General features: G+C 33.9%; 29 protein-coding genes and 3 tRNA genes (2 of these 32 cut by a window edge). 27 read left to right on the top strand and 5 right to left on the bottom strand.

The features are described 5' to 3' along the window. From Q0975_RS17505 to Q0975_RS17525, 5 genes are all read left to right on the top strand, one after another. On the top strand, positions 1–1,942 hold the 3' portion of the coding sequence (locus tag Q0975_RS17505) for a PKD domain-containing protein (RefSeq protein ID WP_299439024.1). It extends 152 nt beyond the left edge of the window; 1,942 of the gene's 2,094 nt are visible here — the last part of the coding sequence; the start codon falls outside the window, past its left edge; it ends in the stop codon at positions 1,940–1,942. A 46-nt stretch (positions 1,943–1,988) separates the two neighbouring features. Then, a complete protein-coding gene (locus Q0975_RS17510) occupies positions 1,989–3,626 on the top strand; it encodes a family 16 glycosylhydrolase (RefSeq protein WP_299439026.1) in 1,638 nt (545 codons plus the stop codon). A gap of 105 nt (positions 3,627–3,731) precedes the next feature. Further along, positions 3,732–4,520 (top strand): glycoside hydrolase family 16 protein, encoded by a 789-nt coding sequence (locus Q0975_RS17515; RefSeq protein ID WP_299439028.1) that lies wholly within the window; start codon positions 3,732–3,734, stop codon positions 4,518–4,520. Between the two features lie 313 nt (positions 4,521–4,833). Continuing rightward, complete coding sequence (locus tag Q0975_RS17520) at positions 4,834–9,204, top strand: carbohydrate-binding protein (RefSeq protein WP_299439030.1); 4,371 nt, start codon at positions 4,834–4,836, stop codon at positions 9,202–9,204. A 212-nt stretch (positions 9,205–9,416) separates the two neighbouring features. Further along, positions 9,417–12,899 (top strand): glycosyl hydrolase, encoded by a 3,483-nt coding sequence (locus Q0975_RS17525; protein ID WP_299439032.1) that lies wholly within the window; start codon positions 9,417–9,419, stop codon positions 12,897–12,899. 324 nt (positions 12,900–13,223) lie between these two features. Here the strand turns inward: Q0975_RS17525 and Q0975_RS17530 are convergent, their stop codons facing one another. Then, complete coding sequence (locus Q0975_RS17530; RefSeq protein WP_299439034.1) at positions 13,224–17,861, bottom strand: Ig-like domain-containing protein; 4,638 nt, start codon at positions 17,859–17,861, stop codon at positions 13,224–13,226. Positions 17,862–18,472: 611 nt separating this feature from the next. Between Q0975_RS17530 and Q0975_RS17535 the strand changes: the two genes are divergently transcribed. The 11 genes from Q0975_RS17535 (at position 18,473) to Q0975_RS17585 (ending at position 42,258) form a co-directional block, all read left to right on the top strand. Beyond that, positions 18,473–22,318, top strand: a complete 3,846-nt coding sequence (locus Q0975_RS17535) for a hypothetical protein (protein WP_299439036.1) — start codon at positions 18,473–18,475, stop codon at positions 22,316–22,318. Between the two features lie 208 nt (positions 22,319–22,526). Next, the gene (locus Q0975_RS17540; RefSeq protein ID WP_299439038.1) at positions 22,527–25,340 is read left to right on the top strand and encodes a triple tyrosine motif-containing protein; all 2,814 of its coding nucleotides are present in this window, start codon (positions 22,527–22,529) and stop codon (positions 25,338–25,340) included. 349 nt (positions 25,341–25,689) lie between these two features. Then, positions 25,690–28,827: a glycoside hydrolase family 2 TIM barrel-domain containing protein gene (locus tag Q0975_RS17545; RefSeq protein ID WP_299439040.1), complete on the top strand. Its 3,138-nt coding sequence runs from the start codon at positions 25,690–25,692 to the stop codon at positions 28,825–28,827. A 10-nt stretch (positions 28,828–28,837) separates the two neighbouring features. Next, complete coding sequence (locus Q0975_RS17550) at positions 28,838–30,244, top strand: Ig-like domain-containing protein (protein ID WP_299439041.1); 1,407 nt, start codon at positions 28,838–28,840, stop codon at positions 30,242–30,244. A 49-nt stretch (positions 30,245–30,293) separates the two neighbouring features. Then, a complete protein-coding gene (locus tag Q0975_RS17555; protein WP_299439566.1) occupies positions 30,294–31,103 on the top strand; it encodes a glycoside hydrolase family 16 protein in 810 nt (269 codons plus the stop codon). A 32-nt stretch (positions 31,104–31,135) separates the two neighbouring features. Beyond that, on the top strand, positions 31,136–33,403 hold the full coding sequence (locus Q0975_RS17560) for a PKD domain-containing protein (protein WP_299439043.1): 2,268 nt from the start codon (positions 31,136–31,138) through the stop codon (positions 33,401–33,403). Between the two features lie 125 nt (positions 33,404–33,528). Then, positions 33,529–36,993: a hypothetical protein gene (locus Q0975_RS17565; protein WP_299439045.1), complete on the top strand. Its 3,465-nt coding sequence runs from the start codon at positions 33,529–33,531 to the stop codon at positions 36,991–36,993. A 6-nt stretch (positions 36,994–36,999) separates the two neighbouring features. Further along, the gene (locus Q0975_RS17570) at positions 37,000–38,286 is read left to right on the top strand and encodes a glycosyl hydrolase family 17 protein (protein WP_299439047.1); all 1,287 of its coding nucleotides are present in this window, start codon (positions 37,000–37,002) and stop codon (positions 38,284–38,286) included. A 45-nt stretch (positions 38,287–38,331) separates the two neighbouring features. Next, positions 38,332–39,777 (top strand): glycoside hydrolase family 30 protein, encoded by a 1,446-nt coding sequence (locus Q0975_RS17575; RefSeq protein ID WP_299439048.1) that lies wholly within the window; start codon positions 38,332–38,334, stop codon positions 39,775–39,777. Positions 39,778–39,781: 4 nt separating this feature from the next. Beyond that, a complete protein-coding gene (locus Q0975_RS17580; protein ID WP_299439050.1) occupies positions 39,782–41,347 on the top strand; it encodes an MFS transporter in 1,566 nt (521 codons plus the stop codon). 26 nt (positions 41,348–41,373) lie between these two features. Further along, a complete protein-coding gene (locus Q0975_RS17585; RefSeq protein ID WP_299439052.1) occupies positions 41,374–42,258 on the top strand; it encodes a glycosyl hydrolase family 17 protein in 885 nt (294 codons plus the stop codon). A gap of 273 nt (positions 42,259–42,531) precedes the next feature. On the opposite strand, the gene Q0975_RS17590 is transcribed toward Q0975_RS17585, so the two are convergent. The 3 genes from Q0975_RS17590 to Q0975_RS17600 form a co-directional block, all read right to left on the bottom strand. Then, positions 42,532–42,605 (bottom strand) — tRNA-Arg (locus tag Q0975_RS17590). A gap of 16 nt (positions 42,606–42,621) precedes the next feature. Further along, a tRNA-Pro gene (locus Q0975_RS17595) sits at positions 42,622–42,696 on the bottom strand. Positions 42,697–42,754: 58 nt separating this feature from the next. After that, a tRNA-Ser gene (locus Q0975_RS17600) sits at positions 42,755–42,841 on the bottom strand. A gap of 283 nt (positions 42,842–43,124) precedes the next feature. On the opposite strand from Q0975_RS17600, the gene Q0975_RS17605 reads away from it, so the two are divergent. The 3 genes from Q0975_RS17605 to Q0975_RS17615 all read left to right on the top strand — a co-directional run bounded on the left by Q0975_RS17605 (position 43,125) and on the right by Q0975_RS17615 (position 48,865). Further along, positions 43,125–44,720 carry a hypothetical protein gene (locus tag Q0975_RS17605; RefSeq protein ID WP_299439054.1) on the top strand — a complete coding sequence of 532 codons (1,596 nt, stop codon included), beginning with the start codon at positions 43,125–43,127 and terminating at the stop codon, positions 44,718–44,720. 420 nt (positions 44,721–45,140) lie between these two features. Beyond that, entirely contained in the window at positions 45,141–46,778 is a 1,638-nt protein-coding gene (locus tag Q0975_RS17610; protein ID WP_299439056.1) for a hypothetical protein, read from the top strand. A 413-nt stretch (positions 46,779–47,191) separates the two neighbouring features. Then, entirely contained in the window at positions 47,192–48,865 is a 1,674-nt protein-coding gene (locus tag Q0975_RS17615) for a hypothetical protein (RefSeq protein WP_299439058.1), read from the top strand. A gap of 76 nt (positions 48,866–48,941) precedes the next feature. Here the strand turns inward: Q0975_RS17615 and Q0975_RS17620 are convergent, their stop codons facing one another. After that, complete coding sequence (locus Q0975_RS17620) at positions 48,942–50,183, bottom strand: NAD(P)/FAD-dependent oxidoreductase (RefSeq protein ID WP_299439060.1); 1,242 nt, start codon at positions 50,181–50,183, stop codon at positions 48,942–48,944. A 102-nt stretch (positions 50,184–50,285) separates the two neighbouring features. Here Q0975_RS17620 and Q0975_RS17625 point away from each other — a divergent pair, with 102 nt between their 5' ends. The 8 genes from Q0975_RS17625 to Q0975_RS17660 all read left to right on the top strand — a co-directional run. Beyond that, on the top strand, positions 50,286–51,815 hold the full coding sequence (locus Q0975_RS17625; RefSeq protein ID WP_299439062.1) for a histidine ammonia-lyase: 1,530 nt from the start codon (positions 50,286–50,288) through the stop codon (positions 51,813–51,815). A 98-nt stretch (positions 51,816–51,913) separates the two neighbouring features. Next, complete coding sequence (locus Q0975_RS17630) at positions 51,914–53,053, top strand: WG repeat-containing protein (protein WP_299439064.1); 1,140 nt, start codon at positions 51,914–51,916, stop codon at positions 53,051–53,053. Between the two features lie 140 nt (positions 53,054–53,193). Next, positions 53,194–53,925, top strand: coding sequence for a 3-oxoacyl-ACP reductase FabG (fabG, locus tag Q0975_RS17635; RefSeq protein WP_299439066.1), 732 nt, complete (start codon positions 53,194–53,196; stop codon positions 53,923–53,925). Between the two features lie 6 nt (positions 53,926–53,931). Next, complete coding sequence (locus tag Q0975_RS17640) at positions 53,932–55,149, top strand: beta-ketoacyl-[acyl-carrier-protein] synthase family protein (RefSeq protein ID WP_299439068.1); 1,218 nt, start codon at positions 53,932–53,934, stop codon at positions 55,147–55,149. Between the two features lie 26 nt (positions 55,150–55,175). Then, the gene (locus tag Q0975_RS17645; protein WP_299439568.1) at positions 55,176–55,421 is read left to right on the top strand and encodes a phosphopantetheine-binding protein; all 246 of its coding nucleotides are present in this window, start codon (positions 55,176–55,178) and stop codon (positions 55,419–55,421) included. Between the two features lie 8 nt (positions 55,422–55,429). Next, a complete protein-coding gene (locus tag Q0975_RS17650; protein WP_299439070.1) occupies positions 55,430–56,320 on the top strand; it encodes a lipid A biosynthesis acyltransferase in 891 nt (296 codons plus the stop codon). Positions 56,321–56,323: 3 nt separating this feature from the next. Continuing rightward, positions 56,324–57,247: a dialkylrecorsinol condensing enzyme DarA gene (locus Q0975_RS17655; RefSeq protein ID WP_299439072.1), complete on the top strand. Its 924-nt coding sequence runs from the start codon at positions 56,324–56,326 to the stop codon at positions 57,245–57,247. A gap of 12 nt (positions 57,248–57,259) precedes the next feature. Further along, positions 57,260–57,671 carry the 5' portion of a beta-ketoacyl-ACP synthase III gene (locus Q0975_RS17660; protein WP_299439074.1) on the top strand. The gene runs 725 nt beyond the window's last position, so only the first 412 of its 1,137 coding nucleotides appear in the window; its start codon is at positions 57,260–57,262; the stop codon falls past the right edge of the window.

Raw genomic sequence — 57,671 nt, forward strand, 5'->3', positions numbered from 1 at the left:
AGTAACCATTACTCCGAATGGAGATGGAGTAGTTTCCTTTGATGTTGATTTTGGTGATGGTACGGTGGAGTCTGAAAATGTAAAAATTGGAGAAAGTACGACACATACCTATGCCGAAGGAACTTATAATTTAAGATTGGTAGGTAATGGTATAACAGGATTAACAACTGAAGCTACACAAGAAGTAGTCGTTTCATTTAACCCACCAGAAAATTTAGTTGTTACTATAGAAAATGATGCGGCTGTATCCAAACAAGTAAATGTAACGGCTACGGCAGACAATGCAATGTCTTTTGATGTATATTTTGGGGAAACAGGAAATGATACTCCAGTAACCGCTAATATTGGAGAAATTGCTTCATATACCTATGAGGAAGCTGGAGCCTATACGATTAGAGTTGTTGCTAAGGGAGGAGCTATCGCGACAACAGAATATACAGAAGAGTTCTTAGTAACAGAAATTTTACAACCTATAGTATCAGCACCGATACCACCAACCAGAGGAGTACAAGATGTTGTTTCTATGTTTAGTGATGCTTATACAGATGTGAATGTAGATACTTGGCGCACGCCTTGGTCGGATGCCACTTTTGAAGATGTTGAGATAGATGGAAATCCTACGAAAAAGTACAGTGCTCTTAATTTCGTTGGAATAGAAACCACAACTGCAACTATAGATGCTAGTACAATGACTCATTTTCATACCGACATATGGTCACCAAATTTAACTGAGTTTAAGATTAAATTAGTTGATTTTGGAGCAAATGGAGTTTTTGATGGCGGAGACGATGTAGAACATGAAATAACAATAGCTAATCCAGCAAATGGAGAATGGGTGAGTTTAGATATTCCATTAGCTGATTTTACAGGATTAACTACAAGAAGTAATATTGCTCAATTAATATATGTTGGAGCACCTTCAGGAACGGCTATAGTTTTTGTTGATAATGTTTATTTCCATAAACCACCAGAGCCTGCATCTGGATTAGAAGGAATTTGGAAACTTGCGCCTCAAGCGGGAGCTTTTAAAGTAGGGCCAACACCTGGAAGTGGAGATTGGTTTACAAGTGATGATCAGACTGTTATTGATCGAGCTTGCTTTTTTGATGATGAATATGTGTTTTCATTAGATGGAAGTTTTAGCAACGTTTTAGGTTCTGAAACCTGGTTAGAAGCTTGGCAAGGAGTAGCGTCTGATCAGTGTGGATTACCTGTAGCGCCGCATGATGGAACTGTTGCTGCAACTTACATTTATGACGATGGAGCAGGTACGGTGACTCTTAATGGTACAGGAGCTTATCTGGTGTTACCAAAAGTGAATAATGATGGCGAACTACCAAATGTACCAGTACCAGGATCTATAACATATGACGTAATTCTAACGAATAACAATAATGATATGGAAGTAAGTATTGAATCTGGAACCGGAGTGTTTTGGACATACAAACTTATAAGAGAAGTTCCAGTAATAGCAGGGACTTGGAGATTAGCATCAGAGGCAGGAGCTTTTAAAGTAGGACCAGCACCTGGAAGCGGAGATTGGTTTACGAGTGACGATCAAACTGTTATTGATCGAGCTTGCTTTTTTGATGATGAATATGTCTTTTCATCAGACGGAAGTTTTAGTAATGTTTTAGGCTCTGAAACGTGGCTGGAAGCTTGGCAAGGAGTGGTATCTGATCAATGCGGTACACCTGTGTCTCCACATGATGGAACTGGTGCTGCATCATATGTGTATAATGAAGGAACATCTACAATTACCCTTAATGGTTCAGGAGCTTATCTGGTATTGTCCAAAGTAAATAATGATGGAGAATTGCCAAATGTACCAGTACCAGGATCTATAACATATGATATCATTCTTACCAACAATAATAATGATATGGAGGTAAGGATTGAAGCGGGAACGGGAGTGTTTTGGACTTATAAACTAGTAAGGTGATTTTACAAAAAACATATCTGATCGTTGATAATAAAAATATAATTACATGAAAAAATTAAAATATAATTTCGGATTTTTTATAGCTCTGGCTTTGTTGTTTAGTAGCTGTCAAGATGACGATATATCTGTTGGTGAAATTATAGCGCCATCCAATATACAAGTTACGATTGATATCGTAGGTGTCGATGCTAATAATCCTAACGGAGATGGAAGTGGTACAGTGAATTTTAGCGCTACTGCTGACAATGCTATTACATATACCTATGTTTTTAATGGAACTGCTGAGGCATCTCCATCTGGAACTAAATCATATGATTTTTCTGTTACAGGTTTAAGTACCTATACAGTGACTGTTATCGCAGTAGGAACCGGTGGAGTATCATCCAGTACAACTGTAGAAGTAGAAGTACTGGTACTGTATGAGCCACCGATAGAATTAATTACAATGCTTACTTCGGGACCTTGGAGAATTAAAAGTGAAGCTCCAGGACATTTTGGCCTTGGACCTGTTGGAGGTACAGAACCGTCCGGTTTCTTTGCTGCACCCCCAAATGATAAAGCAACAGTTGGGATGTATGATGACCGTTATATTTTTAATGCCGATGGTACATTTACACATATCACAAACAGTGAAAATGACGATCCTACTGAGGATCCATCGGGAACAGTATTCGGAAGAGTTAATTTGATAGATGAATTAGGGCCGCATAGTATAGATCCTAATGGAGCAGATATAGAAAATTACCCGTTAAATGACTATTCGACGTCTTGGTCTGTAAGTGCTCCTGGAGGTGTAGAATCCCTTAATTTAACAGGAATAGGTTTTGTTGGATATTATACTGGAGGCAATCATAGATACGAACTTTTTAGGTTTGCCGAACAACCTGCAAACGAACTAATCTTAAGAACTACAGATGGTAATAATGAGTTTGACTGGTGGTTTATAATAACCTCAGAAGAACCTGGTGGAACTAACGATATTGCAGAGCCACCTTTTGATACATTAGTTTGGGCAGATGAATTTGATACAAATGGAGCTCCAAACACTGCAAATTGGACGTATGATTTTGGAACTGGAGATAATGGATGGGGTAATGGAGAATCTCAATCATATACAGACAACCCTAGTAATGTAATTGTAGAAGATGGATTACTTAAAATAACAGCAATATCTGAGAATGGAGAATATACATCGGCAAGAATAAAAACTCAAGATTTGTATTCGTTTACCTATGGTAAAGTAGATGTACGCGCAAAATTACCAACAGGAGGAGGTACCTGGCCCGCAATATGGATGTTAGGATCTAATATCACAGAAGTAGGTTGGCCCAATTGTGGTGAGATCGATATTATGGAGCATGTTGGGAACAATCAAGATGCGGTATCCAGTGCACTTCATTTCCCTGGAAATAATGGAGGAAATGCAATTTTTGAAGAAACCAATGTCGCAGGAGCATCTACAGATTTTCATGTATATAGTGTAGAATGGTCATCAACTGAAATTATCTTTTCTATCGATGAAACTCCTTATCACACATACCCTTATTCAAATAATTTACCTTTTTATAATAATGATTTTTTCCTAATACTAAATGTAGCAATGGGAGGAACTTTCGGAGGAGCCATAGATCCTTCATTCACAGAGTCTACTATGGAAATTGATTATGTAAGAGTTTATCAATAGATATAAACTTAGTTTTTAAATTGTTTTAAGAAGGAAGGCTATTTACCACATATAGCCTTCCTAAAAAACATACTGATTGTTAAATAAAAAGTTTTACAAATAAAAATGAAAACAAATAACATTATGTTTATTGAAGTGATCATTAAAAGCTTAAGCTGTATTATGTTTTTAATGATAATTTCATGCGAAAATGTTGATACTGTTCTTTGGGAGGAACAATTTAATGGTGATCAATTAGATACTTCTTCTTGGAATTATGAAGTAGGTGATGGATGCCCTAACTTATGTGGTTGGGGGAATAACGAAAGACAAATTTATACTAAGGAAAATGCAAAACTAGAAAAAGGCAATTTAATTATTACAGCAACTAAGAAAGAAGATGTATATAAGTCTAGTAAAATAACAACAAAAGGTAAAATAGAGTTTCAATATGGAACTATAGAAGTTCGTGCTAAATTACCAACAGGTCATGGTTTGTGGCCTGCAATTTGGATGTTAGGAGCTGATATTGATGATATCGGCTGGCCCGATTGCGGGGAAATAGATATTATGGAATATGTAGGGAAGGAACCTCATACTTTATATACATCCTTACATACTAGGCAAAGTTTTGGTAATACTATTAACTCAAAGAAAACGTTAATTGAAACGATAGAAGAAGGTTTTCATATCTATAAGTCAATATGGACTAAAGATAAAATAGAATTTTATATAGATAATCAGCTGGTTTATACATTTTCTCCAGAAATAAAAAATGATAAGACATGGCCTTTTGATAAGCCATTTTATATAATAGTAAACCTTGCTATTGGCGGTAATTTTGGGGGTCCTGAAGTTGATGATACTATCTTTCCAAAGCAATTGGAGATTGATTACATCAAAGTCTGGAAATAATGCCATTACAAGGAATGTTAAATACAGCTCTACCCTTGATTTCAGCATAGTATATATCATTATATCACTGAAATCAAATTTAAGATATTGATATTTTTTAAATATCAAATACGGAAATAGATAATTGAAGTACATAACTGTATTTCTATTTATCAGGACTACTTGGGAAAAACGTATATGATTTAGATTATTTTGTTGAAATGATCTGAATGCTAAAGAATAGTAATGTTGTATGTATTAAAAGAATACATACGGCTTGGATTACGTATATGAAATTTTGAAAACTAACTTAAACACACAAACTCTCTTAATTATGAAAAAACACTTATTTTTTAAAGCAATAATGGTCTTAGCCATTCTGATTTCTTCTTTAGGAATCGGTTATTCCCAATGTTCGGAGCTCATATTTAATGATGAATTTTCTGGTAATTCAGTAGATCTTAATAAATGGAGTTTTGATAATGGAGATGGATGTCCTACACTTTGTGGATGGGGTAATGCCGAGGAACAATGGTACCAACCGGAGAACACCACTGTACAAAACGGAAATTTGATAATTACTACTAAAAATGAATCAGCAGGTGGTAAGCAATTTACTTCTTCAAAGTTAATTACATCAGGTAAATTTAATTCTAAATATGGAAGATATGAAGCAAGTATAAAATTACCTTCTGCAGGAGGAATTTGGCCAGCTTTCTGGATGTTACCCGAAAATGGTAATTGGCCTTTTACAGGTGAAATAGATATTATGGAATCTCAACATAAAAACCCAGAAAGTATTGGTGGTACTGTTCATTATTCTAATGGAGGCTGGCAATACAATGGAAGAGAATTTAATGCAGGGTTAGACCTTTCTGCTGGATTTCATGAATATGCTGTTGAATGGGAACCAACAGAGATTAGATGGTATGTAGATGATCAATTGTATCATACAGTTACTCCAGCTAATACAGTAGATCCATGGCCTTTTAGTGAAGGTGATTGGTATCTTATTTTAAATGTTGCAGTAGGAGGACCAGGAACTCCATACACTGGTAATATCCCACCAACACCAGCTGATTATCCTACACAAATGGAAGTAGATTATGTGCGAGTGTATAGTGGTACTTTTAATACACAACTTATTGGCGATAATAGTGTATATGAAGGTGAAACTGGTAAGCCTTATACAATTACATCAACGGAAGGAGCTTCTTATAGTTGGACAGTACCCGGCGGCGCTAGTATTATTTCTGGCCAAGGAACAAATACTATTTTAGTTGATTGGGGTATCACAGAAGGAGATGTAAAAGTTGTTGTAAATGTTCCAGAATGTGGTACAAATGAATTTAAGATGAGTGTTTCTGTTAATCCTATTAAAACCTTAGAATATGTTTTTGAGGATTTTGAAGGAAATAGAAACTTAACATATACTTCAACTACAGATGGTGCATTAAGTGAGTCCGTTGCAAATCCCGGATCTAGTAGTGGTAACGATTCTTCAATCGTAGGAAAATATGTTAGGGCTACTGGAGCTCAATATGATGGTCTGTATATGGCTACTTCTAATATAGGGAATGCTTTGGAGTACACTTCTGGAGAAAAATCCGTTTGGTTAGATGTATATAGCGATGCACCAATAGGAACGGAATTTATTTTGCAGATTGAGAATAGTTCACTATCCTCAGGAGATTGGCCATCAGGTCGTCATAGTAGATATAGTGCTAAAACGATTTCTCAGAATCAATGGGAGACTTTAGAATTCGAATTATTAGACAGACCAGATGCTGGTGTTGGAGCTTTAGATGTGGATCAATTTGTGCTGTTAATTGATCCGGATAGCTTTACGGGACATACGGTATACATTGATAATATGAGGAAAATGGATGCACCTGATCCCACTTTATTAGAAGAAATTATTATAGCTGATTATGATGGAATAAATCAATTAGAATTGTTTTTTGAAAATGGAGAGTATACTCCAAATGTTACCAATCCGACTCCAAATGATATTAACAATAGTGCTAACGTAGCTAGATATGAAAGAGGAGCTTTTGAATTATATGATGTTGTAAGTTTTAATACAGATACTATAGAAGATTCAAGTTCTTTTATAGAAGGTGACAATATCTTTTTTATGGATGTTTATACATCTGCGCCGGTAGGAACTGAAATCTCTTTGAGTTTAGAAAACCGTGAAGGATCAGATAGTGATTTTCCTGCAGGAAGAAATAGTCAGTATACTAGTGTGGTAAAAGAACAGAATCAATGGCATACTATAGCATTTAGTTATACTACATCGCCAGATGCCGGAACATCTAACTTATCTATTAATGAGATTTCAATTCTTTTTGACCCTAATTCTAATATATCCGAAACATATTATTTTGATAACTTGAGATACGGGATTACTAAATATCCACCGTCTTATGAATTTTCTGAAATGATTCATAATTACAATGGAGTAAATAATCTTTCATTAAATAATACTACTACAGGTAATTATATAGAAAATGTCGGGAATCCTGGAGCAAATGAAGTAAACAACTCATCCCAAGCTGCAAGTTATGTAAGGGATAATTCAGAACTATATGATGTTTTATTTTTTAATACCGATTTTATTAATGATGCTAGTGCTTATGTTTCTGAAGATAAAAGGTTTGCAATGGATGTATATACAAGCGCACCAGTTGGAACAGTTATTAGTTGGCAATTAGAAGCAAGTTCATTGTCTACACCTAGTAATTACCCATCCGGTCGACATAGTGTATATCAAGCAACCGTAAAAGAACAAAATAGTTGGCATACATTAGAGTTTGTTCTTACTGGAACGCCCGATTTAATAGTAAATGATGCTCAAATAGATACTATTGTATTTTTATTTGACCCTAATAGTAATAACGGAGACACTTTTTATATTGATAACCTAAGGTCTTTGAGTAAAGAAGATGTTACGCAAACCCCAGTGTTGTCATCGATTGCAGTTTCTTCTATTAACGCTGAAATTAATCAAGGAGAAACAATGCAGTTCAGTGCGCAAGGGTTTGATCAAAATGGAGAACCTTTTACAACTAATTTTAATTGGACAAGCACAGGAGGTTCTATTGATGCTAATGGTTTATATACGGGTTCAGAGATTGGAAATTATACAATCACAGCAACCAGTGGTTCGGTTTCTGGTTCGGCATCCATAATAGTGAATGAAAACTCTGGATCTTATAGTATAATACCTGCAATAATACAAGCAGAAGAATATAAAGAAGGTGGAGAAGGAGTAGGATATCATGATACCAGTGCAGGAAATACTGGCGGTGCATATAGACAAGATGATGTAGATATTCAGAGCACTACAGGAGGTTATAATGTAGGTTGGATAGCCTCAGGAGAGTGGTTAGCGTATGATATTAATGCAACAGCATCGACAAATAGTTATGATATCAACTTCCGTGTTGCCTCCCCTAATGGCAATGGTCAATTTCATTTAGAGCTGGATGGAGTTGCCATTACGGAAGTGATATCTGTAAATAACACGAATGGCTGGCAAAATTATGAAGTTATTGAAGTGAAAGGTATATCAATTAGTAATGGGCAACATGAACTTCGTTTGGTATTTGATACAAGCGGTTTGAATGTTGATAATATCGAATTCATTTCATCGACACAATCAACCGGAATTACAATACCAGGATTGATAGAAGCCGAAGATTATAATGAAGGAGGAGAAGGAGTTGGTTACCACGATACCAGTGTAGGAAATACAGGAGGAGCATATCGTCAGGACAATGTAGATATTGAGAGTACTGCTGGAGGATATAATATTGGTTGGATAGCTACTGGAGAATGGCTGGCATATAGTATTAATGCTACAGCATCTTCGAATAATTACGACATTAATTTTCTGGTTGCTTCTCCTAACGGAACTGGTAGTTTTCATCTAGAACTGGATGGAGTTTCAATTACAGATGTGCTAACCGTACCTAATACGAATGGCTGGCAAAATTATCAAACTGTAGAGATAAACAACGTAGCTGTAAGTAGTGGTTCACATGAATTGCGAGTAGTATTTGATTCTAGCGGTTTAAACCTTAATAGTTTAGAATTTACAGCTGCTATAGGATCAACAGGTGGTGGAGATAATTGTTCTGGTATTGCTGATAATAATCAGTATAGTTATGAGGTTTCATCAGACGTTACGAATCCTACTATTACATTTGTTCCCGAAATTACAGGGATGGGGAATAATGTTTGTATTTTGTATTACGGCACATCGCCGACGGGAGGTTATCCAGGATATATCGTAAATCCTAATGTACCTTTTGAAATAAATGCAAATTCAGGAGATCAGATTTATTTCTATTATACATACAGTTTACCAAACGGAGGAGAAAATAACACAGCAAGTTCGCGACATAACTTTATTGTAGGATCTTGTACAAATAGATCAGATATAGTTGATGAAAAAAATCCGGTTGAGATATCTGTTTTTCCAAACCCAATGAATAATATGATCACATTGTCCGGTATAAATAACGCATATCGGGTTAATGTATACAGTATGAGTGGTACAACGGTATTAACAAAACCCGTAAATAAAACCCAAACTCAGCTAAATATGGATGTTAGTTCTTTGTCTAAAGGTTTTTATATAATTAAAATCTTTAGTCAAAGTGGAGAGTCTTCAATTCATAAAATACTTAAGAATTAGCCATTTTTATAATAAGGAACAACTTCTTTCTTGAAGTTGTTCCTTATTTACTTACCCGCGATTATCCAGACTTTTCGCATTATTTTTTATAGAAGCATTCTGATGTAGCAAGTTCGATCAATGCTTTTACTATGAAGTGTTTAGATGTTACCTTTTTACACGATAACTTTTATAAGTGAATTATAATACATGTTCACATAAATATCTTACTCATGAAAAAACCAAAAATATTTAAAAAAGCAGTAGTCGTTGTACTACTATTTTTAATTCCGGGTATTCATACTTGGTCACAGAATGTAATTCCTGTAGGTAGTGGATCCTATGCAGAATATCCGCCATCACATGAATATATAGGTAATGATCCAACCCAGCCTATGTTCCAAACCATTGCCTTAAACCCTATGTTGGATATTGGCCCTAATATGATAGGGAAACCGGTTCCTACTAATGATTGGTGGACAAGCGTTTTGTATAATGAAAACCAAGATGGTTCTAGAAATGGAGGAAACTTATGGACGTACCCTTTATTGTCTCGGGCCAATAGCGAAGGTTATCAGATTGGACATAGAACCGCAAAAGATTGGGGAGGCGATGAAAGTATAGGAATTAGTGTAGATTATTTAGTAACATTGACTGGTGATAATTTTACAGCGAATAAAACTATCGCAACAAATTGGTCAGATTGGCACGTAGATTTAGAAGTACAACAAAGCAGTAACAGCAATCAAACCATTGATGTCACTTTAGCACAGGGAATGCCTTTTGTATGGACAAAACCAAACGGTTTTAATGCTATTATTCAATCTATTCACACAGGAGTCAGGACTTATTATGATGCAAATGGAAATGAGCTTAGTTTTCCAGCTACTGTGGATCGATTTATTATAGAATACGATGGAAATTTATATGGTGTTCATCTTACAGAGAACGCCAATATTACTCCAAGAAATGGAATAGATGGAAATCTAGAAATAGCAAATAGCGATGGTAAATACGTCGTGTTTTCAGCATTGACAGAGATATCAGATCTTAATTTCTTACATGACTATGCTTTTGCAAAACCAACAGATACTAAAGCTAATTATGATTATCAGCCAGAGAATGGTTTGGTGAATGTTACGTATCAAGTAGAAAAGATGAATATTATTGGAAATCAAGCCAATGTGTTACAAGGATTCATCCCTCATCATTATAGAGGAAATACCAATACGTTTTCTTTTCTTAGTGGAAGAGAATATCGTGCAACACCAAGAGGAACGGTAAAACTTGCTGCAGGAACCAGTTTTTCCTTTAATTATGAATTCAACGCTGATCTTTTACCTCATTTTAATGAACCAGTTACAGTTGGTTCTGATACCAATTCTTATGAGAAAGCAAAGTTGGTGGAGATGATTGATAGTTATAGTGAAAAACTGAATCGTGATAATTTTGCTAATGGTACTTATTGGGGAGGAAAAGCGCTAGTTCAATTAATTAAATATATACTTATTGCTAAAGAAATAAATCATCCTGACTTTGCTGATTTATTGAGTTTTGCAAAAGAAAAAACCTATGATTGGTTAACGTATACACCTGGTGAAACTTCTTTTTATTATGCGTATTATCCGGCTTGGAAAGCACTAGTAGGATTTAATGAAGAATACTATTCTGGATTTTTTACAGATCATCATTTTCATTATGGATATTTAGCTCATGCAGGAGCTTTATTGGAAATAGCGGAGCCAGGATCTATGGATAATTATTGGCCAATGCTTACTAAGGTTATAAAGACATATGCTAATTGGGATCGAAACGATACAGAATTTCCTTATATGAGAACATTTAGTCCTTGGATGGGACATTCTTTCGCTAATGGATTAGGGAACGCAATAGGAAATAATCAAGAATCTACTTCAGAAGCGATGCAATCTTGGGCAGGAATGTTCATGACAGGTGAAATAACTGAAAATACTGCTATGAGAGATGCCGCTGCTTACGGTTATGTAATGGAGGGAAGAGCTATAGCGGATTATTGGTATAATGAAAGTGGTGTATTTGAAGAAATAGGATATGACCAGCCTATTGTCGGGATTTTAGAAATGAATCGATATGTATATGGAACTTTTTTTGGAGCGCAAGACACCTATATTCATGGAATACAATGGTTACCGATTTCACCAGCTTATGGATTCTGGAATGACTTCCTTACACCAAATGAAGCCAATGCAATCGTAGATCCAATTATAAATAACATGGCCACTGATCTGGGAAATTTAAGTGGTGATTGGATGAATGTTTCCTGGGGATTCAAATTGTTTTTTGATCCAGAAGGTGTGACTAGTAATTTTGATCAATTTTGGAATAGTCCAGTTGGTTCTCAGGAATATAACGTAGCTCATAATTCTAATGAGAGTGCATTAACATATTACTATGCACATAATTCTCAAAACCTTGGACTCAGACAGTCTAATTACCGATTAAGTTTACCAATGAGTAGCGCTTTTCTGAAAAACGGAAAAGTAATGTATGTAGTTTATAATCCAAAAGATACTGAGCAAATCTGTAAAGTTTATAGAGATGGAAATGAGGTAGATTCATTTATTGTACCAGCGAATACTTTGATTACTACCGATGGAAATGGAATCATTATTAATCCTCCTACTAATAGTAGTAATATACCAGGTTTAATTGAAGCTGAAGATTATAATGAAGGAGGTGAAGGTGTAGGGTATCACGATACAAGTATAGGAAATATAGGTGGAGCATACAGACAAGATAATGTGGATATTCAGGGTACTGGAGATACCGTAGGAGGAGATTATAATATAGGATGGATTAGCGCTGGAGAATGGTTAGCATATGATATTAATGCTACTGCATCTTCTAATACCTATGATATTGATTTTAGAGTAGCGTCACCAAACGGTAATGGTAAATTTCATATAGAAGTAGATGGAGTTTCCGTAACTGATATAGTATCCGTTCCTAATACAAACGGATGGCAGAATTATGAAACTATAACAGTAAGTAACATTGCTATTAGTGAAGGTTTGCATGAGGTAAGGATGGTATTTGATTCTAATGGTTTAAATCTAAATTTTGTAGATTTCAAAGCTGCTGCAGATACAACCGGAGGTGGAACAACCTGCTCAGGAACGGCGGCAAACAGTCAGTACAGTTATCAAGTATCTGCGGATAGTAATAATCCAACGATTACTTTTATACCTGAAGCAAACGGAATGGGAGATAATGTATGTATACTTTTTTATAGTACTTCTCCAACTGGGACGTATCCTGGATATGGTGTAACACCTAATGTTCCTTTTCAGATAAATGCCAATCAAGGAGAGCAGATTTATTTTTATTACACCTATAGTTTACCAACAGGAGGAGAGAATAATACGGCTAATGCGAAACACGAATTTGTTGTGGGTTCATGCGATACTAATAGATTATCAGGGTTGAACAAAGATGGTTTAGATATAATAGTGTATCCAAATCCAGTTTCTGACCGATCTCAAATAGTATTACCTATAGATCATGAATTTTACAAATACAGAATATTGGATATTTCCGGAAAAGTAGTTTTAGAACAATCAATTAGTAAAAAGGAACAAAAACTAACATTGGATATGAGTCAAAATAAAAGCGGATTATATTTCTTGAAATTATATGGTGAATCCTATAATCCAAGCTTTAAGTTATCAAAAAAATAAATAGTATTGATTTCTTTTAAATAAAAAAAACGGCTGAAGTTTAATGTTTTAGCCGTTTTTATTTCATGCTTAGAAAGAATTATTTTAAACTATTTGACATTACTGTTTTAAAAGTGTCTGTGCCACTGTAGTATTCTAATCCACATGAAAATATAGATCAAAATCTTATGTTTTGAAATTGTAAATTTTTATTTAGTAGAAATTAAAATAAATCTTTCTTTACGAAGATTAACTAATGATAAAAGTAGTTAAATAAATAAAACTTACCTCTCCACGTCATAAAAAGACAAGAGAGGCAAGTTTTACAAAGTATTAGGGGAAATGTTACTGTTTAATTAGTTTCATTGTTTTTACTTCTTTACCCATTCTAAGTTTTAAGAAGTAGATTCCACTTGGAACACCATTTGTATCCCACTGAATATTTTGATTTCCAGAAGAAAGCTTTTCATTATCCTTCAATACAGCGACTTTAACACCGATCTGATTATAGATAACTGCATTGATTAATTTGTCCTTACTTAGTTTGAAGGTAATATTTACCTTCGAAGTAAAAGGATTAGGATACATTTTCAAACTTTCTTTTTCTAGTATTTGTTCTGGAGCTCTCTGATCTAAAGCATCTAAATAGATTCTATGTGGATTAGAAAATCCAAAACCTGCAACAATATCCCAGTTAATAGACCAAGTCATCAGTCCTCTGAAATCAGCATAACCAGAAGGTTTTACCATCGTATAGCTTCCTCCAAAAGATTGTCCTTTTATAATGTAATCCAATGCTTTATGGACTTCTGCTGGTGCTGTATAACCGCTTCCTGCGGCACTTGGACTAGCCGGCAGTCCTATAGCAACTTGATTAGGTCGTAAAGCAGGAAACTGTTCTCCTGTACTTAATGTAAATCCTTGTAATAACACTTCCGCCATCGCTACATGAAAATCTGCGGTACCAGCAGAATATGCCTTGCCATCTAATGCTAACATGCTACCGGTATTATAATGTTGTACATGTATATAATCCATTTCAGTACGTAATGCATATATTAAAGGAAGATATGCTCCCCAAATACCACCATATTGGCCAATTCCTCCCTGTACATAAGCAGTTTCCGGAGCCATGGATAGAATAAATTTAGACATATCATATTGAGAAAGGATTGATCGGAAAGCTGTAATAAGATTAACAACCTTTGGAGAAGTCGGGTTTGATAAACTAGTATCTCCCGATGCCAAAGCAATTGAAGTACCTTCAAAATCAATATCCATTCCATCAAATCCATATTCATTGATAATATTTGTCATAGAACTACTAAAAATCTGAGCATCTGAAGAGTTATCAACATCAACTGCTCCTGTAGCACCACCCATAGAGATCAAGACTTTTTGGCCTCTACTCTGTAAGAGTCTTACATCATCCTTAAACTCCTGTGTAGAAGAATAAATGGAATTATCAGGAATGAATTCCATATCTGCACCTAATTGAACCTTAGGTATTGCAAATGATACATTCACCACATCCCATTTATCAGATACATCTCTCAACTTAGGAATTGAAGATCCATTATTAAAGTTGTGCCAATATCCTACCAAGATTCTTTTTGGTAAATCTCCACCAGTTGGAGGTGGAGGTACTGATCCCACAGAAATATTTACCGTAGACTCTCCTGTAGCATTATCATCATCAGTTGCCTTTGCTGTAAGTGTATAATTTCCTGTAGAAGCGTTGTTCCAGGTAAAACTATAAGGACTTGTTGTGTCTGTTTCAAGTAAAGTTCCATTTCTAAAAAACTCTACTTTTGTTACATTTCCATCGGTATCTGAAGCTGAAGCATTAATTGTAATTGTACTTCCTACAGTAAATGACTGTCCATTTGCTGGTTGTGAAATGGATACAGTTGGAGCTTCATTTTCTCCGGTATTTCCTCCATCACATTCACCTAGAAGCGTCCATGCATCTTGCCAATAACTTCCTTCTCCAGGACTATATGCCCAAGCAGCACCGTTACACCATCCCGTAAAAGGATGTGGTTTACATTCATATTTATTTCCATTGTTTTGAACGATACTCCCCGCAACATACCCTCCATTTTCTACATATTGAGGTTCATTACATTCTCCTCCGCCATCAGTATTCACTGTTATATTTATTGCTGTAGATGTACCTGATGCTCCTTCATTATCCGTTGCTGTTGCTGTAAGAACATGGTTACCAATTATTGCTGTCCAATTTGCAGAATACGGAGCGGAAGTATCTTCGCTAATCATATTTCCGTCTACATAAAAAGATACTTTCGTTATATTTCCATCAGAATCATTTGCATTAGCTTGAATATCAACGCTTTCTCCAGTGTTAAAAGAAGTTCCATTAGATGTTATACTTATGGTTGGCGGAGTATTATCGTCATTAGTAACTGTAATAGAAACTGCAGTTGATGTTGTAACGTTGTTATCATTATCTGTAGCACTAGCTGTAATTGTATGGTTACCTTCTAAAGCTGTCCAGTTTGTTGTATATGGAGCTGAGGTATCTTCAGAAATCATAGTATCATCTACATAAAATTCTACTTTAGTAATAGTACCATCTGCATCTGAAGCATTTGCGTTAATAGTAACTACATTGCCTATAAGAAATGATTGCCCACTACTCGGTGAAGTAATGGTTACTTGTGGTGCTGTTGACACATCTCCGCAAGGACCTATTAATTCCCATACATTCTCGCGATTGGTAACAGGATCATTATTTTGTGTCCACCATTTGGCTCTATATTCATTTCCTTGATATGACACTTCATCACCATTAACATATATTTGCCCAGCTACGTATGGAGGTCTTGTACAAGGATTATCACTTCCTGTTACTGTAATAGAAACAGATTCCGAGCTTACTCCATTTTCATTATCAGTAGCGGTTACTTTTATTGAATGACTTCCTACTCCTGCATTGGCCCAATCAAAACTGTATGGAGCAACAATATCTTCTCCCAAAAGAACTTCTCCGTCAAAAAATTCTACTTTAGCAATAGTACCATCCGCATCAGACGCTTCTGACGAAATCGTTATAATAGTTCCAACAGAAAAAGAATCTCCTTCATTTGGAGAATTAATAACCACTACAGGTAATTGATTATTACCATTTGCTACAGAGATTGAAACTGAATCAGTATTACTAACTCCTTCGTTATCGTAAACTTTTGCTATGATAGAATAATTACCTACTGCTACACTATTCCAGGTATAAGAATAAGGGGAAGTAGTATCTTCTCCTAATAAAGTTGTTCCATTATAAAATTCAACACGAGCGACACTAACATCATCAGTGGCATTGGCGGTAATATTGATCTCATTTCCAGCCTCAAAAGTGCTGCCTTGAGAAGGAGAAGTAATTGAAACTGTTGGAGGACGATTTCCTGTATCTCCTGAGGCAAATACTTCATTCATTTTATTAATCAATGGAGATTTTACATTTGACCACCTTTTTAATTTTGTACCAAAAGATTGAGATGATCCGCTAAATTCTAGATCACCAAAAACCGTCCAAACTATAGTTCCTGCTAGGTTATTATCATTAATAAATTGCGCTTTGATTGCGATAGATTCATCATCATCGTAGCTTAGAAAGAAGTTTCCCTTTACCATATAAGGAACTTTTGCTTGATCATCCCATTTACGAGTCCATCCGCTACCAGATCCAGTCTTTTGTTTGATAAAAAAGTGATTGGGCGTACCGTCATATACTTCTTGAGGCCAATTCGTATAATCTGCGGCGGTACTTACTGGACCATCGGGTTGAATAGTAACATTTCTCTTCACTGTAGGAGCATTTAAATCTGCAGCTCCATCTGTAATAACACCTCTACCGTAAAATGGTGCTCCAAAATTTATTTTATTCGAAGGTACTCCCATACCTGTCATTTTCTCAAGTAATGTCTGCCAGTTAAATTCAGGTGCTTCAGCTCCATCATAAGGATATACTGGAGCATTATGGCCTGCAATATTCGACCAACCACCATTAAAATCATAGGTCATCATGTTAAAATAATCCATAGTATTGACCAACTTAGACCAATTGAAGCCTTCTATTTTTTTGTAATCTGCAGCCATTGCTGCAGTTATTAATTTATCTGGTCCTATTGCGTTTCTGATTTCCTGAACTAAATTTTCAAAATTAGCATAGTCCGCATTTGTTCCTGTAAAATTCATACCTGGAAATGGTCCAGGATATTCCCAGTCTAAGTCAATACCATCAAAGCCCATGTTGATAAGCTTTTTACAATCCTCTATAAAACGAGCTCTCTTTACAGGATCCGCTGCCATTTCAGGAAAGTGTTTACACATACTCCATCCACCAATAGATGCCATTACTTTTACTCCATTTGCTTTTGCCAATTCTAACAAACCTTTAGCATCACTACCTTCTTTTGGAAGAGGTAATGGTAAAACACCACTAAGTCCCCATTCTGGATGATTCCATGTATTTCCTCCGACTGCAACTTGAAATCCCAAGGCTTCTGCACGTTGTTTTACATCTTCGTTAATCCATTGTATCGGTTCAATTTCACCAAAAAGAATATGAAAATCCCAACTGCTATATACGTCTCCATATAATAGATCGGCCGGTTGCTGTACTGTTCCTGGTTGATGAATTTGTTTATTACGAAGATCTCCACTATGTAAAGAACCATCAACTGCTACTCCAAAAAAAGAGTAATTTAAAATAGTGTATTTTGAGTAATCAATATTTAATTGCGTTAATGCTCCAGCGGAAGGAACACCAGCACTAGCTGCTTTCCAAGCATCCCAGTTTGTGATATATCCAATTACCTCTTTTTGGTGATCAGATGTTGTAGCACTTCCTCCTGTATTTACTTGCCCCCAGGTAAAGCTGACAAATAGAGAAAATAAAATTAATAATGGTTCTTTCCAGAATCTAAAATGAAAAGATTCTTTTTTAGGTTTTAATAGTTTCATAATGATTAGTGTTAAGTTTTTAATGACGTTTGTGTCAATAATCAAGGCTTAAAATAGAAAGAACCATACAGCTCTAAAAAATAATTAGATCAACGACATTGTTTGAGAGATATTATGAGATAGAAATCCTATGAAGGTAGTTTTTGGTTTTTAAGAAATAGAATAGGAAATCACCAATTTTATGAAGTGAACATTAAATAACTAATAATTAGTTTGTACAAATTTCTTACATGATCTATTATAATAATCTTTGCTATAGATGTTTGAATTATATTTTTCGATGAAATGTATAGTGTTAAAATAAAGTAAGTTTTTTACTACAATTTAACATTTATTTATAGATTTTAACATTTTGTAGTTAGAATATGTTTTTTAACGTTTTTCGTTTTTTTTTCTTCTTTAGCAGTATATAAATCATAATATTTGTACGGGGAATAGGGGTAAAATTTTGTAATTGTATTTTGTTTAATACGTTGATAACTAGTTCTTAGTTGTCAGATTTCTATTTATTTCTAATTTTCATTGTTTATTTTTTTTGCTCTTTTCTATGGTATGGATTGGGCATTATTTTTTGCATACTAACACAAATAACTAACAACAAAACCAACCGTATGATGAAAATTACTTTCGGAAAGTACAAATCAAAGAGGCGCAATATGACAAGTATATTGTTAGCCTTATTATGCTTTGTGTCACTTACAACACAAGCAGGAAATGAAGTTAACTCTTATGAGAGTGCAGAGAGTTACACGAATATTACTGTGGGATCTACCATAGTGTTAATTGCTAACAATGGTAAATATGTATCTTCAGAGAATGGGAGAAAGCCAATAATAGCTAATAGAACAAGGATCGGTTCTTGGGAAAAATTTATTGTTGTAGATGCAGGAAATGGAAAAATTGCCTTAAAAGGAAATAATGGTAAATACCTTTCTTCTGAAAATGGAAAAAAACCAATGTATTGTAATGTAAATCATTTAGGTGCTTGGCAAAAATTTAAAGTAATTCGATTAGGAAATGGAAAAATTGCTTTAAAAGGAAGTAATGGGAAATATGTTTCTTCTGAGAATGGAAAAAAACCAATGAATTGTAATAGATCAAGACTTGGTTCTTGGGAAAAATTTAAAGTAAAAGTTTTACACCGTAACAATTGCGAACTTAATGCTGGTAGAATTGAGCATACGCAAAAGAACTGTGGTGGTTTTACACCAGAAGAATTTGTAGGAACTACTGTAAATAGTGGGGACCATAGAAATGTAATATATCAATGGCAGATTAAAGAAAATATGGGGGAGCAATGGCAGAATATTGCTGGAGCAGATTCTAAAAATTATCAAGCACCTTATAGAGAATCTGGGTCAGTTTGGTATAGAAGAGCAGTTAAAATCGAAGGTTGTCATGAGTATTTTTATTCTAATTCAGTAGATATCCATGTAAAAGCACAGCCAAAAACTGATGTTAGTGTAATGAATGCTAATTGCGGAAAGCAAGACGGTACTATTACTTTTACATTTGCAGATACAGAAGGAAGAAGTCATATAGAATTTTCATTGGATGGAGGAACAACATATAAAACTGTTCCAGATAATTCTTCAATGTATACATTTAAAGATTTAGCAGCAGGAAGTTTTGATATATGGGTTCGTTGGGGTAATGACCAATGTCCAGTAGATCTAGGTACAGTTATTATAGAAGATAAGTCGATTACTGTAGATGCAGGTGAAGATGTAGAAGTTTGTGAAGGAGAAGAAGTTACTTTGACCGCTTCAGTAGAAGGGAATCAAAATTGTAGTGAATGTGTTGAGTATGGCATAGTTAATACAAACAATTGCAAGAGAAATGAAAATTATGTTATGTGGTTGACTGATGGTAATAATCCAAGATGGTTTTCTAATGTAGATCTTCAATGGCAAGAGTTTGCTGATGGTACTGCAAAACTTTCAGGAACAGTATATGACCATACTTTAGAGCAAAAAACATATGAAGTAGATGCATTATTTACTGGAAAAACGGTAAACACCCCTGCTGATAGCCCAAAAGATCATGTATGTAATGATGAAGATGCTACTGGATGGATGTACTATACAGGATTGACAGGTACCGTAAAAAGTACAGATGGTTCTTGGTCGGTTAATTTATCTAGAAGAGGACCAGCTTTCCAGATGGGGAATGGAGCTAATCAAACTGAAACCGAAGAAGGTAAATTTGGAGCATGCGGATGGTTCGATACTACAGATCAAGAATATTGCAGAGGAGATTTTAATATTAATTTTGGAGATTGTATTACTACAGATGAAGATAACCTGACGTATTTATGGTCTACAGGAGAAACTACAGAAAGTATTACTGTTAATGAAGCAGGTGCTTATTCTGTAACTGTTAAAAATTGCGATGATTGTGAAGCAACGGACATCGTAGAAGTTACATATACAAAAGAGCTTGAAGATGGTGGTGAAATTAAGGAAACACAGACAAATTGCGAAGCATTTGATCCAGAAGAGTTTACTGGTAATGACCTTGAAGAGGAAACCGGTTTAACTGTTGTATATCAATGGCAAATTAAAAAAGAACAAGGACAAACTTGGGAAGATATCGATGGAGCAAATGAAATGAATTATGTAGCACCTCGTATTGAATCAGGATCTTTATGGTACAGAAGAGGAGCAAAGAGCGAAGAATGTGGAGAGTTTGTGTATTCTAATAGTGTTGATTTACATGTAAAAGTAGCTCCAGTTGCAGAAGTAATTCTTACCAATGCCGATTGTACAGATCCTACAGGTGATATTGAACTAACTTTTGAAGATTCTGAAGATCGCACACATATTGAGTTTTCTATTGATGGAGGAGTTACATATACAGAAGTTCCAGATGATTCAGGTTCTTTTAGTTTTAATGACCTGGAAGTAGGAGATTATAATTTATGGGTACGATGGGGTAATGAAGATTGTCCTGTTGATCTAGGAACTTTTACAATTGAAGAAGTAGAAGTAATTACTGTGGATGCAGGATCTGATGAGTTTATTTGTAAAGGAGAAGATGTTACTTTAAATGCACAAGTTACAGGAGATGGAGAATGCGAAGAATGTGTTGGGTATGATATTAAAGATACCGATTACTGTAGAGGAAGACACCATCAGTTTGTGGTATACATAAACGATCAGGGAACAAGACTATGGATGAGAAATGTTAACTTGGTTTGGAGTGAAAATGCAGATGGAACCGCTACATTAAAAGGTGAAGTTTTTGAATACAATTCTACGAATACTTCTTTTATGGTTGATGCTACTTTTACAGGGTTCACAAGTGTACCGCCAGCAGGTAGTCCGAAAGCTAGTTCTTGTCAAACAGAAGATCCTTCAGGTTGGGTATATTATACAGAATTAAGTGGTTCTGTAACTCAAATAGACGGATCGTTAAGTTATAATATTTCTAGAAGAGGAGAAGCATTTCAGTTAGGAAACGGTGCCAATGTATTCGAGTATGAGGATGCTGTATATGGAGGATCTGGATGGTTTAATTTAGAAGATAACCCTACTTCTTTTGGAGATTTTAATATCAATATAGGAGATTGTATTACAACAGAATCAAATGGAGTTGAGTATTTATGGTCAACAGGAGAAACTACATCAAGTATTACGGTATCGCCTACAGAAGATACTACATATTCTGTAACAGTTTCTAATTGTGCAGATTGTACAACTACAGATGAGGTGAATGTATTCGTGAATGATGCAAATGTAAACTTAGGAGCTGATAAATACACTTGTAATGAAGAAGCAATAGAGCTTAATGCTGGAATAGCAGATTCATACCTATGGTCTACAGGAGAAACTACTCAAATTATTACAGTATTGCCTTTAGAAGATACTACATATTCAGTTACAGTAAATCAAAACGGATGCGAAGCTTCAGATGAGATAGCTGTTTTTGTTACTAATTTATCGGTTGATGCTGGAGATGATCAAACATTCAATCCAGGAACTTTAGGAGTGTCATTGACAGCCACTGCGTCTACAGATGTAGATTCTTACCTATGGTCTACAGGAGCTACTACAGCCACTATAGCTGTGTCGCCTACTATAACAACTACCTATACGGTAACTGTTACTAAGAACGGTTGTGTAGCAGAGGATAACGTAACAGTTTCTGTAACATCAGATCCTTGTTTGAATAGCGTATTTGATGCTACAGCATTTCCTATTCCTGTAAGTCGTTCAGGAGAAATGAAAGTAGATATAGCAGTTAATAGAGCTCAGGATGTGACTTGTGAAATTTATACAATGGAAGGAATGTTAGTAAGTCCAGCCGCTGTACAAAGCTTAAATCCTGGTTGTAATACATTGACTATTAATATGTCTTCACAGGCTAATATTCAACCAATGTCTAACTATATATTAATACTGAAAGGTGATACATCAGAGAATACTGAAACAATTCAGTTTTCAACTACTAATTAATAATATGTAGTAATAGTATAAAATATTTATATAAAATCCTGTAGAACTCTGTTCTACAGGATTTTTTGTTTAGCCATGTAAATGAACACGGTATAGAATTAATAATACTGATTCGGAAACTCCTGCAATTATGTAGTGAAATTTGTGTAGGTCTTGCTTTGGATTATTAATTCGTATTATTGTATAAGTAATATATTTCTTTTCTTATTTGGGATTTAATAAAATAATATCATTTTTATTAGTATTTATTTTCTGTACTTACACGGAAGCACAGGAAGTACCGCCTATTCAAAATTATTTACCTCAGGATTATAATGCAGAAAATCAGAATTGGGCTATTTCTCAATCTCCAGAGAAATTAATTTATATAGCGAATAATAAAGGATTGTTGGAGTTTAATGGTTCAACATGGCAATTGTATCCATCACCTAATGAATCTATTGTAAGATCGGTAAAGGTTGTAGAAGATAGAATTTACACAGGGTGCTATATGGACTTTGGTTATTGGCAGAAAGATATTTTAGGAGTTTTGCACTATACTTCGTTATCACAAAAAACAAAATTAAAACTAATTGAGGATGAGGAGTTTTGGAATATAATTAGTATCGATGACTTAATTGTTTTTCAATCTTTAAATCGAATATACATATATGATATTAAGGATGAATCGGTTAGTACCATAGATTCGGATAATACTATAACTAAAATATTTGAAGTTGATCGTAGTATCTATTTTCAGGTTGTTAATAAAGGGTTATTCAAAATTGAGTATGGTAAGGATGTTTTAATAAATGAAGATGAAGAGGTTAGGAATAGTGAAATCGTTAATGTTTTTAGCACTGATAAGGACTTTCTTATTTTAACAAGAAATAAAGGTTTTTATAGTTTAAAAAATAACAAGCTAACTAAATGGGGTGTAAATACAGAAAGGTTATTATCGGATATCAGTATTTATAATGCAATTCAACTGAAAGATAATAGTTTTGTTTTAGGAACAATTTCTCATGGATTGGTTTATCTAAATGACGAAGGAAGTTTATTATATCAAGTTGATCAAAGTAAAGGATTGCTAAACAATACTATTTTGTCACTTTTTGAAGATATTGATAATAATATATGGTTAGGTCTTGATAATGGAATTAGTTATATAAACTTGAACTCGCCTTTTAGGATATATAGTGATAACCTTGGAGTTTTAGGAAGTGTTTATGCTTCTGCTATTCATAATAATAATTTATATCTAGGAACAAATCAGGGTCTTTTTTATAAAAAAACACAAAGTAATGATGAGTTTAAGTTCATTAGAGGTACTCAAGGACAGGTTTGGTGTTTACAAAATATTGGCCAGACATTATTTTGTGGACACAATGCTGGGACTTTTATCGTCGATAATGATAAAGTAAAAAAAATATCTAATGTTCCGGGAACATGGAAGATTAGTGAGTTAAAAGATAAGTCTGATCTTTTGTTACAAGGAAATTATGATGGTCTTTATGTTTTTAAAAAAACAGATAACAATTGGCAATTGAGAAATAAAATCAAAGGCTTTAATAATTCATCCCGTTATTTTGAAGTTGTTAGAGATGAGATATTTGTAAATCACGAATACAATGGTGTTTTTAGAATAAAGGTTGATACTAGCTTCTTCAAAATAAAGAATGTTGCTATAGATACGTCTATAAAAGGTTCCAATTCAGGACTTATAACATACAATGATAATTTACTGTTTGCTTTTAAGAAAGGAGTTTTAAAATATAATGTTCCTAAAAAAGAGTTTATAAGAGATAGTCTTTTGAGCAAAATATATGTGGATAACGAATATGTTTCAGGTAAATTAATTGTAGATGAAACAAATAATAATTTATGGGTTTTTACACATTCTAATATAAGTTTTGTAACTCAGGGTATGCTTACAAATACACTAGCAGTTAGTAAAATACCTTTAACAAAGGCAGAAAGAAAAAGTGTCGCTGGATATGAAAGCGTGATGCATTTTGATGATAAAAATAAATATCTGTTTGGCACAAGTTCTGGATATATAACTGTAGATATTGATAAACTGAATACTAAGGATTTTCAAGTTCAAATAGGCAACATTACCAATGGAAGTAATAAAATAAATAGAGCGGAAATACAACGTATAAATAAGAACTTGGAAGGCGATTTTAAGAGTAAGGATAATAATTTAAAAGTATCTTTTTATGCTCCAGAGTTTAATAAGTTTGGAAAACCAAAATTTCAATTTCAATTATTAGGAATTTATAACAATTGGAGTGATTGGTCTGAGAGCCCTATGGCATTTTTTGAAAATCTTCCTTTTGGTGATTACACCTTTAATGTTAGATCCAGAATAGGAAACAAAGTCTCTAGTAATACTGCCAGTTATTCCTTTAAGATTCAAAAACCCTGGTATATCACTAATTTAATGCTAGCAATTTATTTGTTAGCTACTATTTTGTTCTCCTTATTTATGCATATCACTTATAAACGATATTATAAGAAGAAACAAGAAGAATTAATTGAAAAGAATAAAAGTGAACTTAAGCTGACTAAGGTTCAAAATGAAAAGGAGATTATTAGGATTAAAAATGAACAACTAAAACAAGAATTTAAAGATAAGAGTAAAGAATTAGCTGCCTCAACAATAGACGTTGCGAAAAAGAATGAACTACTTACTCAAATTAAAAATCAACTTGCTAGAATTTCTGACGAAAACTCTGTTAAACCTGTAATAAGTATTATTGATAAAAGCCTTGATCATAATGATAACTGGGAGGTTTTTAAAGAAGCATTTAATAATGTGGATAGAAAATTTTTGAAAAAGCTTAAAAAAACACATCCTGATTTATCTCCAAATGATTTAAAGCTCTGTGCATATTTGCGTCTTAATTTATCTTCTAAAGAAATAGCACCATTATTCAATATATCTGCTCGTAGTGTTGAGATTAAACGTTACAGACTTCGTAAAAAATTAAATCTTAAACACGAAGAAAACCTAGTAAACTATATTCTAGAGTTATAATTACCCATACAAAAAATTTTAGCACCTCAACATTACCCATACAAAACAATGTTATGATTTTTTTTAACGGTTGTTTAGTGCTTTGCTGAAACCTGTTGGTAACGGGTTTTAAGATGTTAATAATTTAAATAAATAACTCTTTTCTTGTGATGTATGTTTTTTGTTGAGGTATTTTTTAAGGATCTCGCATTTTTTTAAAATAAGTTTACTAAGTCTACAGACAGAAAACAAAACACAATCGATCACTTAATTTAATATTTAAAAGTCATGCTACATGATATTTGGGGCGAATACAGCAAAAGAAGTTTCTTCATATTTTTTACAGTCATTTTTAAAAACAATAGGTATAATGAGAACTAATTTTCTACAATTAATAATACTCTTGTTTACGATAGTTGGGAGTTCACAGACTGATCAGGTATCCATAATAAATAATGATCAAGGGATAAAATTAGTAGTCAACGGAAAAGATTTTATGGTAAATGGAGTGAATTGGGATTATGTTCCTATTGGATCTACCATAACCGATCCTGGGATATGGGCAAAATCCGATGACATAATTAAAGCAGCAATAGATGGTGAAATGTCCTTGTTAAAGAACATGGGAGTGAACGCTATTCGTACATATAATCTTAAACCCAAATGGGTTAAATACATTTATGAGAACTACGGTATTTACACCATGCTCAATATTACTTTTGGAGCATATGGACTTACCATAAACGGAGCTTGGGTACCGCAAACAGATTATGCAGATCCCGATACAAGAGAGGTCTTAATGAAAGAAGCCAGAGATATGGCTAACACCTATAAAAATACACCAGGTTTATTGTTGTATATGATTGGTAACGAAAACAATTATCATTTATCATGGACAGGAGCAGAAACAGAAGATATTCCGATTAATGATACAAGTTCTGGAATTAAACTTGCAGCTCGTGCTTTGTATAAAGCGTTTAACGATGCTGCAAAAGAGGTAAAAGGAATTGATCAATCGCATCCAGTAGCGATATGTAATGGGGATCTTTTATATGCGGATATAGTAAAAGAAGAATGTACAGATGTTGATATATATGGTACTAATATGTATCGTGGAATTTCCTTTGGAGATGCTTTCCAAAGAGTTAGAGACGAAATAGGTTTGCCAATTCTCTTTGCAGAATTTGGTGGAGATGCATTCAATGCAAGAGACAATCAAGAAGATCAATATTCTCAGGCGTATTATAACTTGGGAAATTGGAAAGAAATTTATGAAAATGCAGCCGGACTAGGAAGAGCTGGAAACTCCATCGGTGGTTTCACTTTTCAATTTAGTGATGGTTGGTGGAAATATAAACAAACAGAAAACTTAGAAGTTCACGATAATGCTGCTTCTTGGTCTAATGGAGGATATAACCGAGATCAAGCAAAAGAAAGCGATAATAATATGAATGAAGAGTGGTTTGGTATTTGTGCCAAAGGACCAACTAATGAAAGAGGGCTTTATGAATTATATCCACGTGCCGCCTATTACGCTTTAAAAGAAGCTCATCTACTTAATCCATATGAAAAGGGAATGACACTTGATTTTATGGATAATTATTTTGATAATATCCAAATAATGGATGCGATGTTAAGGGCGCGCGGAGATAAAGCCGCCTTAGAAGCTAAAAGCGGTGCCAAAATAAGAATTAGTCAGTTAAGGGCGGAGTTCACTTCATTTAATACAGGAGGAACTTTGCTTACTACAGATGATGTAGATCCCGATAGTAATATTTTTCCTAATAAAACAGGTTTTGATCATCTGCAATCATTTTATATAGGTGTAGAGGGAAAACCCACTGCAAATATGAGGGCTAATGTTAACTTTAATATTCTAGGTAATGTAGCCGACAATCCAATTGATCAATTGTTTTATGAAACAAGGGGACGCACCGTATCTGTAAATACAGATGAAGGAAATTTGGACCTTACCAATCTAAATACGGTACAATTATATAATGCAGAATTTGAGTGGAATACTAAAATAGCAGATATAAAAGGATTTTATAGAACTGGACACTACCATTGGGGATATGAAGGTGACTTTTTTGGATTGTACCCTGAAGCTAATTATGGACCAAATTTAGATATTTATAATGGAGAATTTTCTGGAATTGAATTTTCTGGAAAAGCTGGTTTAAATGGTTTTAAGGCGGTTTACGGTCCTCAATTATGGTGGGGTGCTAATCCTGCTTTTTTAGTTAAATATAGAAAAAAAATAAAAGGAGTTGACGTTACTGGTATTTATCATGAAGATATTGATAATGCTAACGATATTGTAACATCCATTGCGGTACCTGTTCCGAAAACAAGAAGAGTAACACTGCAGGCAGAAAAGGAATTCGGAAACTTTGATGTACAAGTAGGTGGTATTTGGGGAGGAGAACCACTAAATGGTAGAAAGTTCCAAATGGTTGAAGGTGGTCCGGGAAATTATGTAGTTTACAATGATGAGATTAACTCAGATGATAATTGGGGTGCTAAAGCAAAAGTCACATATTCAAAAGGTAAATTTAATTGGTATGCATTAGGCGCTACGATGGGCTTGGTTGCTAATGGCGGTACAGATCAAACACAAACATTTACTGGTTGGAAGTTAAGAGATAATGGTAGCGGTAATCAAAACAGTTTCTTAACAGGTTTTTCTTATACATTGGGTGACTTTCAAATAGCACCAAACTTCCTGTGGCAAGAGCCTATTGTAGGAGCAATACCTAATGATGCAGGTGGTGCGGCTAGATTAAGAAATATTCAAGATGATCCTTTTGTCGTAAGAGCAAATAGAAAAACAACAGCAGGAGAGTTACTAATTACATACGATCCAACTCCCGGATCATGGTTCTATGCTTGGGATAGTGATCGTAAAGAAGATGCTAAACTAGCTTTTAATTTTGGTTTTGTGTATCGTCATTTACCTACTACAATGGATGCCGCTATTGGATTTTTTGAAAATTCAAGGGTAGGAGCTCCGTTTTCAAATTCAGTTCCTGCTGAAGATTTATGGGAAGCAAGTTCGCGTATTGTATCTAAAGTAAGTCCAGAGTTAGCCTTAGTAGCAAATCTATATGCCGGTAATGGTCAGGCTAATGGTAGTGATGCTCGAGTAATCGATAGGATTGGAGGAGATATTCGTGTTATTTATAAAAAATGGAAACTACAACATACTTTTAAAATAGACGATTGGGGTCCTTATGATTATCACCGAGATTTCAATTTAACGTATCCAGTACAATTGATGTTAGATGTATCAACATCAATAGGGAAACCAGATTGGTTCCTCCTGCCTAGTACTAGAATAGGAGTTCGCGGCACATGGCGTTCATTAAACGAGTTTTCACCTCGTTACTCACCAACTGCAATACCACCAAATACTTTTCCTCCAGAACCAATACTAAACCCAGCGGGATTTGATAATGGCAGCGAATGGGAAATAAGAACATATGTACATATTAACATAGGAAAATAATACAATGAAAATGGAGTATAGAAAACAAATAAACTTAAAAACCATATTCTCTTTTATATTGGTTTTGATAATGCTATCTAGCTGTGAGAGAGAACTCTCAGATAATGCTGAATTTGCTACTTTTCCTACCACAGCAGAAATATTTATAGATACACCAGTTGGGCTTGGGAGCGATTTTTATTTTCCCTTTTTAGGCTCAAAACCAACAGCTTTTTCAGTTGATAATCAGGAAGGATACGAAAGTGATGCTTCGATGCGTGTTGATGTGCCTAATGCAGATGATGCAGAAGGTAATTACGCAGGAGCAATTTTTAGAGTCGATGGAGTGGGGCGTAACTTAACTGGATACGATGCACTTACTTTTTGGGCTAAAGCTTCACAAGGAGTCTCTATAGATGAAATGGGATTTGGCCAAGACTTTGGTGAGAATAAGTTTCAAGTAACAAGAACTAGTATAAGTTTAGGGACTAATTGGGCTAAATATGTTATTCCAATACCTGATCCTTCTAAGCTTACAGAAGAAAGAGGAATGCTTTGGTATTCTACCGGAACACAAAATACAGGTGGATTCGGATATACATTTTGGCTAGATGAGGTAAAGTTCGAAAGGTTAGGAACTGTTGCACAATCGCAACCAGCAATACTTAATGGTGTTGCTGTAAATCAAGATGCTTTTATAGATGTTCCTGTTCAATTAACCGGACTTACGCAAACCTTTAACTTGGCATCAGGCAATAACCAAACAGTTGCTGCAGCCCCATCTTATTTTACATTCAGTTCTACAGATATTGATGTCGCTAATGTTAACGAATTAGGAGTGGTATCTGTGGTGGATACCGGTACTGCGACGATTACTGCAACTTTGGGTAATGTGGCTGCAACAGGTTCATTAGAACTTAATGTAACAGGACCTTTTGATTTTGCCCCAACACCTCCAATTAGAGACCCTGGAGACGTTGTTTCAGTATTTAGTGATGCTTATACCAGTGCACCGATAGAATTTTTTAATGGTTTCTTTACTCCAGATGGACAAACAACATTAGGAGGTTTTATTGATGTTAATGGAGATGGAGTAATTCGTTATTCAGAATTAAATTTTGTGGCACTTAAGACGGTAAATCGAGTAGATGCATCCGCTATGACTAATATTCATATAGATATAAAGGTAGAAGATGCACAGATAGATAATGGAGATTTTGTTAGAGTTCTATTACTTGCTCAAAATCCTGATGGCTCAGAAAATGAAGCTTCTATTGAGATTCCTAGTGCAGATTTGATAGCAGGGGATTGGATAAGTTTTGATCGTCCACTTTCAGATTTTGCAGGGGTAAACCTCTCTAATTTGTCATTGTTCTTCTTTGTTTCGGATTCTACTATCTCTAACATTTTAGTGGATAATATCTATTTCTATAAATAAAAGCTAAAACTCTTAAAAGATGAATATTATTAAAATATATAAAACAAGAATGAAAGCCATATTGTTTTCTGCTTTTCTACTTGTAATACTTTCTGCAGCCTCTAGCTGTGACACAGATGAAACTCAGGATGTCATTACTTTAAGAAATCTAGTGATGTCTGATGAGTTTGATATTGAAGGAGCGCCAAATTCTGCAATTTGGACCTACGATATTGGAAGAGGACCAAACGGAGACGGTTGGGGAAATCAAGAATTGCAATACTATACTGATCGTACTGAAAACGTAAAAGTAGAAAATGGTTTTCTATTGATTAATGCGAAAGAAGAAGATTTTGAAGGTGCTCAATATACTTCTGCACGACTTAAAACAGAAGGGTTGTTCGAACAGCAATATGGTCGCTTTGAAGCACGTATACGATTGCCTTATGGAAAAGGATTATGGCCGGCATTTTGGCTCTTAGGAAATGATTGCGAACAAAACATATGGCCGCTTTGTGGTGAAATAGATATTATGGAATACCTAGGTGATTCACCTAATGTAGTCTTTGGTAGTGCTCATGGGCCTGGTTATTCAGCAGGAGAAGCAGAAACTAAAGAGTACACTTTGGAGGATGATCGATTTGATACCGGTTTTCACATTTTTGGTATAGAATGGGGGCCAGAGTATATCAACTATTATGTAGATGATGCATTGTACAACCGGATCACACCAGATGATGTTGCTGGCGAATGGGTTTTTGATCATCCATTCTATATAATCATGAATGTTGCAGTTGGAGGTAGCTTTCCTGGGTCACCAAATGAAGAAACAGTTTTTCCGCAAACAATGATCGTAGACTACGTGCGAGTATATCAATAACAAAAGCAAACTAATTTAATTATTAAGAAATTATGAAACTATTTATCAAAAGAACCAAAATAATTTTGCTTTTAGTAGCAGCTGTTACCTTTTTTGGTTGTGAGGATGATGACGCTGATTTACCAAAAGTTGTTGCAAGTTTTGCACACAACATAAATGAAGATACCGGAAGAGTATCCTTTTTAAACCTTTCTGAAAACGCGGATAGTTACACTTGGGATTTCGGTGATGGTACGACATCTACAGAAATTAATCCAATAAGAACTTTTCCAACGGGTAATTATACGGTTGTACTTACTGCAGAAAATGCGGCAGGAGCCGAAAGTACTTTTGAAGATGAAATTTTTATAAACATACCTATTCCCGTTTCGTTTCCTATTAATTTTGACGAAACTAATGTAAATTATGATGTCAGTATATTTAATGGTGCAGCATTTACAATTGTAGAAAATCCAGATCCAACTGGAGCAAACACAAGTACATCTAATGTAGGTCAGATTACCAATAGCGGAGCTGCTTTTGAAGGTTTTTTCTTTAATTTAGGAGATCCGTTAGATTTAACAGAACAAAAATCTGTAAAAGTTCTTTTCTGGTCAGAGACTCCAATAGATATTTTACTTAAACTAGAAGAAGGAACTGGCCCAGATGTTGAAACTACCACAAGTCAAAGAGGAACAGGTTGGGAAGAAATTTACTTTACATTCGATTCATCAAATGCATTTTCAAGATTTACGATGTTTGTTGATGGACCAGGTACGACTGCAGGGACATTCTATATAGATGATATTTCTCAAATTAATACTGCAGACATTCCTTGTACGGATACGTTGTTAGAAATTCCAATAGATTTTGACTGTAATGGAATTGATTACGCTACTAAGATTGTTGGTAATGTGTCCTTTGCTATTGTAGATAATCCAGAATTATCGGGTATCAATAGTGAACCAACTATGGTTGGACAAATCACGAATGTAGGTGCTAACTTCGAAAATGCTTTCTTTAATCTAGATACCGCTATTGATTTTTCCGCAGATAAAGGGGTTAAAATGAAAATATTCTCTAATCAGGCATTACCAGTTTTATTAAAATTTGAAGATGGTACAGAAGCACCTGTTGAGAATGCACAAAACCATGGTGGTTCTGGCTGGGAAGAATTAACGTTCGTACTTAACTCATCAGCTTCTTACAACGATATGGTGATTTTTGTAGATGGTCCAGGTACCGCAACGGGTATCTTTTATCTGGATGATATTGAGCAGGTTTCCGTAATGGTTGCTGGTCCTTGTATTCCAGAGACTAGTCAATCACTAGATGCATCCAATTTTGATTTAACATTCCAAACGGATCCAACTGCTAGTATAGCCTCGTTTGATGCAGGTTTATCTTGGGTTGACAATCCAGATTTTGATAATGATGTAAATAAATCATGTAAAGTTGGACAAATAGATCGATCTGGCGCAGCATTATTTGCTAATAATCAAATTGATTTTGATACTAAATTTGATTTTAATGCGAATTCAGGGTTTAAACTAAAAGTATGGTCTCCTACTGCAGGTACAAATGTTTTAGTAAAACTAGAAGATAAGACTAACGGTGGAATTAATGTAGAAGTAGGCGCTGTTACTAGTGTAGCTGGCGGTTGGGAAGAATTGACTTTTAATTTTGCAAGTGGTGAAAGTGGAAAATATGATAAGATTATATTGTTTTTTGAGTTGAATACGAATACAACAGAAACCTATTATATTGATGATTTTAGGCTATACATTTCTGGTGGAACAGGTGGTGGCGGATGTGATACTACCTTTGTTGCAGCCACATCATTACCATTAGATTTTGAAGGTTGCGAAACGTTTCTTTCTGATGTTAATTTTGGAGCAGGTCTTACTTCAGAAGTTGTAGCAAATCCTTTTCAAACAGGTATTAATACTTCTCCTTTTGTTTTAAAAGTAGATAAACCTACTGGTTCCGAATTTTTTGCCGGAGTTCAAAATACGTTCGATAATTTTGATTTGACTACAACAATGACTTTTAAAGTTAAAGTCTATTCTACCAAAGCAAATGTAGTAATGCGTTTTGAATTAGCTGTTTTACCTAATGATGGAAGTATTGGTAATCCAGCTCCAGTATTTGTAACAATAGCGAATGCAAATGAATGGACAGAAGTCGAATTTACTTTTATCAATTTACCAGCATCACCAACAACATATAATCATTTAGTCATAAAACCAGATAATGATCAGACTGATAGTGCAATAACATCGGGTGGTACATATTATTTTGATGATATAAGACTTGAGTAGTTTACACTCGAATAATTATTTGAATTAGCATTAAGTATAAGAGGTTGAAATAAATATTCAACCTCTTTTGAACCTGAAAAATGAATGCTTTAAGAAGCAACTTTTTAAATTGAAGTACATAAAAGATGATAAAGGACTCAGTATTAACACCTGGAAAAATAGAGGATAAAGAGGTAAGACTAGAACACATTATTATAGACAATGAGACATTTTATATGATTTCTAATAGTGATGTAATGCGTCCCTTTTTTATGAGTATCGTTAGTGATTCTAATCATTGGATGTTTATATCCAGTAATGGAGGATTGTCTGCTGGCAGAAAAGATTCGAATAATGCAATTTTCCCATATTATACAGATGATAAGATTACAGAATCATATGATAATACAGGTAGTAAATCCATTTTCAGAATAAAACAAGAAGGTAAACTATTAATATGGGAGCCGTTTTCTGAACGTTACTCAGGGACATACCAATACTCTAGAAATATTTATAAAAATGCATATGGAAATAAAATTTTATTTGAAGAAATAAATCATGATGCAGGACTGACTTATACATATATGTGGAGTTCTAGTAATGAGTATGGTTTTGTCAGAAAAAGTACATTAATAAATAACTCGAATAAATCTGTAAATGTTGAAATATTAGATGGTTTACAAAATATCTTACCATACGGAGTTAATACCGACTTACAGGCAATAAGAAGTAACTTGGTAGATGCTTATAAAAGAAGTCAACTGGAAGAAGTAAGCGGATTAGGCATGTATGCACTTAGTGCAATTATTGTAGACCGTGCAGAACCAAGTGAGGCTTTAAAAGCAAATATAGTTTGGTCTAAAGGACTAGAAAACCCTAAACACCTATTATCATCATTACAGTTAAATAACTATAGGAATGGTAATGAGATATACAAAGAAATTGATGTAAAAGCTGAAAAAGGCGCGTATTTTGTCAATTGTAATATTACTTTACAAGCTTCAGAAAGTAAAGAATGGGTAATGGTTACTAATGTTAATCAAGGACCTTCTCAAGTAGTTGAAATTTCCGAAATAATTAAAAATGAAAAAGATTTAATTCAGAAAGTTACTGATGATATAGAATTAGGAACACAACGTTTGATCAATTTGGTGTCAGCTTCAGATGGACTTCAATTAACGGCTGATAAGAGACTAAATGCCAGGCATTATTCAAATACATTGTTTAATATAATGCGAGGTGGTATTTTCGATGCGAATTACACGATAGAAAAATGGGATTTCATTAACTACCTAGCATCAGCTAATAGAGAAGTACATCTTAATAATGAAATATTATTAAGGAGTTTCTCGGATTCCTTTACACTTTTTGAACTTAGAGAAGAAGCACATAAAAATGAGGATAAAGACTTTAGGAGATTAGCATTAGAGTATATGCCGCTTAAGTTTAGTCGACGTCATGGGGATCCCAGTCGCCCTTGGAACATATTTTCGATAAATACTAGGGATGAATTAGATGGTTCCAAAATATTAGATTATGAAGGTAACTGGAGAGATATTTTTCAGAATTGGGAGGCGCTGGCGTATTCTTATCCAGAGTTTGTGGAAAGCATGATTTACAAGTTCTTGAATGCAAGTACTTTTGACGGTTATAATCCATATAGGATTACAAAAGGAGGAATAGATTGGGAGGTCATAGAAGAGCACGATCCGTGGTCATATATTGGTTATTGGGGCGATCATCAAATTATTTACTTATTAAAATTTTTAGAATTTTTCCAAGATCATTACCCAATCAGACTTCAGAATTTTCTTAGTAATGATACGTTTGTTTATGCGAACGTTCCTTATAAAATCAAGCCTTATGAAGACCTCTTAAAGAATCCAAAAGATACTATAGAGTTTGATTACAATCTTGATAAAAAAGTGCAAAAAAAACGTGTTGAGCTTGGCGCAGATGGGGTATTGTTAAGAGATCAAAATGATAGTATTCATAAGGTGAATTTTATTGAAAAAATATTAGCTACAACTTTAGCGAAGTTGTCTAATTTTATTCCTGAAGTGGGTATTTGGTTAAATACGCAACGCCCAGAATGGAATGATGCTAATAATGCTTTAGTAGGTAATGGAGTTTCCATGGTAACACTATATTATTTAAGGCGATTCTTGTCTTTTTTCAAGAAATTATTATCTAATTCAAAAATCGAAAAATTAGAAATCTCCGAAGAGCTCATAGTTTTTTTTACTAAGGTGTTAAATACTTTGGATGATTACCAATATCTACTTTCCGGAAAAATTACTGATACATCCCGAAAACTCATTGTAGACAACCTAGGTCAAGCAGCTAGCAAATACAGGTTAAGGATTTATGAACAAGAGTTTTCTGGTCGAAAAAACAGTGTATCAATGAATGATCTTAATCGTTTTATAGACTTAAGCCTTCTGTATATTGAACACTCCATAGATGCTAATAAAAGACAGGATAATTTGTATCATGCTTACAATTTGATGACTGTTAAAAACGATGATGAAATCTCAGTTTCATATTTAAGCGAAATGTTAGAAGGTCAGGTTGCTGTGCTAAGTTCAGGGTATTTATCATCCAGAGAAAGTCTTCAGCTTTTAGATGGTTTGAAGAGCAGTAAACTTTTTAGAGAAGATCAATACAGTTATTTATTATATCCGAATAAAGAATTACCAAAGTTTACGGAAAAGAATACCATTCCTAAAGAGGATGTGGAAAATTCAGGATTGCTAAAGCAACTTCTTATAGATAATAATACACAAATTATCGAAAAAGACATAAACGGGAATTATCATTTTAATGGAAGTTTTAATAATGCAGAGAGTGTAAAACAAGAATTAGAAAATCTCTCTACCCAAGGATACAATAATTTAGTTGAAAAAGATAGAGATGTAGTCTTACAGACTTTTGAAAAAGTATTTAATCATAAAGCATTTACAGGACGTTCCGGAACATTTTATGGCTATGAAGGATTAGGTTCTATTTATTGGCATATGGTTTCAAAATTGTTATTGGCAGTAGAAGAATGTTGTTTAAAAGCTATAGGTGTTCAAGAATCAGATGAAGTCGTAGGGAGGCTACTAGAGCACTATTACGAAATTAATGAAGGTATTGGAGTTCACAAATCTCCAGAATTGTATGGAGCTTTTCCAACAGATCCTTATTCGCATACACCAGCTGGTAAAGGAGCGCAACAACCAGGAATGACTGGGCAAGTAAAAGAAGATATTCTGAGCCGTATAGGAGAACTAGGTGTAACAGTTAACAATGGCGAGTTGCAATTTTGTCCGAGTCTGTTAAGGATAGCAGAGTTTTTGAAAAATCCAAAGATGTTCGAGTACGTGGATGTAAATCAACACAAAAAACAATTACAGTTATATAGACATGAATTAGCTTTTACATATTGTCAAGTACCTGTTGTGTATTCATTGTCAGGAGAAAATAGCATTGAAATAGCATACCGTGATAGCGTGATCACTTCACATATTGGTTTAAAATTAGATAGCTCTATTAGCCAAAAGCTATTTAAGAGGACTGGAGAGATTGAAAACTTAAAAGTAAACATCGAGAAAACTATTTTAAAATAAAAACAAATGACACAAAGACATAACATAATACTCACATTATTATTTATAGTACTTATGCTGTCTTGTAATCAAGAACAAAAATCTAAAAAATCTATGCACCCCCAAAATAGCATCATCGCAAAAGACATTTTAGGCAACCCAAATTATCTTGCAATATCTTATGGTGGTTACCGTAAATCATCTAGAGAGTTTCAACCTAGCATTGCACAGTTAAAAGAAGATATGAAAATGCTGAAGGCTATGAATATTAAAATCTTAAGAACTTATAATGTTCAATTAGCTCAAGCTTCTAATTTATTAAAAGCTATAAATCAGCTAAAGATGGAAGATGAAACTTTCGAAATGTATGTAATGCTCGGAGCTTGGATTGATTGTAAGAATGCTTGGACTGATAAAGAACCAGATCATAATGAGGAAAGTCTACAAAATGAAAGCGAAATAAATAGAGCTGTAGCATTGGCAAATCAATACCCAGATATTGTAAAAGTAATCGCTGTTGGTAATGAATCCATGATAAGATGGGCAACCAGCTATTATGTACAACCAAGTGTAATATTGAAATGGGTTAATTATTTACAGAATTTAAAGAAAGAGGGTAAACTTTCTAAAGATCTATGGATTACTTCTTCTGATGATTTTGCATCCTGGGGAGGAGGAGAGGAAAGTTATCAGATTAAAGATTTAGAAGACTTAATCAAAGCAGTAGATTATGTGTCCATGCATACCTATCCATATCATAATACTCATTATAATCCTCAGTTTTGGGGGATAGATAATACGGAATATAATCTCTCTTCAGAAGAAAAAATAGAAGCCGCGATGCAAAGAGCATTAAAATTTGCTCAAAAGCAATATGAAGCAGTTTCGGTTTATGTTGAAAGTTTAGGAGTAAAAAAGCCGATTCACATAGGTGAGACAGGTTGGGCTACTGTCTCTAATGGACACTATGGACCTAATGGCTCTAAAGCTACTGATGAATTTAAAGAAGCTTTGTATTATAAATATATCAGAGAATGGACCAATAAAGAGGGTATTTCTTGTTTTTATTTTGAAGCCTTTGATGAACCCTGGAAAGATGCTCATAATCAGAAAGGTTCAGAAAACCATTTTGGATTAATAACGGTTGATGGTAAAGCAAAATATGCACTTTGGGATATGGTAGATGAAGATATGTTTAAAGGATTGACTAGAGGCGGTAATCCAATTACTAAAACGTACGATGGTGATAAAAGTGAAATGATGAAAAGTGTAGAGTTACCCGTTTCTAAAGAAGTATTGACAGTTAGTTTTTAAGAGATGCAAAAAAAGATTTACATAATAGTACTAATTGCTTTAACGATGAGTGCATGCAATAACAGCCAAAGCCTAGAAGTAGAGGTTTATGAAACTTCTGCAAGCGGTAATAAGTTGACTAAAATTACAGAATTTCTAACTTCGGAAAAAAAAGCTAGCATTAAGTTAAACCCTGAAAAAACCTATCAAACTATTACGGGTTTTGGTGGTGCTTTTACAGAATCCTCAGCGTATTTGCTAAATAAATTAAGTAAGGAAAACCGCAATAAAATCATTAAAAAGTATTTTGGAAGAGAAGGTGCTAATTATTCACTGACAAGAACACATATGAATTCTTGTGATTTCTCCCTAAGTCAATATTCCTATACACCTACTGAAGATAAAGAACTCAAAGATTTTTCTGTAAAAGAAGATATGGATGATTTAATCCCAATGATTAAAGAAGCGATGGTAGCCTCAGAAGATGGTTTCAAAATTTTTGCTTCACCATGGACAGCACCGCCTTGGATGAAGGATAACAAGAATTGGGTTGGCGGAAAACTATTACCAGAATATTATGATACTTGGGCATTGTTCTTTTCTAAGTATGTAGAGGCGTACAAAGAGCAAGGAATTAATATTTGGGGGTTTACTGTCGAAAATGAACCTCACGGTAATGGTGATAACTGGGAGAGTATGCATTTTACACCAGAAGAAATGACAGATTTTGTACAAAATCATTTAGGACCAAAATTAGAAGAAGATGGTAAAGGAGACATCAAAATTCTAGGATATGATCAGAATAGAGAAGGCTTAAAAGAATGGGTGGATGTGATGTACAAAGATGAAGCATCCTCGAAATATTATGATGGTACCGCTGTACATTGGTATGAGAGTACTTATGACTATTTTCCAGAAGCATTGCAATATGCTCATAAAAAAGCACCAAATAAATACTTGATTCAAACCGAGGCTTGTGTTGATGCAGAAATTCCAAAATGGAAAGATGATGCTTGGTATTGGTCTAAAGAAGCAACCGATTGGGGTTGGGATTGGGCTCCAGAAGATCAGAAACATTTGCACCCTAAGTATGTGCCAGTATATCGATATGCCAGAGATATAATAGGTTGTTTGAATAATTGGGTAGATGGATGGGTTGATTGGAACATGGTACTCGATAAGCAAGGTGGTCCAAACTGGTTCAAAAACTGGTGTGTAGCACCGGTAATTGTGGATCCAGATACTGATGAGGTTTATTTTACGCCTTTGTATTATACCATGGCGCATTTCAGTAAATATATTCGCCCAGAGGCGAAAGTAATTGATGTAGAGATCTCAGATGAGAAAGTAATGGTTACTGCCGCTAAGAACCTAGATGGGTCCATTGCCGTGATTATATTTAATCCTACAGAAGATGTAAAACAGTTTTCATTAGCCCTAGGTGAAAAATCAAATGATATTTCTATTAATGCACAAGCTATTCAAACAATAGTCGTTGCGAACAAAAATTAAAACTATGTCAAATATTAAAACTGCAACGAAAGATAAAGTTCCAATGGGGCAAAAAGCTGCCTTTGGCGCTGGTCATTTCATATTAAATATATTACCTGGAACGCTAGGAGTTTTTATTCAGTTTTTTCTATTAACAGCTTGGGGAGTTGATCCCTTGTGGGCAGGTTTATTAGGTGGTTTACCAAGAATATTTGACTCTATAACGGATCCAATAATGGGGTTCATTTCGGACAACACCAAATCGCGATGGGGGCGCAGAAGACCCTATATTTTTGTTGGTGCAATCATAAGTGGTATTCTTTTCTTTTTAATGTGGCAAATTGGCGATGATGCTACTCAATCCTATATTATTTGGCATGTGATGGTAATCCAATTGCTATTCCTTATTGGTAATACGATGTTTGCCACTCCATTGGTGGGGCTCGGTTATGAAATGACATCTGATTATAATGAAAGAACACGTATAATGGCATTTTCTAATACTATGGGGCAAATTGCTTGGATGATTGTACCGTGGTTATATGTTATTATTCCGGACACAAATACATTTAATACGCAGACAGAGGGTGTTCGTACGATGGCACTTATTGTAGGTGCGATGTGTGTAGTTTTTGGGATTTTGCCCGCATTGTTTTGTAAGGGTATTGATTCCTCACATATGAAAAATCGAAAAGAAATTAATTTCAAAACGCTTGCTGCTAATATGAAGGATTTATATGCAGGAATTGTTCAGGTTTCTAAAAATAAACCCTTCATGAAATTATGTGGTGCGACGTTTTTGGTTTTTAATGGATTTCAACTTGTTGCTGCATTTGGAGTTTTCATTATTGTATTTTATATGTATAATGGAAGTTATGAGTTAGCTGGTACTTGGCCAGCATGGTTTAATACGATAAATGCTATAATTACCGCATTTATTGTTATACCAATTATTTCAAAAATGGCGAATAAATGGGGGAAGAAAAAAGCCTTTATAATTTCAACAGTTTTATCAATAGTAGGCTATCTTTTAAAATGGTGGGGTTTTGATAAGGAACTTAATAATCAATTTAATCAAACGGGATTAGGTAAATCATTAAACTCTGGAATAGGTTCAATATTTGAATTTTTAAATCCAATACTGGATAATATTGGAATGTCTTGGTTTAGTATAGATCCTGGTAGCGAAGTACCATGGCTTATATTTTTACCAATTCCATTATTTGCTTTCGGGATGGGAGGGCTATTTACATTAATGATGTCTATGACAGCAGATGTATGTGACTTAGATGAGTTAGAGAACGGGATGCCACGTAAAGAAGGAACCTTTGGAGCTATTTATTGGTTAATGGTAAAAATAGGACAGTCTATCGCACTAGTTTTAGGAGGGGTAATTCTAAGTATTGTTGGTTTTGATCCTAATGTTACTGAGCAATCTTTAGAAACCATGAATGGTCTCAGGATTGCCGACATATTAGTTCCATCAGTGACTGCAGCATTAGCTGTGTGGGTAATGTGGAAATATAGTCTTTCCGAAAAGAAAGCTAGGGAGATAAAAGCTACATTGGTAGAACGAAGAGGAGAACTTTAATAATATTAATTAATCATAGCTACCTTATGTCTGTAAGAAAAGAAAAGTTTTTGGCTTTAGCTAGTTTAGACTATACGGATAAAACTACAGAAGATTTAAAACATATGTATAAGCAGGTCTTGGAAAATGGCATGCACGGATTATGTTTTAGTCCTTATGTAGAAGGTCAAGAACCAGGCGATCAATTATCTGAAGAACAGATAAGACGTCGAATAGAAATCATAGCCCCATATACCAAATGGGTACGTTCATTTTCTACTACAGAAGGCAATGAATTAATACCTAAAATAGCTAAAGAATATGGAATTAAAACACTAGTTGGTGCTTGGCTTGGAGATGATGATCAGGTTAACCAAAAAGAGGTTGCAAATCTTATAGAATTATGTAATGAAGGCTATGTTGATATAGCTGCGGTTGGTAATGAGGTGATGTATAGAGGTGATTTAGCTGAACAACAATTGTTGGATTTCATTAATCACGCTAAATTAAAAATAAAAGACGTCCCTGTAGGTTATGTGGATGCGTATTATGAGTTTGTAGATCATCCTCGAATCACCGAAGCTTGTGATATTATTTTAGCAAACTGTTATCCTTTTTGGGAAGGCTGCGATCTGGATTATTCTTTATTGTATATGAAAGATATGTACCAAAGAGCACTTCGTGCTGGGAATGGTAAAAAAGTAATTATTTCTGAAACGGGCTGGCCCAGCATGGGAACAAATCTTGAAGGAGCATTTCCATCTTATGAAAATGCTATGAAGTATTTTATCAATACACAAAAATGGTCTGAAGAAGATGATATAGAAATATTCTTTTTTTCATCTTTTGATGAGTCCTGGAAAGTTGGCGCAGAAGGAGATGTAGGCGCTTATTGGGGTATTTGGGATAAAAATGAGAAGCTAAAATACTAGCTCAATATTTTCGAAACAATTTTAAACTTTTATAGAGAATTATGTTACTCTATAAAAACGTTGTACACTAAGTTAGTGAAGATTCATTAGTTATTAAAAGTAAAAGTGCATTCAAGGGCGAAAATTCCTTATTGATAGAGAACTTTATATGTAAAAATTAAGACTTTTTATAAAGCCTGCATTAGTTGCACGAGATAATTGGTTTGATTTTTTAAGCAAAGTTTAAATGATTTAAAAACAAAAAAGTCTTACTTATAAAAGTAAGACTTTTCGTGAGCCCGATAGGATTCGAACCTATGACCGCCTCCTTAGAAGGGAGGTGCTCTATCCAGCTGAGCTACGAGCCCGTAACTCTAGTATTAGTCGGGGTGGCAGGATTCGAACCTGCGACCTCCGCGTCCCAAACGCGGCGCGATAACCGGGCTACGCTACACCCCGAAGTGTAACTATTCAAAATAATAATTATTAAAACTAAACTATTATTCTAAAATATTAGCGGAGAGACAGGGATTCGAACCCTGGGTACCATTACTGGTACGACGATTTAGCAAACCGTTCCTTTCGGCCACTCAGGCACCTCTCCAAATTCATTATTTAGTATGAACTCCGCATTAATATCTCAAATGCGGATGCAAATGTAGGATTTATGAATCTACAATGCAACATTTTTTTACCATTATTTTCGTTTTATAGGTGTCAAGATTTTAAAAAGTTGAAAATCAGTTTTTTCATTGGAAATAAATTTATAAAAAAATAATAAAAGAGTTTATAATTTACAAAAAATAGACGTTTCAAACAAGAATCATATATTTGTGTTACTTGACCTAATTATATATCTTATGTATTCAGATAAAAAACCATTAATAATGAAAATTAAGAGTCTTTTAATTTTACTAATTCTTATAAGCGGATATTCATATTCCCAAAAGCCAGTTCTTTCGGAAGAATTTAATTTCAAAATAGGTGAAAAGTATAAAAGAATTAAAAGTTCTAATTCTTATTATGTTGCTTCAGGTGATAGGATGGTTGCTATAAAAAAGGGAAGGAAAGATATGACTATTCAACGTTTTTCTTTAAAAGATCTTAAGGAAGACGTTAAGAAAAGACAAGTAATAGAAGATAAAGGTGATTTTCAGACAGTGATGAATCTTAATGGAAAAGCTGTTGTTTTTTATACTGTTAAGGACAAAGCGTATGCGCAAAAAATATCTCTTACCGGAATTATAGCTGAGAAACCAGTTCTTGTTGGAAGTGATAAGGATAATATCAATAATGATGTTGGTTTTAAAAGTACTTATGGTTTTGATGCTGGAGGAAGAATCAATAAATTCGTTTTTAAGAAATCGTTTGATGGAACTAAATTGTTAGTGTTGTTTAGAGTGAAAACGGCGAATGATAAAGCTGATAAAATAGGAATAAGTGTATATGATGCTAGTCTGAAATTAATTTGGAGTCGAAAAGTAAGATTGCCTTATGCTAATAAGTGGATGGAGAATGAGGATTTTGCGATTGATAATGAAGGAAGTTTTTATATGACAGCGTCTGTGTTTAATTCCAGTGCAGAAGAAAAAAATAAATTAGAGAATACCTTTAGGACAGAAGTTTTTAAAATCAAGGAAAACCCTAAAGAAATTGTCAAAAGTAAAATAGAGCTACCTGGTAAATCAGTAATGGATGCGGTAATTGGACTGGATAAACAAGGGAAGATTAGAGTGTCGGGTTTTTATGTTAATAATGATAATAAATTAGAAGCTTCGGGTTTGTTTTCTGCTAGTTTAGATGAAACAGGTGTAATCAGTTCAATCTTAAAAACAGATATTCCTTCAGAAATAGCTCAGCAGTATGCCTTAAAAAGAGAAGAGCGAATTAATGAAGGAACCCAGAATGAAGATGATAAAAAGGATTTTGAAAGCTTAAAAGTAAATAATATTGTTTTTAATGAAGATGGTAGTTTGGTGCTTTTAGGAGAACAACGATATGTAGAATCATTTACAACATCCAGTTCTTCTGGATCAAGAACGACATATAAATATTTTTATAGAGATGTAATTGCTTCAAAACTATCATCACAGGGATCTGTAGCGTGGTTTCATAGATTGCCTAAATATCAAACAGGAGCCAGAGGGAAACGTAGCATGTCCTATATTAATTTTAGGAATAATGGTAAGCATTATCTATTTCATATTGATGATTTTACTAATCTAAAAAGGTCTTTTGATGAATATCCTACACGATATTTTGATGGTAAAAAAGAGTTTTTGTATCTAACCTCTTATACTATAAATGATGAAACAGGAGAAGTAACAAAAGATCCAATTCTTACCGGAAGCGATATTAGAAACTCTCGTTTAGATAACTTAGAAGTATACAAAGTAGCAACACTACCTAATCAGGATATGATTTTCGAAGCCTTTGATGGTAAAAAAAATAATCTACTTCTAAAAGTATCAGTAGCTAAATAATCATTAAACTCTATTCCTTTCAAGAAAACTGGTGAGCATAAACACACAAAATAGTTTCTGCCTTTTAGACCAATAACGGTAAAAGCTTTTGTGAATCTTCTGTAATAGATAATTTTATTAATGAAATTATAGAGAGTATAATGTGATTTAGGAGATGCTGTTACAAAACCAGAAGTTAAGTTTTTTGCAGAAAACCTAAATAATGAGGGTAACATTTATTGCCCATGACGCACTAATCCATGATAAATATGTGTTAAGTGGAAAAATCACGTATTTAGGATAAGAGTTTAAATAAAAAAACTACCCAAAAAGGGTGGGGTAATTCTACTATTATATCAATAATTTTGCGAATATTTTATTTTAAACTATGAATCCCAATCAAATTTATTAATCTATTTTTGCATCCTTTAAAATTATATTATGAAAAAACTAGCCTCATTATTACTTTTACTTATTTGTACAACGTTATCTGCTCAATTAAAAGTAGGTAATATAGATCTTGATTTTGGTGATGCAGTAACGTCCAAAGATGGAGATGTTATTCAAATTGCCGGAGAAAAAGAAAATGTTGTTTATGCGTTAGCGAAGAAAAAGAAGAGTTATTTTTTGCAGACTTTTGATGCTGCTACTAAATCTTTTAAAAATAGTACACCTCTTGAATTTGACAAAATTGATGGGTATAAACTACAAGTCGAAGATTTGGCGATAGTAGGAGAGAAAGTATTTTTAATGCTTTCCTACTATGATAAAAAAGCGAAAAACAACAATTTTTTAGCTAAAGAGATTGTGGGAAATAAGATCGTAAAAACAACAAACATTTTATCAGTTCCTGTTGAAGGGAAAAGAAAAAAAGGAACTTTTGTGTTTACGACATCTTATGACGATTTTAATTATTTAATAGCGCATGTTGGTATTAATTCTAAGAAAGAACAATTAAAGTACACCGTAAAGCTTTTGGATGATGGTTTAACAACTGTCTTAAATGATACCTATGAAGTAGTATTTGAAGAAAAAAACAAACAATATTTTGATTTTTCTGATGTACAAGTTAATGAGCATGGAGACGTATTAATTGCTACAACTGAAAGCTATAGAGATAAGAAAAAGAAAACGAGTATCAATAATATTACGGTACATGCGTATTTGGCAAAGAATAATTATGAAAAACAAGTAACTAATGTTGTTCTTGAAGGTAAACGTGCATTGAGTTGTAGTTTAATGGAGACTAAGGATAATACACTTCATGCTATTGGTTTTTATTCTGATTTAAAGAAAAGCGGTAAGGCAGAATCTACTGTAGAAGGAATGTATGATGTTATTTTTGATTACAGTAAGGGAGAAGTTATTAAAAAGACGTTTAACGACTTTACTGTGGAGGTTAAAGCACAACTAATAGGAGAAAGAAGAGCTAAGAAAGGAAGAGATTTAAAGCCTTACTACAGAAATATCGCTTTTGTGGAAAGAGATAATGGAGGAGTAATTGTTCTTTCAGAGTATAAAACCGTTTTTGAAGGTAAAGCTAGCGGAATGGGGCCTATGAAAATGACACCTTATACATATAATGCAAATGAAATAATAGTAACAGCTTTAAATAAAGAAGGGAAGTTAGATTGGAGTAATGTAATACCAAAAGAACAACAAGTTACAGTTACGGAATTAGGTTTTTCTATTAGTTTTTGGGGTGCTTCTGGAGGAGTTTCAGTTTCCGCAGGCTTGTATTTTCCTTTAACAGTTTTGGGTAATGGACCAGAGTATTTAAGTGCAATACCAATTTATCATAATGGACAATTAACTGTGGTTGTCAATGATGATCCTAAGAATATTGGGGTTACTAAAATGGATGATGTTAAAAAAACAAAGAAAATTAGCAAAATGATACCAGTGGTATTTTCTTTTAATGAAGAAACAGGCGAAATAACAAGAACTGATCCTGAAGAGTTCGAAAAGAAACAAATAGTAGTTAGGCCTTCTACAAAATATAGAATAAGTTCTAATACGTATTGGATTTACGGAGGTGGCAAAGAAGGAAGTTCATTAGGTAAATTAATTATGAATTAATTTTTAAATTATTTAGTAAACTATTTAAATTAAAAAAATGGCTTAGATAACATCTAAGCCATTTTTTTAATTTAAATACTAATGAAATGTGTTAAAATATAGGTTTTTAAAAAGAGAAATGAACTAATTAAATTTATAAGTGATAAAGAGAAACTCAAAAACAAAAGCTAATCACAACACTATATGTGTTATCACAACAGTTATACGATCAATCGAATGGTTGTTTTGTTCCTGTCTACCTGGCAAATGGCAGACAGATTTGATAAGGTTTGAAAGAAAATTTAGCAACGAATGCGTATAAAAATCAAAAAGCAAGGTAACATTTTGCCTTGCAATGATACATACATTAAACTTTAAGAACTCATAAGAGATGAGTTACTGAAAAAATACAATACCAATCCTAAATTATAAATATGAAAAATAAATTTTTACTCTTATTGTTACTTGGAGCAATCAATGTGTTTGCTCAAGATCCTAAATTATCAGAAAACTTTACCATAGAGGTGGGAGAAGAGTATGGTGAAACGGATGGGAAATTCAAAGAATTTCATAAATACAAGGATCATGTGATAGCTGTGAATCGCCACAAGGATCATTTAGTAATTCAGAAATTTGATGTTAATACACTTAAGGAGATTGATAGAATAGAGCATGAAAAGTTTTTTAAAGACAAGGCAAAAGGCGGTTTTAAAAAAATAATGCGATTAGGAGACAACGTTCTCATGTTTTATACAAAATGGAATAGGAAAAAGAAGATAGAGTCTTTAGAAGCTCAAGCTATTTCTTTGGAAACTCTTAAACTGGGTGAGCAAAAAGAAATTATCAGACAAGAAGGTAAGATTGCAAGAAGTCATTCTTTTCAGAGTGTAGCTACAATAAATAGTATAGGAGGAAGTAAGTTTTTATATAGACGGTCTTTTGATGACCAAAAATTGCTAATTACGTATAGGCTTAAACCAGAATCAAGGGATGATTCTAAAGGGAATGATAGGTTTGTAATTAATGTGTTTGATTCTGAGTTGGAACTACAGTGGAAAGAACAAGTTACAATGCCTTATACGGAGAAAAAGATGAATAATGTTGATTATGTTATCGATAGGGATGGTAATTTTTATATGCTAGCTTCGGTTTATGAGGATGATAGTACGGATGAGAAAAAGAAAAAAGAAGAAGATGCGAATTATCATTTAGAACTTTTTAAGGTTAAAAAGAATACCAATAGTATTGTTAAGAATGAAATTAAAATAGGTGATAAATTTATAGATGAAATCATTTTATATGAAGATGCAGATGCTAATGTAGTGATAGCAGGTACTTCTAAAAACCCTGATAAAGGAACTTCAAGAGTGTTTTTTTCGACAAAGAAAAAGGGTCAAGCTACAGGTGTTTTTACGATTAAATTAAATGAAGAAGGTGCTGTAAGCGATTTTAAAAACTATGATTTTCCAGTCGAATTGTTGAATAAATACGCAACAAAAAGGGAGAAAAAGAGAATAGAAAAGAAGGAAAAAGACGAAGATGCTAAGCCAGCTTTTGAGAATCTTAAGGTTAATACTATTGTTGCTAATAATGATGGGAGTTCTTTAATTTTAGGAGAACAGCGATACGTTGTCGCAAGAACAATACATAGTTCTTCAGGTAGGACAAGAACTACCTATACGTATTATTATAGAGATATTCTTGCTGCTAAGATAGATGCAGATGGATCATTGGTATGGATGCATAAATTACCAAAAAGACAAGTAGGTAAAAGAGGGCAAAGAACCATGTCGTATACGCATATGTTTGCCGGAGAAAACCATTATTTGTTATACCTTGATAATGTTAAAAATCTAAATTTACCTGAAGACGAAGTTCCTTATAAGCACACAGATGGTAAAGGAGGGTATTTTACAGCGTATATAATCAATGATGAAACAGGAGAGGTTAAGAAAGAAGCGATTTTTAATTCTCGTGATTTCAATGATACAGAATTAGAGCATTTCGAAACAGATAAAATATTACCTTTATCGGAATCAGAAATTCTTATAGAAGGTTTTGAAGGAAGAAGTAAGGATTTTTTAGTTAAGGTGACTGCTAAGAAATAAGTGAAAACTTGTAAATACATATAATAAAAAAGGAGGCAATTGTCTCCTTTTTTATTATATGTATAGATATCAGAAACTATTCCGACATATTTTCTTCCATCTCTACAAGTTTCGCTACATTCCTAACAATGTGACTATGCTTTTTTACAAAAGGATTTGTTTTGTCCCAAACATATCCAGCAAGTACAGCACATATCTGTTCCTTAAAGTCTTCGTTTGGTTTATCATGAAAAATGATTTTTTGTAAATTTCCTGTGTACCATTCTTTTACATACGTTGTAAACACATCAACTCCTTGTTTCATGTAATCTACAAATTCAGCCTGCCAATCAACTTCTTCATTATTAAGTTGTCTAATAGCTAGCTTAGCTGACAGTAAGCCGGTCTCAGTGGCAAAAGAGACTCCTGATGAAAAAACAGGGTCTAGGAATTCCGCGCTATTCCCAGTTAGTACAAAGCCATCACCAAATAGTTTAGTTACATTTTTAGCAATGTTTTCTACTTTGTAAGGTTCAAATAAGTAAGGAGTATCTTTAAACTGCTCATAATAATAAGGAGAGGTTTTCATCATTTCCTGTAATACTTCTGTTTTATTTCCTTCAAACTTATTGATCCAATCCATAGGTCCAACAAAGCCAATGCTGGTATTTCCATTAGAGAAAGGGATGTACCAAAACCATACTTCGGTTTCTATAATTTCAAAAGTTATTGTAGTGCCTTCAATTCCTTCTGGCCTGTTTACGTCTTTTACTTGAGTGAAAATTGAACCGTGTTCTGCAATTTTAGAAGGAGCTTCAAGGCCTAGTTGTCTTGCTATTACACGTCCAAAACCACTAGAATCTATAATGAATTTAGCTTCAATCTGACTTTCGGAGCCGTCTTTATGTTTTACTGTAGTTAAAGAATCGGTTCCGTGAAATTCTACATTGGTAACCTCAGATTCGAAATCAACACTAACTCCTTGTTTAATGGCTTCGTCTATTAATGTCTTGTCAAAATGATCTCTAGGTACTTGCCAAGTCCAATCCCAGCCCTCCCCATATTTCTTGCTGAAATCAAAACAACCTTTAACACCATCTTTGATAAATCGAGCGCCATGTTTTTTCTCATATCCTTGTTCCATAAGGCAATCTAAAAGACCTGCTTCTTTGAAATTATCCATGCATCTAGGAATCAAACTTTCTCCTACCTGAAAACGTGGGAATTTTGTTTTTTCAACTACCTTAACATTTATTCCATGTTTGTTAAGATAAGCAGCGCTCACACTACCTGACGGACCGGCGCCAATAACCAGAACATCTACATTTTCTTTTTTCATAATTTTTAAAGGTACATTAAATACATTACATTTGCCCTCGGTAAAAATAAAGAGTAAACTTGAATTTTTTACAAATATTGGAAAAAACTTACTAATTCGCGAATGCTAATACTAAAAGAAAAGTTAGAAATTAAAGATTTCCTAAGTGTTATTTTTAATGAAGAGAAGCTTGCTATAGATGATTCTATAATAAATAGAGTGGATGATAGCTTTAAATTTTTAGAGAAATTTTCTGAAAATAAAGTTATCTATGGAGTAAATACTGGATTTGGGCCAATGGCTCAATATAAGATTGATGACAAGGATAGAATTGAATTACAATTTAACTTAATAAGAAGTCATTCATCTGGTACCGGTAAAGCGATGGAGCCTGATTATGTGAAAGCATTAATGTTAGCAAGACTTAATACATTATCATTAGGTAAATCTGGAGTTAATACTACTGTTGTTAATGGCTTGAAGGATTTAATTAATAATGATGTTACTCCTTTAATTTTCGAGCATGGAGGTGTGGGAGCTAGTGGTGATCTTGTGCAATTGGCACATTTGGCATTGGTGTTAATAGGAGAAGGAGAAGTTTTTTACAAAGGAGAAAGAAGAAATACAGAAGATGTTTTTAAAGAGTTAGGTCTTAAGCCAATAGAGGTAAAGATTAGAGAAGGTTTGGCATTGATGAATGGTACTTCCGCTATGACGGGAATTGGTATTATTAATGTTATTAATGCACAGAAGCTATTAGATTGGTCTATCTCTTGTTCTTCAGCAATAAATGAAATTGTAGAGGCATATGATGACCACCTTTCAAAAGAATTAAATCATAGTAAACTTCATTTAGGACAACAAGATGTTGCTCGTAAAATGAGAGAGCACTTATCAGATAGTAAACTTACAAGAGACCGTACTGAGCATTTGTATTCTGGGCAGAATGGTGATACCTATTTTAAGGAAAAGGTTCAGGAATATTACTCGCTTAGATGTGTTCCTCAGATCTTGGGGCCGGTTTGTGATACTATTAAACATGTCGGTAGGATATTAATTGAAGAATTAAATTCTGCTAATGATAATCCAATCATTGATGTGGAGAAAGAACATGTGTATCATGGTGGTAATTTTCACGGAGATTATGTTTCTTTAGAGATGGATAAACTTAAGCTTGTAGTTACTAAATTATCAATGTTAGCAGAACGTCAATTGAATTATTTGCTAAATTCTAAGTTGAATGATATTTTACCTCCTTTTGCTAATTTAGGAAAACTAGGATTTAATTTCGGAATGCAAGGGATTCAGTTTACAGCGGTGTCTACTACAGCGGAAAATCAAATGCTTTCCAATCCAATGTACGTACACAGTATTCCTAATAATAATGACAATCAGGATATCGTTAGTATGGGTACTAATGCAGCTAATATGACCAAGACTGTTATAGAGAATACATTCGAAGTTTTAGCGATAGAATTGATGACTATTGTACAGGCTTTGGAGTATCTTGATTTTGGAGATAAGCTATCGAGTAGGACTCAGAAGTTGGTTGAGGACATTAAGAAGATAGTCCCTCCATTTACAAAAGATTATATTACGTACCCTTTTGTTCAGGGAGTTAAAGACTACCTGAAAGAAAACGATGCCTATTAAATACTTGATAAGATTTAATTTATTTCATATATAAGTTAAAGCATGTTTACTTGTGCTTTATAATATGCACTAAAAAATAAACCTTAAATATAGATATAATGAAAAACGCATTTTTAATTACACTAGCATTAGTATTTGGTTTACAAACAATATTTTCTCAGGAACTTGCAAAGGCAAGAGAAGGAGGTAAATTTGGTTACATAAACAAAAAAGCAGAATTTGTTATTGCTCCTAAATATAAAAAAGCAAATAATTTTGCTGATGGCGTAGCACTGGTTTTAGATGGTAAAAAATGGGGGTATATAAACCCTGATGGAAAATGGCTCCTTGAACCACAGTTTAGCAAAGCTAAAGATTTTAATAGTGGTGTTGCTATGGTTTTAAAAGATAAGAAATGGATGTATGTAGATAAGCAAGGTAAAGAACTAGCTTACTCTGATGCAGAAAAAATATATCCTTTTAAAGATGGAGTAGCTTTTGTTAGATCTGAAAAACTTGTTGGTTTGATGAATCCAAAAGGTGAAGTTATAGTAAAACCAACATATAAAATTATTAAAGGTTTCCGTAATGGGTATGCTAGATTTTCTACGCAAGCCGATCAATGGGGAATTATAGATAACAAAGGGAATATTGTTATTAAACCTGAATATACATCTATAGGGAACTATGTAAATGACGTTGCTCGTGCCGAAAAAGGAGAAGGAATTTTTGGTATAGCTTCCGCTAATTCTTTCAATAAAGTAGATGGAGCAACAAAATTATGGGATTTTAGAGCTGGAGGAGAATATACGATTGCTAGAAAAAATGAGAAAATCGGATTTATTGATAAAGAGGGTAAATGGGTGATAGCGCCTCAATTTATAAAAGCAAAAACTTTTAAAAACGGATATGCCGGTGTTTATGATGGTAACAAATGGGGCTTTATTGATACTAATGGTAAAGTGGTTATAGATTATAAATATGATGATGTTGATTATTTTGACGCTAACGGTATGGCTCCCGTGAAAATTGAAGAATGGGGATTTGTGAATGCAAAAGGAGAATTAGTTATAGAAACTAAGTATGGTATCACAGCAGGTAGTTTTAAATTCTTGTCAGGAAAAGTAGCTGAAAAAGGATTTGTAGATGGTCTGGCACGTGTAAAGTATAATAAGAAATGGGGGTTTTTAACACCAGACGGAAAGCTTTTGGGTGATAAATGGTTTGAAAATTTAGAGCCCTTCGTTAAAGTTAAATAAATATTTTCGTTTCCTAACAACATTAGACGATTGTTAAAGTTGTTAGGAATCTTTTAATATTGTTAATTAAATCTTAATTTGGAATAATTGTTGTGTTTATATTATTCAATAGTTAATTGATTTTAAAACCAAAATTGTAAATGAAATACGCCCTTGTTACTGGAGGATCCAGAGGAATAGGAAGAGCAATTGCTGTAAAATTGGCAAAAGATTTAGAATATCCTGTACTTATTAATTATCAATCTAATGATGCTGCTGCTAATGAAACAAAAAAGCTGATTGAAGATGAAGGAGGTCAGTGTGTATTGTTGAAATTTAATGTAGCCGATAGAGAAGATACTCATCAGGTACTAGATGGTTGGATTGCTGATAATCCAGATGCAACTATTGAGGTAATTGTCAATAATGCTGGGATTACCAGAGATGGTTTGTTTATGTGGATGAAACAAGAGGACTGGAATGATGTTTTAAATATTAGTTTAAACGGTTTTTATAACGTTACTGGTCATCTTATTCAAAAAATGCTAACCAATAGATATGGTAGAATAGTAAATGTTGTATCGGTTTCTGGAGTAAAAGGAACTGCAGGTCAAGTTAATTATTCTGCTGCCAAAGGAGCATTGGTAGCTGCTACTAAAGCATTAGCTCAAGAGGTAGCCAAACGTAAGATTACCGTAAATGCAGTAGCACCTGGTTTTATAAAAACAGATATGACAGCAGAGATGGATGAAAAAGAGTTGAAGCGTATGATTCCTGTTAATCGTTTTGGAGAAGCAGAAGAAGTTGCTGATTTAGTAACTTTTTTAGCATCAAAAAAAGCTGCATATATAACTGGGGAAGTTGTTAATATTAATGGAGGGATTTATTCATAAGAGATTATGCGAAGAGTAGTTATTACTGGAATGGGAATATATTCTTGTATAGGTTCTAATGTTGACGAAGTTAAAGAATCTTTATATCAAGGAAAATCAGGTATCGTTTTCGAACCTTCTCGTAAAGAGTTTGGATATCGATCTGCGTTAACAGGAACTGTGCCTAAGCCTAATTTAAAAAAAGAGCTAAGTAGAAGGCAACGTGTTAGCTTTGGTTCTGAGTCTGAATATGCGTATATAGCAACAAAACAGGCATTTGATCAGGCAGGTGTGGATCAGGAGTTTTTGGATAATGAAGAAATTGGCATTCTGTTTGGTAATGATAGTACCGCAGAATCAGTGATGCAAGCAATTGATAAAATCAGAGTTAAGAAAGATACTACTTTGGTAGGTTCTGGAGGAGTTTTTAAATCGATGAATTCTACAGTTACTATGAATCTTTCTACTGTTTTTAAATTAAAAGGTATCAATTTTACTATAAGTGCTGCTTGTGCTAGTGGTTCGCATTCTGTAGGAATGGGGTATTTGTTAATTAAGCAAGGACTGCAGGATTATGTGTTATGTGGAGGAGCTCAGGAAATTAATGATTATGCATTTGGTAGTTTTGATGGATTAGGAGTTTTTTCTGTTAATGAGGAAAATCCTACAAAAGCCTCTAGGCCTTTTGATAGCGAAAGAGATGGGTTGGTGCCAAGTGGAGGTGGAGCCGCATTATTTATGGAGTCTTATGAAAGCGCTGTAAAAAGAGGTGCGACGATTTTAGGAGAAGTAGTAGGTTATGGTTTTTCTTCTAATGGAGATCATATTTCTACTCCTAACCAAGAAGGTCCGGCTAGAGCAATGAAACGTGCAGTGGATCAGGCAAATATTAAGCCAGAAGATATTGATTATGTGAATGCACATGCAACATCTACTCCAATAGGAGACGCTAATGAGGCGAAGGCGATAAATGAAGTCTTTGGAGAGTCAAAACCCTATGTCAGTTCTACAAAATCTATGACTGGACATGAGTGTTGGATGGCAGGTGCGAGTGAAATAGTGTATTCATTAATAATGTTGAATAATTCATTTATTGCTCCTAATATTAATTTAGAATCTCCAGATGAAGACTCTACAAAGTTAAATTTGGTAAAAGAAACGGTAGATAAAAAAATTGATGTATTTTTGTCGAATTCATTTGGATTTGGGGGCACAAATTCTGCAATCGTCATAAAAAAGATTTAGAATAGAAAAAAATTACTAGTAAGATGATGGAAACAAGTGTAATTGTCGAAAAAGTTGATGAATTTTTGATAGAAGAATTCGAGGTAGAAGCTGATGAGATTGCTCCCGAAGAAAACCTTAAAGAAACTTTAGATTTAGATAGTCTAGACTATGTAGATCTTGTAGTGGCTATAGAAGCCACTTTTGGAGTTAAGCTCGTGGGAGATGATTTTGTTGGAGTAGAAAGCTTTCAGGATTTTTATGATTTAATAGAACGCAAAGTCAATATTTAAGAAATAGAATGGCCCAATGGGAAGGTAAGGCTAAAGGAACTCCTTTAGGATATAAAATATTCATTTTTTTTATAAAAAATTTAGGTCTTAACGCTGCCTATTCCATTTTGGTATTTGTGGCGGCGTACTATTTGGTGTTTTCTTTCTCTACAACAAAAACAAGTTATTATTTCTATAATAAAAGACTTAAACAATCTGCTTTTAAGTCTGTTTTAAGTGTCTATAAAAATTATTTTGTTTTTGGACAGACTCTCATAGATAGAACTGCAATATCTTTTGGGTTAAAGGATAAGTTTACTTTTACGCATGATGGAAGAGAAAAAATGCAACGCATTTTAAATGAGGGTGATGGAGGGATTATTTTTAGTGCTCATGTAGGTAGTTTTAATATTGCTCGCTACTTTTTTGATGATTTTGACATGACTAATACCGGAGTTAATCTGCTAGTTACTGATCAGGAGAATGAACAAATCAAAGAATATGTCGGTGCGGTGTCTTCAGGTACGGCTATGAAGTATATTATTATAAAAGATGATATGTCTCATATATTTCAAATGAATGATGCTATATCCAACGGAGAAGTAATTATTTTTGCAGCAGATCGTTATGTAGAAGGTGTTAAGTTTTTGGAACATGACTTTCTTGGTAAATCAGTCAAATTTCCTTCAGGGCCCTATAAACTAGCAGCGCGGAAGAAAAAACCTATCCTTTTTATGTATATTATGAAAGGGTCTGGTAAGAAATACAATCTATATGCTCGAGAACCTAAGTTTCTGGAGACATCAATCAAACCTAGCCATGTGTTAAAAGAGTATGTTAGAAATACTGAAATTATGGTTAAAAAGTATCCCTTGCAATGGTTTAATTACTTTGATTATTGGGATGATCTTAAAACCTAATGTATGAAGAACATACTTGTTTTGTATTATAGTCAAAGTGGTCAATTAGGAGAAATTCTAACAAATTTAGTGAATCCACTTCTTGAAGATAGTAACTGCTTAGTTACTGTTCAGCAGATTGAGCCAGAAGAATCATATGAGTTTCCTTGGGATAAAAAAGATTTTTTACAGGTCTTCCCAGAATCTTATTTGCAAATCCCTAGACCTAACAAATCAATCCCTGATGCTGTAAAAAATAAAAAGTATGATTTAATCATATTTGGTTATACAGTTTGGTATCTTTCACCATCAATACCCATTAATTCCTTTTTAAAAGGAGATGATGCACAAGTATTACTAAAAAACACTCCAGTAATAACGGTTAATGGTTCTAGAAATATGTGGATCTTAACCCAAGAGAAAGTTAAAAGGTTGTTAGTAGATTGTAAAGCCGAATTGGTTGGAAATATAGCTTTTGTAGATAGACATTGGAATCATATTAGTGTGATTACTATTGTACATTGGATGATGGGAGGAAAGAAAACTAAATATCTAGGTGTTTTTCCGAAACCTGGAGTATCAGAAGAGGATATTAATGGGGCTGGAAAATTTGGGTTTATTATAAAAAAACATCTTTTTCAAGAAAATTTTAAACAATTACAAGAAGAGTTGGTAAAAGATGGAGCTGTTCAGATAAAACCTTTCTTAATAAGGTCAGATAAATCTGGAAATCATATCTTTAGTAAGTGGTCAGCACATATATATAAAGTAGGTCTGAAATCATCAAAAAGGAGAGCGAAATGGTTAAACTTTTTTGAGTATTATCTACAATTTGCTATTTGGGTTTTTGTACCTATAGTTTTTGTTATATTTTTGTTGACTTATTTGCCTTTCTATGCACGCATAAAAAAGGACATTAAATATTATCAATCAGTAAGATTAAGGTAGGTTATCACTTTTATGAAGAACGTTTATATAACAAAAACAGGGCATTTCTTGCCAAATGAGCCAGTTTCGAATGATGAAATGGAGAAGAGACTAGGTATGATTGATGATCAACCTTCTCGGGCTAGAAGAATTGTTCTAAGAAACAATGGTATCAAAGAAAGGTATTATGCTGTTAGTGATAATGGCAGCATAACTCATAATAATGCTCAGCTTACAAGAGAAACGATTAAAAGTTTATGTGATTCTGAATTTCCTGAAAGTGAAATAGAATTACTTTCTTGTGGGACATCCACTCCAGATAATTTATTGCCGTCTCACGCATCCATGGTACATGGATTGTTAGACACGAAAGATAGTATTGAGTTGAATACAGCTTCAGGAGTATGTTGTTCGGGAATGAGTGCTTTAAAATATGGTTTCTTAT

The sequence above is a fragment of the uncultured Aquimarina sp. genome, from assembly GCF_947500065.1.
Lineage (GTDB): Bacteria > Bacteroidota > Bacteroidia > Flavobacteriales > Flavobacteriaceae > Aquimarina.

Excerpts from the sequence above, each read along its gene's own strand:
- Q0975_RS17535 (WP_299439036.1), top strand. The coding sequence starts at position 18,473 with ATGATGAAAATTACTTTCGGAAAGTACAAATCAAAGAGGCGCAATATG.
- Q0975_RS17620 (WP_299439060.1), bottom strand. The coding sequence starts at position 50,183 with ATGAAAAAAGAAAATGTAGATGTTCTGGTTATTGGCGCCGGTCCGTCA.
- Q0975_RS17550 (WP_299439041.1), top strand. The coding sequence starts at position 28,838 with ATGGAGTATAGAAAACAAATAAACTTAAAAACCATATTCTCTTTTATA.
- Q0975_RS17565 (WP_299439045.1), top strand. The coding sequence starts at position 33,529 with ATGATAAAGGACTCAGTATTAACACCTGGAAAAATAGAGGATAAAGAG.
- fabG (WP_299439066.1), top strand. The coding sequence starts at position 53,194 with ATGAAATACGCCCTTGTTACTGGAGGATCCAGAGGAATAGGAAGAGCA.
- Q0975_RS17580 (WP_299439050.1), top strand. The coding sequence starts at position 39,782 with ATGTCAAATATTAAAACTGCAACGAAAGATAAAGTTCCAATGGGGCAA.
- Q0975_RS17525 (WP_299439032.1), top strand. The coding sequence starts at position 9,417 with ATGAAAAAACCAAAAATATTTAAAAAAGCAGTAGTCGTTGTACTACTA.
- Q0975_RS17640 (WP_299439068.1), top strand. The coding sequence starts at position 53,932 with ATGCGAAGAGTAGTTATTACTGGAATGGGAATATATTCTTGTATAGGT.
- Q0975_RS17625 (WP_299439062.1), top strand. The coding sequence starts at position 50,286 with ATGCTAATACTAAAAGAAAAGTTAGAAATTAAAGATTTCCTAAGTGTT.
- Q0975_RS17615 (WP_299439058.1), top strand. The coding sequence starts at position 47,192 with ATGAAAAATAAATTTTTACTCTTATTGTTACTTGGAGCAATCAATGTG.
- Q0975_RS17530 (WP_299439034.1), bottom strand. The coding sequence starts at position 17,861 with ATGAAACTATTAAAACCTAAAAAAGAATCTTTTCATTTTAGATTCTGG.
- Q0975_RS17585 (WP_299439052.1), top strand. The coding sequence starts at position 41,374 with ATGTCTGTAAGAAAAGAAAAGTTTTTGGCTTTAGCTAGTTTAGACTAT.
- Q0975_RS17575 (WP_299439048.1), top strand. The coding sequence starts at position 38,332 with ATGAGTGCATGCAATAACAGCCAAAGCCTAGAAGTAGAGGTTTATGAA.
- Q0975_RS17555 (WP_299439566.1), top strand. The coding sequence starts at position 30,294 with ATGAAAGCCATATTGTTTTCTGCTTTTCTACTTGTAATACTTTCTGCA.
- Q0975_RS17515 (WP_299439028.1), top strand. The coding sequence starts at position 3,732 with ATGAAAACAAATAACATTATGTTTATTGAAGTGATCATTAAAAGCTTA.
- Q0975_RS17605 (WP_299439054.1), top strand. The coding sequence starts at position 43,125 with ATGAAAATTAAGAGTCTTTTAATTTTACTAATTCTTATAAGCGGATAT.
- Q0975_RS17645 (WP_299439568.1), top strand. The coding sequence starts at position 55,176 with ATGGAAACAAGTGTAATTGTCGAAAAAGTTGATGAATTTTTGATAGAA.
- Q0975_RS17630 (WP_299439064.1), top strand. The coding sequence starts at position 51,914 with ATGAAAAACGCATTTTTAATTACACTAGCATTAGTATTTGGTTTACAA.
- Q0975_RS17650 (WP_299439070.1), top strand. The coding sequence starts at position 55,430 with ATGGCCCAATGGGAAGGTAAGGCTAAAGGAACTCCTTTAGGATATAAA.
- Q0975_RS17610 (WP_299439056.1), top strand. The coding sequence starts at position 45,141 with ATGAAAAAACTAGCCTCATTATTACTTTTACTTATTTGTACAACGTTA.
- Q0975_RS17560 (WP_299439043.1), top strand. The coding sequence starts at position 31,136 with ATGAAACTATTTATCAAAAGAACCAAAATAATTTTGCTTTTAGTAGCA.
- Q0975_RS17520 (WP_299439030.1), top strand. The coding sequence starts at position 4,834 with ATGAAAAAACACTTATTTTTTAAAGCAATAATGGTCTTAGCCATTCTG.
- Q0975_RS17545 (WP_299439040.1), top strand. The coding sequence starts at position 25,690 with ATGAGAACTAATTTTCTACAATTAATAATACTCTTGTTTACGATAGTT.
- Q0975_RS17655 (WP_299439072.1), top strand. The coding sequence starts at position 56,324 with ATGAAGAACATACTTGTTTTGTATTATAGTCAAAGTGGTCAATTAGGA.
- Q0975_RS17510 (WP_299439026.1), top strand. The coding sequence starts at position 1,989 with ATGAAAAAATTAAAATATAATTTCGGATTTTTTATAGCTCTGGCTTTG.
- Q0975_RS17570 (WP_299439047.1), top strand. The coding sequence starts at position 37,000 with ATGACACAAAGACATAACATAATACTCACATTATTATTTATAGTACTT.